Below are 56,400 nucleotides of genomic sequence, written 5' to 3' on the forward strand. Positions count from 1 at the left end.
GGGACGCGTCGGCGTGGGTGGGGAAGAGCCGCCCGACGCCTCGTCGGCGCGACCCTCACGGCGGCCGAGTCGTCGCGTCGCGTCGGTCCGGGAGGTCTGCGGTGACCGTGACGATCGCCCTGTTCACCCGCGACCTGCGCGTGCACGACAATCCGGTGCTCACCGCGGCGCAGCGGGAGGGCGACTCGGTGGTGCCGCTGTTCGTCGTCGACGACGGGATCGTCGCCGAGCGGGCCTCGGCCAACCGCGCCCGCTTCCTGTCCGCCGCCCTCGCCGAGCTGGACGACGAATTGCGTTCGGCGGGCGGGCATTTGGTGATCCGCCACGGCGAGGTGGTGACCGCGGTGGACCGGGTGGCCGCCGAGGCGCGCGCGGACAGCGTGCACATCGCCGACGACGTGAGCTGGTACAGCCACCGCCGCGCGGACGCGCTGCGCGAGCGGCTGGCGCGCCGGAACTGCGCGTTGCGCGTGCACCCCGCCTCGATCACGGCCGTCGACCCGTCCGAACTGTCCCCGGCGACGGGCCGCGACCATTTCGCCGTGTTCACGCCCTACTACCGGCGCTGGCTCGAGGTGCCGCTGCGTCGCCCGCTGCCCAAGCCCGAGCGGCTGGCGGTGCCCCGGCTGGACAGCGACCCGCTGCCGAAGTTCGAGAAGACCGCCGCCGCGGTGTCACCCGAACTGTCCGTCGGCGGCGAGACCACCGCGCGAAAGCTGTTGCGTGCCTGGGTGTCCCGTCCGATTCGCGACTACGCCACCGAGTCCGACAGCCTGGCCGCCGACGCCACCTCGCGCCTGTCGCCCTACCTGCACTTCGGCTGCCTGTCGCCGACCGAGGTCCTGGCGCGCGCCGACGTGTCCAGTCCCGGAGGCGAGGCCTTCGCCCGGCAGGTGGCCTGGCGCGACTTCAATCATCAGCTGCTCGCCGCCCGGCCCGCCGCGAGCTGGCGCGACTACCACCCCGGCCGCCGCCGCTGGCGGGACGACGCCGACTCGATCGAGGCGTGGCGCACCGCCCGGACCGGCTATCCCGTGATCGACGCGGCCATGCGCCAGCTGCACGCCGAGGGCTGGATGCACGGCCGCGCCCGGTTGATCGCGGCCAGTTTCCTGACCAAGACGCTGGGCGTGGACTGGCGGGTCGGGGCGGAGCATTTCCTGCGGTGGCTGGTCGACGCCGATATCGCGAACAACCAGCTGAACTGGCAGTGGGCGGCCGGCACCGGCACCGACACCCGGCCCAATCGGGTGCTCAACCCGCTGCGGCAGGCCGACCGCCACGACCCCGACGGCGAGTACGTCCGGCGCTGGATCCCGGAACTCGCGGATCTGAAGGGCGGCGACGTGCACCGCCCGTGGCGCGCCGACATCCCGCAGGACGTCTATCCGGCTCCGATCGTCGAGGTCAAGGGCATGTGACGGGCGACGGCGGGCACGCCGCCGTCGGTCCTCGTCCCGTCGAGCTAGAGCGTGACGTCACCGAATCTCACTGCGGCGGATGAACTTTCGACCAGTGCTCGGCGATGTCGATGCGGCGCGCCGTCCACACCCGCTCGTGCGACTGCACGTAGTCCAGGAAGCGCCCGAGCGCCGCGGCCCGGGCCGGACGCCCGGCCAGCCGGCAGTGCAGGCCCACCGACAGCATCTTCGGCGCGCCCGCCCGGCCTTCCGCGTAGAGCACGTCGAAGGCGTCCTTCAGGTAGGTGAAGAACTCCTCGCCGTTGGCGAATCCGGCGGGGGAGGAGAACCGCATGTCGTTGGCCTCCAACGTATACGGCACCACCAGATGGTCGCGGTCGCGCACGCGCACCCAGTACGGCAGGTCGTCGGCGTAGGAGTCCGAGTCGTAGGTGAAGCCGCCGTGTTCGACCACCAGCTCCCGCGTCTGCGGCGAGTCGCGTCCGGTATACCAGCCGCGCGGCGGCGCGCCGAACAGCTCGGTGACGATCCGCACCGCCTCTGCCATATGCTCGCGCTCGGTCTCCGGATCGACGAGTTGGTAAGAGATCCAACGCAATCCGTGGCAGGCGATCTCGTAGTCGAGGCGCTTGAACGCCGCCACCGCTTCCGGATTGCGTTCCAGCGCCCGGGCCACGCCGAAGACGGTGAGCGGGATGCCGCGGCTCTCGAACGCCCGCAGCACCCGCCACAGCCCGGCGCGCGAACCGTACTCGTAGAGCGTCTCCATGCTCAGGTGTCGATTCGGAAAGGCTTGTGCCGGAACGATGTCCGACAGGAACGTCTCCGAGCCCGCGTCGCCGTCGAGGACGCAGTTCTCGCCGCCCTCCTCGTAGTTGAGCACGAACTGCACGGCGATGTGGGCGTCGCCGGGCCAGTGCGGATGCGGCGGATGCGCGCCGTAGCCGACCATGTCGCGGGGATAGACGTCGGAAATGCTCATGCCGCAACCCCTTTCGTGAAACCCACCGTCACTGCCGCCCGTCGCGCAGCCGGTCCAGCGCGTCGTCGGCGAGCGCCCCGAACAGCGGCTCGGCCGCCAGCTGCGCCCGCGCGCTCTCGGTGAGCGTGCCGTAGACGCGCAGCCGCGCGAAGCCGCCGTCGGGGTAGACGTCCAGCCGGACCTCGGTGACGGGCTCGGCCACGTCGATCGGGAAGTGGTGGCGCGTATCGGGTTGCAGCGTGGTGCGCGGCAGCAGTTCGACCTCGCCGCCGTCGGCGCGGCGGCCGGTGAGCCGGGCCGCGCCGGGGCTGTTGAACAGGAAGTAGGAGGTGTCGATCTCGACGGTGTCGAGTACGCCCTCCCCGGCCAGCCGCACCTGCACCCAGTCGTTGCCGCCGCCGCGCCGCCGTGCGGTCTCCCAGCCCTCGCCCATGATCCGGGGACGGTCGGGCAGCAGCAGATTCTGCGGCGAGGAGTAGAAGCGGTTGGAGCAGTCGGTCACCCGGCCGCCGTTCTCCAGCGCCGCCAGATCGAATCGGCCCGAACCCAGCCGTCGCAGATCGGGTTTCGCCTCGCCGTGCACGCGCAGGCGGGCCACTCCGCCGTCGGGGTACATGCGCAGCCGCACGTGGGTGAAGCGCCGCTCGGAGTCGACGGTGAACGCGTTGGCGGCGTCGCCCTCCACCTTGGCGCGCGCCACGATCGGAACCCAACCCGGGCGGGCGGCGATCTCGTCGGCGGGCGGATAGCCCTCGACCGCGATCGCCTCCACCGAGATCTCCGGCGGATAGTTGCCCTTGAACCACGCGGTGTCGACGACGACGCCGCGGATCACGCCGGGCACGCCGAGTCGCACCACCGCCTCGTCGCAGTCGTCGTCGGCCGGTGCCTCGCCGCCGGGCCGTCGCCGCCGCCTGGTCTCCCAGCCGTCGTAGACCTTGCCCTTGTGCCCGAAGCTCTCCGCCGAGAACGAAGAGGGCTCGGGGCGGATCAGATTCTCCTTCTCCGCGAAGGATTCGTCATTGGCCCACACGACGGCGCCGCCGAGGGAACGCACGGCCAGATCGGGCAGCAGGGTGAACGCGGACTCGTTTCCGGTACTCACGGGGTCGGCAGTTTCCTTTCTCGCAACAGGGTGAGGACGTCGACGGTGGCGGCCGGAGCCAGTGCCGTGACGTCGCCGGGGTCGAAGGCGCCGCACTCCAGGCCCCGCAGCGCGACCGTGGCGAGGGCCTGCGCGGTCGCCGGTTCGTCGACGACCGCGCCGCCCTGACGCTGCAGATAGCGGTCGATGCGCGGTGCGGCGGCGGTCAGTGCGCCGCGGAAGAACCGGTAGGTCGCCAGCCAGCGGGTGACCAGATGGCCGGGGTGCATGTCCCAGCCCTGGTAGTACCCGCGTTCCAGCGAGCGGGTGACCAGCCGGAAATGCCGTGCGACGGCCGTGGCGACCTCCTCGTCGGTGCCGATCGGCGCGACCTGCGTGGAGCCGTCGCACACCCACACCCCGGTCTGCGCGGCGGCCGCCTGCATCACCGCTTTGGCGTGGTCGGCGACCGGGTGTTCGAGCGACTGGAATTGCGGGGAGATTCCGCACGCGGCACTGTAATCGTAAGTGCCGTAATGTAATCCGCTACAGCGGCCGGCGCTGAGCTGGATCGCGCGGGCGACGGTGGCGGTGCCGTCGGCCGCGATCACCGCCTGCGGGCTCTCGATCTGAAGCTCGAAACGCAAAGCGCCCGCAGGCAGTCCGTGGGCGGTCTCCAACGCCTCGCACACCCGCACCGCGAGGGCGGCCTGTTCGGCGGCGCGAACCTTGGGGACGGTGAACACGAAACCGTCCGGCACGCCGCCCGCGCCGTCGAGGACGCGCTCCAGAGTGCCTATCGCGCGGCGGAATTCGGTGCCGGTGAGTCCCTTGATACGGATGCCCCGGGAGAACACCGACGCGGGCAGCGTCGCGAGGATTCGCCCGGCCCGCAGCGCATCCCGGTCCTCGACCTCGTCGCCACGGGTGCCGTAGCCGTCCTCGAAGTCCAGGCGCAGATCCTGAACGGGCCGGTGCGACAGCGTCTCCCGAACCCGGGAAAGCGCCTCCACGCCGCCCAGCTCGGTCAGCAGTTCGGGGTGCCGATCGGCCAATTCCGTTGCCGCCGCACCCCATTCGTGCGGCAGCTCCTTGGTGGCGTCGGCGGCCGACACGTAGGCGGTGTGCACGGGCTGCCCGTGCCGGTCACCGGGATAATGCCGGGCCAGCTCGGCATCCACGCCCCGCAGCCGATCCGCCAAAGCGTTCAGGAAGTCCGGTGGCAGACTCACCCCCGCACCTCCTCGGCAGCCGGTCCCGAGGTGCCACACTTCGTCGACAGACTCATTCCCGCACCTCCTCGGCAGCCGGTCTCGAGGTGCCGGGTTCCGTTGGCAGGCTCACCCCGCCTCCCCTCAGCCGGTCCCGCGATGCCGTACCCGGTCGGCTCCGAGCGTAGCCGCGCGTTGCGGGTGGCCGGTTGGAGACAGCACCGGCTCACGAGCCCGCCCCGTCGGTGCCGAACTCCGCCAGCAGACCGGTGTAGTGCTTGGGGAGCGGGGCCGCGAACTCGCCGCGCCCGGATTTGCGCAGGCCCAGGGTGACCAGGGACTGCACCCACAGCGTGGCCGCCGCGACGCCGTCGACGACCGGCACCCCGGTCTCCTCGGTGAGGTAGTCGCACAGGTCCGCCATGCCCGCGCAGCCGAGCACGATCGCGTCGGACCCGTCGGCGGCCACCGCGGCGCGGCAGGCGTCGGCGATCACGCGCCGCACCTTCGGGTCCTCGAGTTCCAGCACGGGGATGTCGGTGGCGTGGATGCCGAGGCAGAACCGTTGCATGCCATAGCGTTCCGCCAGATCCTCGGCCTGCCCCACGGTGCGGGCCAAGGTGGTGACCACGCTGAATCCCCTGCCCAGATGGCTCGCGGCGTGCATGGCGGCCTCGGCGATGCCGATCACCGGGCCGCGCGCCCGCTCCCGCGCCGCATACAACCCGGGGTCCCCGAAGCACGCGATGACGTAGCCGTCCACGCCCTCGGCCTCGCCGCGCGCGATCTCGGTCAGCAGGCCCGGCACCGCCAGCGCCTCGTCGTAGTGGCTCTCGATGGAGGCGGGTCCCATGGTCGAGGTGACCGACTCCACCTGGGTGCCGGGCGCGGCGACCGCCTGCGCGCTCTGGTCGATGACCGCCGTCATGGCGGCCGTCGTGTTCGGGTTGATTACGCGAATTCGCATGGTCCTCAACGGGTCTCGGAGGGAACGGGGACGGGCAGCCGGAACCGGCCGCGGGTGGCGAGCACGCGGTAGCACAGCAGGCCGAGCGCGCAGCCGATGAACCAGCTGTACTGCGCGGCGGTGTACATGCCGGTGAGGTGGCCGGCGGTCAGCACCGGGACCATCGCGGCGACCGCGCCGATCGCCGTCGCGAGGACGGCGGCCGGGTTGTAGCCCTTGCGATACCAGTAGGTGCCGCCGGTGGACATCGTGAACAGGTCGTCGACCACCACGTGCTGCTTGCGCACCAGGTAGTAGTCGGCGATCAGCACACCGAACAGCGGGCCGATGAAGGCGCCGAGGGTCTCCAGCGTGTAGTGGATGACCTCGGGGTTGTTGTAGAGGTTCCACGGCGTGATCACCAGCGAGCCCACCGCGGCGATCATGCCGCCGGCCCGCCAGCTGACCTTCTGCGGGTTCACGTTCGAGAAGTCGAACGCGGGCGAGACGAAGTTGGCGACGATATTGATGCCGATGGTGGCGACGGCGAAGGTCAGCGCGCCCAGCACGATGGCGAAGGTGCTGTCGATGCGGGCGACCGTCTGCACCGGATCGGTGATGAGCTCGCCGTACACCGGCACCGTCAGCGACGCGGTGACGACCACGAGCAGCGAGAACACCAGGAAGTTCACCGGCAGTCCGAGCAGGTTGGCCCGCTTGACCGCGCCGAACGAGCGGGCGTAGCGGGAGAAGTCGCCGAAGTTCAGCATCGGCCCGGAGAAGTAGGACACCACCAGCGCGATCGCGCCCAGCATCACCGGCACCGCCGACCAGCCGTGGTGGGTGACCGTGGACAGGTTCAGGTCGATCGCGCCCCAGCCCGCCTTGGCGATCAGGTAGCCGCACAGCGCGAACATGACGACGTAGACGGCCGGGCCGCAGAAGTCGATGAACTTGCGGATCGACTCCATCCCGCGCCAGAACACGCACGCCTGCAACACCCACAGCGTCAGGTAACTGCCCCAGCCCAGCGCCGACAGGCCGAGGAAGCCGTAGTCCCCGACGACCGCGTACGGCGCCAGCCCCGGAAACAGCTTGACCAGCACCACGTCCAGGGCGGCGGAGGCCAGGAAGGTCTGGATGCCGTACCACGCCACCGCGATCAGCCCGCGGATGATCGCGGGAATGTTGGCGCCCAGCACCCCGAACGCGCTGCGGCAGATGACCGGGTAGGGCACGCCGGTGCGCTGGCTCGGCTTGGCGACCAGATTGCAGAACACGTTGACGATGACGATGCCCACCACCAGCGCCACCAGCACCTGCCAGCTGGCCAGTCCGAGCGCGAACAGGCTGCCCGCGGTGACGTAGCCGCCGACGCTGTGCACGTCCGACATCCAGAACGCGAAGATGTTGTAGACGCCCCAGGTCTGGGTGCGCAGCGGGGCCAGGTCCTCGTTGGTGAGGCGGGGGTCGTAGTCGGGATTCGTGGCGGTGCCCGGGGCGGCGGGAGGAGATACCTGCAAGCCCGTCGCGAGCGCCGGTGCGGCGGCTTCGGTCATGTCGCACATCCGATCGATCTGTCCCGCGGCCGCGGGTGAAACGTGATTCGGACGACGTTAACGAGCCGGTATTGCCTGCTTGTTGCGAGAACTATATATCTTCCGGCGCGGCCGGATCGGCGAAGAGCCCGGTATCGGTCGGCAATCCGGAGACCACGTCGTTGAGCCGGGCGTGGTGCTGTTCGGTGGCCGCCAGCAGCGTCTCGGCATCCCCGGCGAGGAAGGCGGCGAGCTGGCGGCTGTGGTCGGCGTGCAGCACGGCCCGCTCGGCGGTGCTCACGTGCACCATCGGCTGCACGGGTTCGGTGATGTTCCAGGCGTATTCGAGCATGTGCACCAGGCGGGCCATGCCGGACGGGCGGGTCAGCGCGAGGTGGAAGGTGCGGGTCTCGCGGTGGTAGGCGGACGGGTCGTCGTCGAGCACCGCCTGTTCCAGCCGGGCGTGCGACTCGGCGGCGGCGCGGTGGTCGTCGGGGCCGGCCCGCTGTACCGCGGCGGCGAGCGCGGCCGCTTCCAGTTGCTCCCGCACCACGTAGAGTTCGCGCAGCTCGGCGGCGGTCAGGCGGGTGACGGTGTAGCCGAAGTTGGTCCGGTGCTCGACCAGCCCCTCGCCGATCAGCGTCTGCAGCGACTCGCGCACCGGAATCGCGCTGACCTCGAAGCGCTGCGCGAACTCGCGCAGCGGCAGCCCGGCGCCCGGCGGCAGGTGGCCCTCGAGGATCAGCCGGCGCAGCTCGGCCAGGATCTCCGGCTGGAGGTAGCCGCGGCGGGGATCCGCGGGCGGCGTCAGCTCCGGCAGCCGGGGGAGTCGGGGACGGGAGGGCACGTCGGTACGGTATCGGCTCGCGGTCAGGGAACTATCGCGTAGACCCGCACGACGAATCCGGATTCCGGCGCGCCCGAGGGATTGGCGATGTAGAGCCCGCGGCGCGACAACGACTCCCGCTCGCGCGGCACCGCCGACCTCGAACCGGAGACGAGATTCGACAGCACCGGCTGGTCGTAATTGGCCCGGACATCCACCATCACCGTGAATCTGATGGGCGCGCTGTCGGGTTCGGTCCGCCACACCAGCTCGCGAGTCCCCTCCGGCACCTCTCCCAGCGAGAAGTTCGCACTCGCCCGGCCCTTCTGCCCGGACCGCGGATGAGAATCCGACCGAACCTCGGCAACCAAGACCTCACCCATTGCTCGTCTCCCTCACACGTGACCGACGGCTCAGCGGCTCGACTCTATCAACGCAACCCGCCCTCGCACCGACTTCGAACCCACCACGCCGCGTCCGCGATACCCTCGGCGGCGTGGCCAGACTCCTGATCATCCACCACACCCCGTCCCCCTTCACCCAAGCGATGTTCGAAGCAGTGGTGTCCGGCGCGACCGACCCGGAAATCGAGGGCGTGGAAGTCGTGCGCCGCGCCGCCCTGGCAGTAACCGCCCCCGACGTCCTGGAAGCCGACGGCTACCTCCTCGGCACCCCCGCCAACCTCGGCTACATCTCCGGCGCCCTCAAACACGCCTTCGACACCATCTACTACCCCTGCCTCGACTCCACCCGAGGCCGCCCTTTCGGCCTCTACCTCCACGGCAACGAAGGCACCGAGGGCGCGGAAAAGGGCGTCACCTCGATCACGACCGGGCTGGGGTGGGTGAAAGCCGCAGAGTACGTGGTGGTTTCGGGCAAACCCGAGAAGGCGCACCTTGAGAAGTGTTGGGAGCTAGGCGCAGTGGTTGCGGCGCAGCTCATGGGGTAGTGGGTCTCGACTCAGTCGCAGCCCCATTGCTCCACGAGCGACGCGTCTATCCGTTTCTAGCAGCGTTGCGTGCTGTGTGAGGTCATGCGTAGTACAGCAGTCATGGTCATCATCGTCAGATGGCACCGCCAAGGCGCAGCTGGCAGTCATCGACTAGATTGCACAGCTGGCTGAGAATCATGTCGGTGGCGGTCAAAACATCGTGTTCGGTACTCAACTTAGGCTCGCGAGATACACGCCGCACTCCAAGTTGCTCTCCGATAAATGGGATAAATGGCCGGTCAGGATGGGCGAAAATCGATGCGGAATTGCTATTCGCGACGCGATCGATCAGAACATGACTCAGCTCGTCAGTCTTAAGTTGTGGGCGAGGTTGAATTGAGTGAACAGATCATCGGCCAACACCCGACCCCCGCGCTCGTGACGCCACGCATTCTGGCCCTCCTTCTCCATGTCGAGGCGCAGCATCTCACGTACAGAGTCGAACTAGCGAAAAGACGTTAGCTGAGTAAAAGGGTGCAGGGTGATGGTAGGCCGGCAATCATCTCATGAAGCTGGAAGTGGCATTCGAATAGACGGGTTATGCGTCAACACAAGCGAGCATGGCCGGAGGTCAGCGTCCCAACCGTCGGGTGATGGCACCAGGCCATATTGGCGTCGCCGACGTGGCAAGTGCGTGAAGACGGCCAAGAGCGACTTCGAAGTGTGCGGGGACTCGCCGCGACCGTGGCGGCACAGTTTATGGACTGAGGCATGTACCACTGCCGGTTGGTTGTGCTCAGACGTTGTTGGCGCAGACCGCCGAACATGTCGGAGACAGCCTCTATGCTGCCCGGCATGAGCCTCCTGTCTGACTTCTTCACCCAACCCGGGTTTGGGTGGGGAGCCCTATTGGGAGCAGGTCTGGTCGGACCCATCATCGGGTCGTGGTCTCTCTTTGCGAGCGATAAACGGAAGGCCAAGCAGGAACACGCGGTGCTCGATCGCAAAGAGGGACGCGAGGACCAGCTACGCGAGCAGGAGACGGTCTTCGCCGCCGCTACCGAGTTTGCGGCGGAGTGCAGCGACGTACTGATGAACGCGGTGGATACCAAGGCCGTGTTCAACGCCATCCGTGACTTGCTCGTCGGCGCGGCGGGGAAGCCCGACCCGAAGGTTAACGCGAAGTTGGATGAGGCCGCCAAGCAGGCGGAGGCAACCAAGCGGATCACCACACCGCTCAACAAGCTCAAGATGGTTGGATCAGACAAACTCGTGGCGAGCGCTACGCGGGTGAGCACGGCAGTCTTGACCGTGCTACGCACCGTCACCGAGCCATTTGCGCAACAAGTGACGCTCAAGGCTGCTGCTGATGAGCTGAACACATTCATAAACGACTTCCGCGAAGAGTCCGGTCGGCAGCGCTACGAGACGTCGGACGCGGAGCGCGACGCGATGAGCTTCATGGAGACGTTGAAGAAGCAGGTAAATACTTACATGGAAGAGGCGAAGCGCGACATGAAAGCTGCGGGCTTCAAAACGACTCCTTGGGACTGACTACCTGAGAAGCCCGGCTGCCCGTCACGCCGCCCCCGTACGCCGTTCCAGCGCTCGCGTGATGAGGGCTCGGGCGGCGTCGTTGTAGGCGGCCTGTTCGGCGAGCACAGCGAAGGTTCTCTCGTGCAACGCGATCTCGGACGGGCGGGTGATGGTCAGCTCGGCGCTGACTGTCTCGGTGATTACCTGGGTTCGGTCGTACATGACGAAGTTCGTCGCCGGTGCGCGGTATTCGGCGTCCAGCGGGAGCACGCCGAGTCGAACGTTCGGGCGGTCCAGTTCGCTGAGTAGGTGTTCGAGTTGCGCGGCCATCACGGCGCTGTCCCCGACGGTGCGGTGTAGCCCGGCCTCGGCGATGAGGATGTGGAAGCGGTGCCCGCCGCGCTGGAGGACGCGTTGTCGGACCATCCGCATGGCTACGGCCTCGTCCAGGTCGTCGCGGCCTCCCGCGATGGCGATGCAGGCGCGCAGGACGGCCCGCGCGTAGTCCTCGGTCTGCAACAGACCGGGCAGAGTGTCGGGGGCGAACCAGCGGATGAGCCGTGTCCGACCTTCGAGCTTGATGGACTGGCGCTGGCGGTGCGCGTGCCCGGCGGCGACGGTGCGCTGCCACTCCAGGTACATCGCGCGCAGGTTGCGCAGGCTCGCTACCAGGTCATCCAGGACGTTGCGAGCGCCGCACGCTTCGCACCAGTCGGCGAGGTCGGCTTCGGACGGTGCCTGCTTCCCGCGCTCGATGCGGCTGATCTTGGACGAGTGCCAGCCGCATCGAGCGGCGAGATCGACGCCGGACAGGTGGGCGGCTCGGCGCAGCTCCCGAAGGCGTGCGCCGAGCGCGGCCCGTGCGTCGTCGACAGCTCTCACGGCGCGTGCGCGTACTCACTATCGGCATATTGGGCGTGGTCGATTCCCTTCGGCCACAACGTCTCCCGTGCTCGCACGCACAGGCCGACGATTCCCGGATCGGTGGTGACGGACAGGCCCATGAACTCTCCTGTCTCGGCGAACGTCGTGAACGCCACCGTCTCGTCATCGAACAACCAGAAGTCATCGCCCGGCACCTCGGCCGGGTCGGCGAGGTGACGAGGCAGCCACCGGACCACCTCCCCGACCTCCACGTTGCCGTCGGTCTCGCTGAGCAACCACCGGGTGTAGGTCGAGTGCGGGACCGTGACCACGCGCAGCCGCTCCAAGGAGACGCCGCGCCCGGCGGTGGAGACCATCAAGTCGTCCCACGCCTTCCACGATTCCGGCTGTTCCTCCGGTTCGTAGGCTTCGCCGGCCTCCCAACGCCGCAACGCTTCGACTTCGTCGGCTACGCCGTAGGTGTCCTGCACCTCCAGGTGGAAGGCGTACCGGCGGGCCGCGCGGAACAGCGGCTCGAATACCTCGTCGCCGACGACGTGGAGCATCAGCGCACCACCACGGCCGTCTCATGGTCGGCGAGACGAAGCTGTGCGAGGACTTCGGCCGCGGTGACCTGTTCGCCGCTGACCAGCAGCCTGCCGGGTGCGTCGGTGGCCTCCACTGGCAGCGTCATACCCGGTTCCAGCCAATCGAGCAGGGCGTGAGGCACCAGAACAGTCCCGGTTCTGTCGGTGATGTCGCCTTGTACGACCAGCTCGCCGGTCTCGGCGGCATACACCGCCGGGCAGGTGCCGCTCTTGGAGCCGGAGCCGAGCAGGCGCAGTGTGAGGTGAGAGTGCATGGTGAGTCCGTCCTTTGCGATTGAGGCGAACGTGCCCCGCAATGATCGCCGTATTCGACTCGGGCTCACAAGGTCTCGCGCAAAGGCACGCAAAGTCATATCGGGTTGAGCCTGCACCCGCCCAGGATTCCTCTATGCCTGGCCGTCGAATGTTGTGAGCCCCGGCGGCCGGCTAAGCCACCAGCGAGACGACAGGGGATGAGATGGACGGCGGGCGCTACCTCCAGCACAGCGATGGGGCCTGGGAGATGGTCGGCGCGGACGGCTGGCCGATCCCGATGGCCGAATACGTAGAACGCCACGCCGACGTGGTGGCCGCCCTCGCGGCCGTGGACCGGACGCCGGTGGACGAACACCTGTTGATCGCAGTTCGCCGCGGCCTGCGATGCCTCCGGGGACCACGCCGGGCGGCGCGATGATCGTCCTCGGGTGGGCGGTCGCGGTCGGCCTCCCACTGGCAGTGCTGGTCGCCGCGATCTATTGGCCCGAGCGTGTCCCGCCTGAACAGTCTGTGCGGCGTATTCGGGAGCGAATCGAGCGAGAAGATGACCGCACCGGACACCAGCTGTGAAGAAGTCCGCTTGCAGCCCATTGAACTTGCGGCCCATTGAAGAAGCCCGCGCGCACCCCACTCGACAGCTCACGAATGTTGCCAGCTCCGCGCCAAACGATTGCCCCCAGTTCGGGGCCCGCCCCGGCCTGGACTGACGGAGCGGGGGAGCGAAGCGGAGGAGCGGAGGAGGGAAGGCCGGGGTAACAGGGCCCCGAACCCGCGACGCCGGAGGCGGCGCCGAGATTTCAGCCCCCGAACCGCGACGCCGGAGGCGGCGCCGAAAATCCAGCCCCCCGATTTCTGGTGGCTGACTCGGGGGCGGTCGTCCCGGCATACTCGACGAAAGTACGTTCCGGTGCCTGTTTGATATGTGCGCGCGGGTCGGTCGCCGGACGAGGTGTTCGGGATTCTGGGAAGAGGTGAGGAGGGCCGTGGACGCGATACAGCAGGGGACGCCGGACCGACCGGTGGCGTCGCAGCCGCGCCGGATCGGACTCGTCGAGGACCACGAGTCGGTCGCGCTCGGTCTGGCCTCGATGCTGGCGGGGGAGGCCGATCTCGAGCTCGTGCTCACCGCGGGGACGGTGGGCGAATTGCTTTCCACCGCACCACAATTGGATCTGGTGGTGCTGGATCTGCGGTTGGCCGACGGCTCCACCCCGCAGGACAATGTGCGCGCGCTGCGTGATCGCGGGCTGGAGGTGCTGGTGTTCACCGGCGCCGACAATCCGTTCCTGGTGCGGTCGGCCGCGCGGGCGGGCGTGCTCGGCGTGGTGCGCAAATCCGAGGACGTGCAGACGGTGGTGTCGGCGGTGCGCGCGGCCGCTTCCGGCGAGCAGGTGGTTACCACCGACTGGGCCGCGGCCATCGACGGCGACCCGCAACTGTCCGATGTCGGACTCAGCCCGCGCCAGCAGGAGGTGCTCACGCTGTACGCGTCGGGGGAGAAGGCGTCGCGGGTGGCCCGGCTCACCGGGCTGTCGGAACAGACCGTCAACGACTACCTCGGCCGCATCCGCCAGAAGTACGCCGATGCCGGCCGGCCCGCGCCGACCAAGACCGACCTCTACAAGCGGGCGGTGGAGGACGGCTGGCTCCCGGTGCCCGAACGCCACCCCCGGGCATGATCGCTGCCGGTACGTTGGCAGCTCCGATCGTCCGGGCGGGACCGCTGGTGCGGGCGGGCACGTGGTGGCGCGGACACGCGGTGAGCGAGGACGCGGGCGCGGTGGCGTTCGACCGCATCGTGCGGCGGCTGGGTCTGTCGATGGGTCTCGGCGGTCTCATCATGGGCTTGGTCGACCTGCCCGAGATCCTCGCGCAGAGCAGGCACGCGCCCGGCTGGTGGGCGCCGGTGGCCGCGGCGCTGGTGTTCGGCGGGTTCCCCGTTCTGGCGGCGGTGTCGATTCGGTTGCGCCCCACCGTGATTCGCGCGGTCGCCGGGGTGATCGCGATCGGCTACCTGATTGGGGTGGCGACGCTGCCGTTCGCCCTCGAGACCCACACCGTGGATGCGGCGTCGCTGTGGCTGTACCGGATGCTGCCGCTGGGCATGCTGACCGCCGCGCTGGCCTGGCCGGTGCTGCTGTCGGCGGGGTATCTGCTGCTCGGCTCGGTGGCGGTGGCGCTGAGCAACATTTATCTGGTCGAGGAATTCACGGCCATGTCCGCGGTGAGCGCGTTCGCCCGCGCCTTCGGACTGTCGACCCTGCTGCTGTGGTGCGTGGTCAGCGCGCTGGGCGCCGCCGCGCGGGTGGACAGCGAATCCGCGCGGGCCAGCAGGCAGGCGGCCGCCGCGGCGGCCGCGTCCGCCCGCGACCACGAGCGCTCCCGATTCGCGGCGCTGATCCACGACGCCGTGCTGTCCACCCTCCTCGACGCCTCGCGCGGCAACGAGCGATCCGCGGTGCTGCGCCGCCAGGCCGAACGCACTCTCGAACAACTCGACGAGATCCGTGTCGCCGCCCGGGAACCGGACGTGCTCGACGCCCGCGCGGCGGTGATCTTCCTGCGCTCGGCGGTGCACGAGATCAACCCCGGCATCCGCTTCGCGACCCGGACCTGGCCCGGCTTCGACGATCTGCGCATGCCCGTGCACGCCGCCACGACCCTGGCCTCGGCGTTGGGCGAGGCGGTGCGCAACAGCCTGCGGCACGCGTCCGTGCCGGGCCGCACCGTGCGCCGCACCGTCACCTGCACCATCAGCGCGGGCAGCATCCGGCTGGTCTTCACCGACGACGGCACCGGTTTCGACGCGCGGCGGGTGCCGTCGGACCGGCTCGGCATCTCGGTGAGCATCCTGGGCCGCATGCGGCAGCTGGCCGGCGGCGCGGGCTTCGTGGAATCGCAGCCGGGGGAGGGGACGACGGTGACGCTGGTGTGGGGCGGCGATGGCGCGCACTGACTTCCGGGCCACCGGCGTCGCGGCGGGGTTCGGGCTGCGGGAGTTGCTCGGCCTGCGCGGCACGCCCGCGTGGTTGTTCCTGCTGATCCTGGAACTGACCATCGTGCTGTACATGTTGCGCAACCTGTCCGCGTCGCCGCTGTGGGCGGTGCTGGTGGCGCTGGCCGTGCAGGTGATCGCCGGGGCGCTGGTGCTGGTGGTGGCGACCGACCCGCTGCCCTGGCCGGAGACGGCGTACGTGGTCGCGGCCGGTCCGGCCGCCACGGTGCTGACGGTGGCGCACCTCGACGCCGCGCACGCGGGACACATGGTGTGGACGACGTTCGTCACCTCGTACGTGCTGGCGGTGCTGGTGCTGCGCGGGCGGCTGGGCGCGGCGTGGCTGGGCGTGGCCGGCGTGGTCGTGGTCGACGGCCTCACCGCGCTCCGGCTCGGCAACGCCGACGGCGCGATCTCGGCCGCACTGGTCCCGGTCGGCACGGTCACGGCCATCTCGGTGTTCGCGGTCATCATGCGTCCCACCCAGCGCACGCTGCGAATCCTGCGCGAGGAGGTGACCATCCGGGCCGCGGCCGAGGCGACCATGGCCGCCGCCGACGGTGAGCGCTTCCGCCAGCTGGCCCGGCTGGACCGGGTGGCCCGCCCGATCCTGGAACGCATCGCCGACGGCGCCGAACTCACCGCCGCCGAACGCGAGGAGTGCCGGTTGCTCGAGGCGGAACTGCGCGACGGCCTGCGCGCGCCGAAACTGGTGACCGAGGAACTCAGCGGCGCGGCGCGGGGCGCGCGCTCCCGGGGCGTCGAGGTGGTGCTGCTCGACGACGGGGGTTTCGCGGGCGCGCCGCAATGGGTGCGTCAGCGTGTGATCGACTCGGCGACAAGGGAATTGGACGCCGCCAACGGCGGCTCGATCACGGTGCGGGTGCTGCCAACCGGCCGCCGGGTGCTGGCGACGGTGCTCGCGAACGCCCCCGACCACGACCGCCGCACCGAGATCGACACCGACGGCAACATCTCGGTCTCGACCTAGGACTCAGTCGTCGCAGCGACCCGGCCCGCCCTTGCGCATCTGGTCGCGCAGCGCATCCTGCACGGTGGTCGACAGCCACGAGTTCAGCGACATCCCGCTCTGCGCCGCGGCCTGCTCGGCGCGCGATTTGATCTGGTCGACCAGGCGCAGCGTGACCCGGCTGATGTCGCCGGTCAGGTCCTCGAAGTTGGGTGCGTCGTCCATGCGCTGGTCGTTGGGCCGCACGTCGACGCGGGCGTCGGTGCCGTCCACGGAGACGTGCACGGTGCGATCACCGAGGCCCGCGCTGATCTCCGCGGCCAGCTCCGACAGCGCGGCGAGCAGCGTCAGCCGCGCGGAATTCTCGGTGGCGGCGGCCAGTGCGGCGGCCGTGGCCTGGGTCTTCTCGTCGCCGAGTGCGGCGGCGGCGACCAGGTCGTCGCGCAGGCGGTCGGTGTAGGTATTCAAATCCATGACACCAGTGTGACGCCATGTGTGGCGTCATTCAAGCGGCAATATGATGTCACGGTTGCTGTCGTGATGCTGGTGTGACGAGACTCCCGGCCCGCGGGAGGACGACGGGTGCCCAAGCGAGGGAGGCGACCGGGTAGCCTTGCTGACCATGACGAACGGTGAATCGACGCGAACAGGGCCGCGCGCGTCCGGCACGGTCGGTGTCGCGTTGGTGACCCCCTTCACGGCCGAGGGCAAGCTCGATGTCGACGCCGGTGTCGCCCTGGCGAGTCGCCTGGTGGACCGGGGTGTCGACCTGCTCGCCGTCTCCGGAACCACCGGCGAATCGCCGACCACCACCGAGTCGGAGAAGTTCGATCTGCTGCACGCCGTCGTCGAAGCCGTGGGCGACCGCGCCACGATCATCGCCGGGGCCGGAACCTACGACACCGCGCACAGCATCGAGCTGGCCCGCAGCGCCCAGCGCGCCGGGGCGCACGGCCTGTTGCTGGTGACCCCGTACTACTCGCGCCCGGCGCAGGAGGGCCTGCTGGCCCACTTCACCGCGGTCGCCGACGCCACCGAGCTGCCGGTGACGCTGTACGACATCCCGCCGCGCTCGGTGGTGCCGATCCTGCCCGAGACGATCCGCCGGCTCGCCGAGCACCCGCGCATCGTCGCGGTGAAGGACGCCAAGGGTGACCTGGGCGTCGGCGCGGAGCTGATCGCCGAGACGGGGCTGGAGTGGTACTCCGGCGACGACGTGCTGAATCTGCCGTGGTTGTCGGTCGGCGCCGTCGGCTACATCAGCGTCATCGGTCATCTCGTCCCCGAGCGGCTGGTCGCGTTGCGCGAGGCCTACAACTCCGGCGATGTGGTCGGCGCGCGCGAGATCCACGTGAGCATGCTGCCGCTGATGCGCTCGATGGCGCGGGTGGGCGGCGTCGCCATGGTCAAGTCGTCGCTGCGACTGCTCGGTGTCGACGTGGGCGAGCCGCGGTTGCCGCAGCTGATGCCCGAGGGGGAAGTACTGCATCTGATCGCCGCCGAACTGGAGGCCGCGGGAGTTTACGCATGAGTGATACGGAAGGCCGCCGCCCACGTCGCAGAGCCGCCAGCCGGGCCGCGGGCGCCCCCGCGCCCGTGCCCGAACCGGCTCCCACCCCCGCCGTTGCGCAGCAGACACCTGCCACGCCGGAGTCCGGCTCCACGCCCGATCCGGTCGCGCAGGAGGCGACGGCCGCCGCGCGCGAGGAGCGGCAGCTGGCCAAGGCTGCCGAGAAGGACGTGCGCGAGGCGGAAAAGTCTGCGCCACAGCGGGTTTCGGCGGAGTCGGGCAGATCCGACCGGCCCGACCGGCAGCGCCGCAATCGCGGCAGGCAAGGCAACCGCGGGCGCGCCGAGCAGGCACGTGGCCGCGCCGAACAGCTGCGCGCCGAACAGCCCGAGCCGCCCGCCGGTCCGGCCCCGCTGGGCTCGCCCACCGCGCCGCCGCCGCACGGCCTGCGGGTGTTCGCCCTCGGCGGCATCGGCGAAATCGGCCGCAACATGACGGGTTTCGAGTTCGACGGCAAGTTGCTGATCGTGGACTGCGGCGTGCTGTTCCCCGAGGACCAGCAACCCGGCGTCGACCTGATCCTGCCCGACTTCCGGCCCATCGAGGACCGGATGGACGAGGTGGCGGCCGTCGTGCTCACGCACGGTCACGAGGACCACATCGGCGCGGTGCCGTTCCTGCTGCGCCTGCGTCCCGACATCCCGGTCGTCGGTTCGAAGTTCACCCTCGCGCTGGTCGCCGCCAAGTGCCGCGAGCACCGGTTGCAGCCGAAGCTGATCGAGGTGACCGAGGGCGAGAAGACCACGCACGGCCCGTTCGAGTGCGAGTACTTCGCGGTCAACCACTCGATCCCGGACGCCATCGCGGTCGCCATCCGCACCCCGGCGGGCCTGGCCCTGCACACCGGCGACATCAAGCTGGACCAGCTGCCGCTCGACGGCCGGCTCACCGACCTCGCCGGGTTCTCCCGGCTCGGCGACGAGGGCGTGGACCTGTTCCTGGTCGACTCCACCAATGCCGAGGTGCCCGGTTTCGTGACGCCCGAGCGCGAGATCGGCCCGGTGCTCGACAGTGTGATCGGCAAGGCCACCGGGCGCGTCATCGTCGCCTCGTTCGCCAGCCACGTGCACCGCATCCAGCAGGTGGTCGACGTCGCGCAGCGCTACGGCCGGCGGGTGTGCTTCGTCGGCCGGTCCATGGTCCGCAACATGCAGATCGCGCAGGACCTGGGCTATCTCGATCTCCCCGACGGCTTGGTGGTCGATCTCGACCAGGCCGCCAACCTGCCGGTGCACAAGCTGGTGCTGATCTCGACCGGATCGCAGGGCGAGCCGCTCTCGGCGCTGTCGCGGATGGCGCGCGGTGACCACCGCCAGATCAACATCCGCGCCGACGACCTGGTGGTGCTCGCCTCCTCGCTGATCCCGGGCAACGAGAACGCGGTGTTCGCGGTGGTGAACGGCCTGGCCCGGCTCGGCGCGACGGTGGTCACCCAGCAGAGCGCGAAGGTGCACGTCTCGGGCCACGCCTCGGCGGGTGAGCTGCTGTACCTCTACAACGCGGTGCGCCCCACCAATGCCATGCCCGTGCACGGCGAATGGCGGCACCTGCGCGCCAACGCCGCGCTCGCCGTCGCCACCGGCGTGCCCGAGGACCGCGTCATGCTCGCCGAGAACGGCGTGGTGGTGGACCTGGTGGACGGGATCGCCTCGACCACGGGCCGCTTCCCGGTCGGCCAGGTGTACGTCGACGGCCTGTCGGTCGGCGACGTCGGCGAATCGACGCTGTCGGACCGCCTGATTCTGGGCGAGGGCGGTTTCATCGCGATCACCGTCGCCGTGGACGAGACCACCGGCAAGGCGGTGAGCGCGCCGGAGGTCAGCGGGCGCGGCTTCTCCGACGACCCGGGCGCGCTGGTCGAGGCGCAGGAGCTGGTCGAGGCCGAATTGCAGCGGCTGGCGGGCGAGGGCGTGACCGACACGCACCGCATCGCGCAGAGCGTGCGGCGGGTGGTCGGCCGCTGGGTCGCCGACACCTACCGACGCCGGCCGATGATCGTGCCGACGGTCCTCGGCGTCTAGGGGTGTGTCGGCGGCCACAGTGCCGTCGGCGTCGCGTCCGTTAGGCTCGCAAACATGAGTATGGCCCAACGGGAGCGGCGCGCGCTGGTCGTGACCATGACCGCCGCGGGCCCCGACGCACCGACCCTGTGCGGTACCTGGACGGTGCGCGAGCTGGCCGCGCACCTGGTGGTGCGCGAGCGCCGCCCCGACGCCGCGCCCGGCATCCTGCTGAAACCCTTTGCCGGGCACCTGGATTCGGTACAGAAGCGCGCCGCGCAGCGGCCTTTCACCGAGCTGCTGGAGCAGATCCGCACCGGCCCGCCGTGGTGGTCGCCGCTGTACCCGGTGGACGCCGTGGTCAACCTCACCGAGATGTTCGTCCATCACGAGGACGTGCGCCGCGGCGAACCGGGCTGGGAGCCACGGACTTTGAGCGACGTCGACGAGACGAAGCTGTGGAGCGCGGTGCGCCGCATGGCCCGCATGGCCTACCGCAAATCCCCGGTCACCGTCGTGCTCACCACCCCGGAGGGCGAGCGCGTCACGGCCCACAACGCGGGCGGCGACGCGGTGATCCTCACGGGCACCCCCTCCGAACTCCTCCTGCACGCCTTCGGCCGCAACGAGGTCCGCCTCGACGCCACGGGCTCCGACGAGGACATCAAGGCAGTCTTCGCCACCGACCGCAGCGTCTGAGCCCGCGGGGCGCGCTGGACAGAGGTGCGTTACGGCGTGCTCACCGGCCCCGCGTCGTTCCGGCATGCTTGCCCGCTTCGCGAATTCTGCCGTACTTCCCGCTCCGCGCTATTCCACCGTGGTTGCCCGCTCCGCGTCGTTCCGGCGTGCGCTTGGCCGAAATCCATCTGCTATTGCGGTGGATCCCGGCCAAATGCGTGCCGGGATGATCCGGGGCGGGCGTGCCGGGATGACCCGGGCGGGCGCGTCGGCACGCGCTTCGCGGCGACCGGAACCGGCCCGTGAGCGGCGGTCCCGGAGGGTGTGATGTTCATGGTGTGGGTGTTGCGGATGGTCTGGATGGGGCGGTTGCGGCTAGCCTGAGGCTATGGCAGGTAAGTCCCGCGGCACCACGACTCCACGTGCGCGGGCGGGATCGACCCGGGGGAGGGCTCCGGCGCGGTCTCGTTCCGCCGGTTCACGGACGGGGTCGACGCCACGCGGGTCGGCCACCCGGGGGCGCACCACCGCGGCGCGCCGTCCCGCCCCGCGGGCCCGCTCGAACACCGCGCCGCTGGCGGTCCTCGGCCGCGGGATCGGCAACGGGTGGTCGATGCTGGCGCGCGGCGTCGGCGCCACCACCCGGACCCTGAGCCGCGCGGGGGAGATCGAGCACGGGCACCGGCGCGACGGGATCGCGCTGGTGCTCATCGCGTTCAGCGTGATCATCGCAGCGGCGGTGTGGCTGGCGGCGGGCGGTCCGGTCGGGCACGCCGTGGACACCGCGATCCGCTGGATCACCGGATCCGCCTCGGCGGCGCTGCCGTTCGTGGCCGTGGCCGTCGCCGTCGTCCTGATGCGCACCGAGCCGCGCCCCGAGATCCGGCCGCGGCTCGTGCTCGGCGGGTTCCTCGTGGGCCTGCCCGTACTCGGCCTGTGGCACATCGCCGCGGGCGCGCCCACCGATCCGCACGGCCGCGCGCACGTCGCGGGCTTCGCCGGCTACGTCGTCGGCGGACCGCTGCGCGACGGGCTGACCGGCTGGCTGGCGGTGCCACTGTTGTTGATCGCCATGGTGTTCGGCGTGCTGCTGCTCACCGGCACCACCGTGCGCGAGGTCCCGCACCGGTTGCGCGAAGTGTTCGGCACCGCCGCCCGCGGCGACGAATACGATTCCTACGACGGGCAATACGGGCTCTACGACCCGGAAAACTATGACGCCGACGGCTTTCCGGTGCACCCGGGCAAGTCCCGTCGCCGCGGCCGCACCCCCGCCGAGAACTACCCCACCGACGAATTCGGCGGCTCCGACTCGGTCACCGAGGTGCTCGGCGAGCCGCCGCTGCGCGACGCCAAGGACATCGCCGAGACCGAGGCGGCCGCGTCCGAAAAGCCCGCGCCCAAGCCGAAACCCAAGAAGGCGCCCAAGGTCGTCGACCAGACCCCGGAGCCGCCCGCCCCGCAGCAACTGGAGTTCGTCACCGAACGCCAGGTCGAGGGCGACTACCAGCTGCCCCCGATGTCGCTGCTGATCGACGGCGACCCGCCCAAGCGCCGCAGCGCCGCCAACGAATCGATGATCGAGGCGATCACCGAGGTGCTGGTGCAGTTCAAGATCGACGCCGCGGTCACCGGATTCGTGCGCGGCCCGACCGTCACCCGCTACGAGGTGGAACTCGGCCCCGGCGTGAAGGTCGAGAAGATCACCGCGCTCGCCCGCAACATCGCCTACGCCGTGGCGACGGAGAACGTCCGGCTGCTGGCCCCGATCCCGGGCAAGTCCGCGGTCGGCATCGAGGTGCCCAACTCCGACCGCGAGCTGGTGCGCCTGGCCGACGTGCTCAAGGCGCCCTCGACGCGAAACGACCACCACCCCTTGCTGATCGGCCTCGGCAAGAACATCGAGGGCGAGTTCCTCGCCGCCAACCTGGCGAAGATGCCGCACCTGCTGGTGGCCGGTTCCACCGGTTCGGGTAAGTCGAGCTTCGTGAACTCGATGCTGGTGTCGCTGCTGCAACGCGCGACGCCCGACGAGGTGCGGATGATCCTCATCGACCCCAAGATGGTGGAACTCACGCCCTACGAAGGCATTCCGCACCTGATCACGCCCATCATCACCCAGCCCAAGAAGGCCGCCGCCGCGCTGGCCTGGCTGGTGGAGGAGATGGAGCAGCGCTACCAGGACATGCAGGCCAGCAAGGTCCGCCACATCGACGACTTCAACAAGAAGGTGAAGTCGGGCCAGATCACCACGCCGCTGGGCAGTGAGCGGGTGTACCGGCCCTACCCGTACATCCTCGCCATCGTCGACGAGCTGGCCGACCTGATGATGACCGCGCCCCGCGACGTCGAGGACGCGATCGTGCGCATCACCCAGAAGGCCCGCGCCGCAGGGATTCACCTGGTGCTGGCGACGCAGCGGCCCTCGGTGGACGTGGTCACCGGCCTCATCAAGACCAATGTGCCGTCCCGGCTGGCGTTCGCGACCTCCTCGCTGACCGACTCGCGGGTCATCCTGGACCAGCCGGGCGCGGAGAAGCTGATCGGCATGGGCGACGGCCTGTTCCTGCCCATGGGCGCGAACAAGCCGACCCGCCTGCAGGGCGCGTTCATCTCCGACGAGGAGATCCAGGGCGTCGTCGACTTCGCCAAGAACCAGGCCGAACCGGAGTACCAGGAGGGCGTCACCAGCGCCAAGACCGGCGAGAAGAAGGACGTCGATCCGGACATCGGCGACGACCTCGACCTGTTCGTGCAGGCCGTCGAGCTGGTGGTCACCTCGCAGTTCGGGTCCACCTCGATGCTGCAGCGCAAGCTGCGCGTCGGGTTCGCCAAGGCGGGTCGCCTGATGGACCTGATGGAGACCCGCAACGTGGTCGGGCCCAGCGAGGGCTCGAAAGCCCGTGACGTGCTGGTGAAACCGGACGAACTGGAGGGTCTGCTGTACTCGATCCGGGGCGGCGGCGACCTGCCGGCCGAGGAGCCCGACGCCGCGGAGTGAGTCCGTCGCGGCGTGTGAGTGAGTTCACCACCCGTGTCGATGCCCGGTTCCCGGGGTAGCGCCGGTGGAAAGCACTCGATCGTTCGTCGCAAGGAGTTGGACGCCTTGGAGGAGGTACTACGCCCGCTCATCGTGTTCGGCGCCACGCTCGCCGTCACGGTGGCATTCGGTGTACTGATCGACCGGCTGCTGTGCTACAGCGCGACCAGGAATCCGAAGACGCGATTACCGGGCTTGCTGCGCCGCGTGCAACCGCCGCTGCAGATCCTGTTGGCGACCGCGGGATTGCAGATCACCTACCCGCTCGCGGAACTGCGGCTGCGTCAGGACGCGGTGATCCGCAATGTGCTGGCCACCGCGGCGATCCTGGCGGCCGCCTGGCTCACCATCCGCGTCGTCGACGCCTTCGCCGAGAACACCCTGGACAACTACGCCAGCCGCACCGCCGACACCGCGCGGGTGCGCCGCCTGCACACCCAGCTCACGCTGGTGCGCCGGATCGTCACCAGCGTGCTCGCCGTGACGACCGCGGCCGTGGTGATGCTGCTGCTGTTCCCGAGCCTGCGCACGCTGGGCACCTCGCTGCTGGCCTCGGCCGGCATCATCGGCATCATCGCCGGTGTCGCGGCCCAGTCGACGCTCGGCAACATCATGGCCGGGCTCCAGATCGCCTTCGGTGACTCGGTGAAGATCGGCGACACGGTGGTGGTCGAGGGGGAGTGGGGCACGGTCGAGGAGATCACGCTGTCCTTCCTCACCGTGCGGATCTGGGACGACCGCCGGCTGACCATGCCGGTCTCGTACTTCAACAGCAAGCCCTACGAGAACTGGTCGCGCGGCGGCCCGCAGATCACCGGCACCGTGTTCCTGTATCTCGACCACAGCACGCCGGTGGCGGAGCTGCGCGAGCACCTGCACGAGTTCCTGAAGGAGCGCGCGGACTGGGACGGCCGCGATTGGAACCTGCTCGTCACCGACAGCACCCCGACGAGCATCGTGGTGCGCGCGTCCATGTCGGCCCGCAACGCCGACGACGTGTGGACGCTGCGCTGTGCGGTGCGCGAGGAACTGCTGGCGTGGTTGTGCGCCAACCATTCCCACGCGCTGCCGAAGATCCCCACCGAACTGGTCGGCCGGACGCCCGCGATGGCCGACTAGTCCGGCCGATCGGTCCGTCCCGCGACCCAAACCGGTTGGGGGCCTGCGCAACCCGCGAGATGAATCACACCGGCGGGTGGTTCCGTTTCGCCCGATTCCGCCCCGTGCGCACGGTATGATTGCCTCTGCCGTCGAACGCGTTCTGGCACTCATGGTTTCGCTGCAGGTCCGAGCTGGTTCCACCGACTTCGAAAGAGCAACTGCATGATTCTCGCGGCCGTTCACGACACTCTCCTCGCGCAGCTCGGGAACCCCACTCCGGAAACCCCGCCCGTCGCAGACAAACTGCTGAAACTAGTCCGCTACTTCACCTGGTTCGTCATCCTGTCCGGTGTGCTCGGCATCGTCTACGCGGGCGGCAAGTTCGCGTGGGAGAAGTCGATCGGCGGCGGCGGATCGCCGAAGATGGTGGTGGGGGCCATGATTGGGGGCATCCTCGCCACCAGCGCCGGCACCATCATGAACGCCGCCATCGGCAGCTGACGTCCGCGGCGTTCAATTGCGGCCCGAGGTGATGTAGTAGTACATCGGGTCGACCATGTCCAGCAGGTGCTGAACTTCGCTGTCGGTGAACCGATTCCGGCGACTGACGGTGATCAGCACGAGATCGTTGATCGCCTCGACGATGCGGTCGAAGCCGGGATCCGCCGATTCGACCGCGTCGTCCGGCTCGTCGCCGAGCAGGCTCGATCGCCGCAACCGCGCCCCGGCGCGCGCGGCGTGCTCGCGCAGCACACCGTCCGCGCCCCGGGTGCTGGTCACCTTGGCCGCGTGCTCGTAGTAGCGGATCGCGGCCGCGATCAGCCCGGCCGGTTGCGGCCGCATCAGCAGGTCGTCCGTGTCGGCGGGCTTGTCGCGTTCGCCGTCGCCCTGCCGCAGCGCGAGCGCTCGGGCCTTCGCGGTCAGATAGCGCGCGACGAGAATGTCACGGACGGTACCGAATTCGGCGGTCCGTAGCAGATCCACCGCGGCCTGCTCGTAGTTCTCGGCGGCCGAGAGCACCGCGTCGATGTCGGCCTCCGGGCCGTCGAGCCGCCGGGTGAGATCGTCCAGGCGCAGCAGCGCGCGCACATTGCCCTCGTGGCGGGGACGCTCGCCGCCGGTGGCCGGGAAGCACGCCAGCAGCCGCCGGGTCGTCTCGGCCACACCGTCGCCGAAGACGGCGGCGAACAGCTCCCGATGCTCCGGGTGCGCGGCATAGGCCATCTCGAGGCGGCGCAACTCCACCACGAGGCCACCGAGTTCGTCGGCGCGCAGGCTGTCCTGCGGTTCGCGGGCGGCGTCGGGAGCGCACAACTCGATCAACTTGTTCGTGACCGCGCGCATCGCCCGCATCTCGCGCTCCGGGTCCTCCTCGGCCAGGGCGCGCGCGTGCTCGGCATGGAACCGGGCCAGCGCGCCGTGCAGCTCCCAGCCGAGGACCGAGGCGAACTCCTGCTCGGTCTCCTTGATCGAGCGGATCCGGCTCAGGGCGGTCGGCTCGTAGTCCGGCCGGCGCGACAGCGCGGTCTCGGCCTCGGCCGCCGCCCGCGCGCAGCGGATGCCGATCATGCAGTCCAGCCGCGACGCCACATCGACCAGGCGCAGGCCGCGCCGCGCCCAGTCGCGGGCGGCGACGATCGCGTCCCGGTCGCCCCGGCGGCGCTGCCGCAGTCGGCGCTCGGCCAGCTCGGCCGACCAGTACAGCATGTCGGAGCGGTCGTCGCGGTCCGCGGCGGCGGCGAACTGCTCTTCCAGCTGCGCCACTTCGTAGTTCCGGCTGGAGTACCGTGCTTCCAGCCGTCGCACGTCGACGGTGTCGCGGCGAGGTTCGGTGTGGCCCGGTCCGGCGGCCAGCTCGATGATCCGGTCGGGCACGGGACGGTTCTCGGCGGTCATCTTGTCGACGACCGCGGCGGCCAGGTCGGCGATGGTCTTGAAGTGCTTCCACATGGTGGCCTTGGGGATCGGCCCCTCGGTCCCGTCGCGGCGGACGTAGCCGCGCGCCGCCGCGCACACGTCGGCCGTGGTGAGATGCGCGATCGACTCGCCCTCCGCCGTCATGACCTGCTCGGCCGCCGTGACGATCATCGCCTTGGTGCGTTCCTCGAGCGCCCGGCCGGTACGCCGCTGGTAGGTCGCGTACGGGCCGCGATGCATTGCTGTAGACGACACGGCCGACAGTCTATTGCAGTGCACATAGTTGTGAACTCGTCTCTTGCGGCTAATGTCGAGGAACAGCGAACCGAGGGCAATCGAGGGAGGACGCATCGTTGGAGACGACAGCCGCGAAATTGAAGCTGCTGCAACACAGTCTCGAAGTGGCGCGGGAACCGGCCGGTGCGGCGGGCATCGCCAAACGCGCCGCGAAGGGCATCCCCAGCCCGCGTGAACGCATCGACATGCTGCTCGATCCCGGCAGCTTCGTCGAGATCGGTGCGCTGATGCGGCAACCCGGCTCCCGCGACGCGCTGTACGGCGACGGCGTGGTCACCGGGCACGGCACCGTCGACGGGCGTCCGGTCGTGGTGATCGCGCACGACCAGACGGTGTTCGGCGGCTCGGTCGGCGAGATGTTCGGCCGGAAGGTCGCCGCGGCAATGGATTTCGCCGCCGAGATCGGCTGCCCGTTCGTCGCGATCAACGACTCCGGCGGCGCCCGGGTGCAGGACGCGGTGACGTCGCTGGCCTGGTACGCGGCGATGAGCCGGCGCCAGCTGGGGGCCTGTCCGGGGTGGTGCCGCAGGTCTCGCTGATGCTCGGCAAGTGCGCCGCGGGCGCGGTGTACGCGCCGATCAACACCGATGTCCTGATCGCGACCGAATCGGCCTACATGTTCGTGACCGGGCCCGACATCATCCGCGAGACCACGGGCGAGGAGGTCACCCTCGAGGAACTCGGCGGCGCGTTCAACCAGGCCGAGAACGGCAACATCCACCACGTCGCGCCGGACGAGCGCGCGGCCTTCGAGTGGGCGCGAAAGTATCTGAGCTACATGCCGTCGAACTGCTTCGAGCAGCCGCCGGTGGTCAACCCGGGCCTGGAGCCCGAGCTCACCGACTCCGACCGCGAACTCGATGCGATCATCCCGGACTCCGACCGCGCCGGGTACGACATGTACGACGTGCTGCTGCGGATCTTCGACGACGGCGAGTTCCACGAGGTCGGCGACGCGGCCGCGCGCAATATGATCACCGGTTTCGCGCGGGTGGACGGTCGCAGCGTAGGTGTGGTGGCGAATCAGCCGCTGGTGCACAGCGGCGCTATCGATGCCCGCTGTTCGGACAAGGCGGCCCACTTCATCCGGCTCTGCGACGCATTCAAGATTCCGCTGGTCTTCGTCGTGGACACGCCCGGTGTGCTGCCCGGCGTCGAGGAGGAGAAGATCGGCGTCATCAAGCGCGGCGGCCGCTTCTTCTACGCGGTGGTGGAGGCGACCGTGCCGATCGTCACCGTCGTGGTACGCAAGGCCTACGGCGGCGGCTACGCGGTGATGGGCTGCAAGCAGCTCGGCGGCGACATCAACCTCGCCTGGCCGACCGCGCGCATCGCCGTGATGGGCGGTGAGGCCGCCGTCGGGCTCACCCAGCGCCGGCAGCTCGCCGCGGTGTCCGACGAGGAACGGCCAGTGCTGCGCCAGCAGATGATCGACTTCTACAACGCCACCGTCGCCACGCCGTGGATCGCGGCCGAGCGCGGCTACATCGATGCCGTCATCGAGCCGTCCCAGACCCGCCTGGAGATCCGCAAGGCATTGCGGTTGCTGCGCGACAAGACCGTCACCCACGGGCCGCGCAAGCACCACCTCATGCCACTGTAGGTGCGGCGCTGCGCTGTTGGGGCGCAAGGAATTCCGTGAGCAGGGGCAGCAGCCGATCGACCCCGTCCACGGGGATGATGTGGCCGCAGTCCGGGAGCACGTGGCCGGTGAGGTCGTCGGTGTGCGGGGCGAGCTGGCGGGCGAGGGCGTCGCCGACCGGGTGGGCCCCGACCGCCAGAGTCGGTACGCGCAGGCGGGTTTCGGCGACCGCGCGTTCCAGCAGGCGCGCGCTCTCCGGCATGGCGCGGTAGTGCGCGAAAGCGGCACGCAGCGCGTCGCGGCCGGTGTAGGCGGCGACGAAGGCGTCGCGCAGATCCGGCGGCACTCCGCGCCCCAGCGTGCCGGCGGTCAGGAACCAGTCGAGGTAGTCGGCCTCGTGGCCGAGAAGGACCCGCTCGGCCAGCCCGGGCACGGCGTGGAAGCCGAACCACCACGGCGGCCCGTCGCGCAAGAAGTCCTCCGCGCCGGGGAGCCTGCCCAGCAGCGACTCCATGACGATCAGCCGTTCGACCAGGTCGGGACGCCGCAACGCCAGTAGGAAGGCGGCCGGGGTGGCGAGGTCGATGGCGACGACGGCGGCCCGCCGCTCACCCAGCGCGGCAAGCAGCGCGGCGGCGTCCGTCGCGAGGGTTCCGGCGTCGTAGCCGCCGTCCGGGCGTTCGGTGCCGCCGAGCCCGCGCAGGTCCGGGGCGATCACCCGGTGCGATCGCGCGAGGGTGCCGATCACCCCGCGCCACAGCTGCCAGGTATGCGGAAAGCCGTGCAGCAGAAGCACACTCGGCCCCTCCCCGGCGACGGCGACATGGATGTCGATGCCGTTCGCCGTCACCCGCCGCGTCGTGACCTGTGCTGCCGAGCCGTTCATGAACCCACCTCATCCGGTAACCTTTGGTGACCACATGAACATAGGAAACCTACGATGATCGGCAAAGACGGCACTTTCGACTCAGGTGGTGAGGTTCAGGTGACCACCCGGCGCGGCGATGTGTTCGATCCGGCGTGCCCGACGCGGCGGCTGCTCGACCGGATCGGGACCAAGTGGGTCTCGATGGTGGTGAAGCTGCTCGCCGAGGCCGAGCCCGAGGAGCTGCGCTTCGCCGAACTGCGCCGCCGCATGCCCGGGGTGTCACAGAAGATGCTGTCGGTGACCCTTCAGAACCTCACCCGCGACGGTCTGGTGGCGCGCCGCGTCGAGCCGACCGTCCCGCCCAGGGTGCACTACCGGCTCACCGAACTCGGCCGCTCCCTGGAGGTTCCGCTCGCGGCCCTGCGCGTCTGGGCCGAGGAGCACATGGCGGCGATCGACAGTTCCGTCACCAGCGGAGATTGACGCCGCGGGCGAACAGGAAGCCGTGGCCCGTGGTGGTGTTGGTGCAGGTGGCGCGCTGGTCGCGGGTGGCGCACGCGAAATCGCCCACGGTGAGGGTGGTTTCGTCGGGCAGCACGTAGGCCGGGTGGGCTCCGGTGAAGACGCCCTCCTTCAGGCAGACCAGCTCGGCTGCGGTGTAGCCGAGTGTCATGGTCGGTTCGGTGGGCTGGTCGGTGCCGTTGGGCGCGCAGCCGGTGCGGTTGCGTTCGTGGGAGGCGAGCTGCTGGCAACCCGCGGTCACCGGCGGATCGGCCAGCGGCGTGTCCTGGATTCCGCAGCCGACGCTGCCGTCCTCCGTGGTGAAGTAGTAGCCGTCGTCGCGGCGGTAGTGCTCCGGGTCGGCCACGGCGGCGGCCGCCGCGGAACTCGCGAAAAGCGTTGTGCTGATCAACATTCCGAACATGGACAGTGCAACGGCACCGGCCGGGACGTGCGCACGCAATGGGTACCCCCTGAATTCGGCCCTGCTCCGGCATTCGCGGACAGCGTACCGGCCGCCGGTCGTCGCGGGCGAATCGCCTAGGGGTTATCGCGAACAGCCAGCTACCGAGGGTCGCGGTGCGCGGCGCGGGACGGCGGCGCGGACCGGTACGGTCCGGCCTGCGATCCCGGGCCCGCTCGCCTTCCGTGACGGTCGGTGGCGTGTCCGGCGTGAGGGTCGCGAAACAGTTACCCGGACAAGCGATTCAGCCCCGGTACGACCAGCCGATAAGGGTCTCGACAGCGATGTGAATGACCGGACCCTGCGGCGAATTACCTTGATATTGCGGGTATTTGGCGATCAGCCAGGCCACCGGCTCGACGCGGTCCGGTGCCGCGGTGCGGATCCGCGCGGTGCCGTCCACCCGCACCCACCACAGGTGCGACCATTCCTCGTCGTATTCGTCGGCGAGCAGCGAAACCCGGTCGTGGGCCGCGATATTGCGCAGCCGCCGCAGGTTCGTCGTGGTCTTCGGCTTGTGGTCGATCGCGATTACCACGGCCCGCCCGTCCGGCGACACGGCGAAGGTGACCGGCACCAGATGCGGCTGTCCGTCCGCGCTCACCGTGGCGAGACGCGCGACCCGCGCCGCCCGCAGCCGCCGCAGCGCCTCCTGCTCGTCCAGCCGCATCGGCCCGGCTCAGGCGTCGGCCGACTCGCGTCGGATCTGTTCGGCGGCTTCCTGCCGGATGCGCTCGAACTGCGCGCCCATCGCCTCCGCCACGGCGTTCGCCGCCGAGAGCGGCCGCACCATCACCATCAGCTCGGCCACCTCGCCCGCGTCGTTCAGTCGCACGAAATCGCAACCGGTGAGCCGCTTTCCGCCCACGGTCGCCTCGAAAACCAGGGCGGCGTCGCGGCCGTCCGGGTCCGCGATCTCGCGCACGTACCGGAAATCCTCGAAGACCCGCAGCACGCCGCGGATGATCGCCGCGGTGATGGCCTTGCCCGGATAGGGCCGGAACGCCACCGGGCTGATGAACACCACGTCGTCGGCCAGTTGCGCCTCTATCGCCGCCGCGTCCTGCGATTCCACGGCCTGCCGGAACGAATGCATCTCGACCTCACATATGCAACTGGGTGAATAGGGTCAGTCGCATACTAGTGGCTCGGTGCGGAACCGATCATTCGGCGAAGGCGCCCAGCACCGGCTGCCACTCCACGGCGCGCTTGGCGTCGATCAGGTCCAGCCGCGCGAACGGGTCCTCGGCCAGCAGCTTCGCCAGCGCCTCGGCGTCGTCGGCGCGGAACAGCAGCAGGGCGCCCGAACCGTCCGGGTAGGGGCCCGTGGACAGCACCGTGCCCTGGTCGACCAGACCGGACAGCCACGCCCGATGCTCGGGCCGGTGCTCGTCGCGCGCGGGCACGGTGGCTGCGGAGTAGGTGTAGTGGACGGCGAAGATCGGCACGGGGGCTCCGGAGGTCTCAGAGGGTCAGCAGCATTCGAGTATTGCCGAGGGTGTTCGGCTTGACGTAGCTGAGGTCGAGGAACTCCGCGACACCGGTGTCGTAGGATCGGCACATCTCGGCGAACACCTCCGCGGTCACCGGGGTGCCGTCGATCTCGGCGAAACCGTGCCGCTCGAAGAAGTCCACCTCGAAGGTGAGCACGAACAGCCGCCGCAACTCCAGTTCGCGCGCGGTTGCGACGAGCTTGTCGACGATCAGCCCGCCGATGCCCTTGCCCTTCACGCTCGGATGCACCGCGACCGTGCGCACCTCGCCCAGGTCGGCCCACAGCACGTGCAGCGCGCCGCAGCCCACCACCCGGCCGTCCAGCTCGGCCACCCAGAACTCCTGCACCGCCTCGTAGAGGGTGACGAGATTCTTCTCCAGCAGGATCTTGCCGGCGTAGACGTCGACCAGGGTCTTGATGTCGGGGACGTCCGAGGTCCGGGCGCGGCGCACGATCGGACGGCGCGTCGCCGCCGCGTCGCCGATCGAATCACTGTGCGAGGCCCGTGTTGTCATGGGGTGCACAGTAGTCGGCTGGACAACCGATAGTCTGGTGGAGTGCCGCACCGCCAGCCCGTCCCGACGCCCCGCTCTCGCGGGTCGCGCCGCGGCGTGCGTGGGTGGGGGTGCCGGTGAGCGTGCAGAGCGACGACATGGACAGCGCCTGGGTCGACACGGCTCGCGCGCGCCCGAATCTGGCGCCCGTCCCGGCCCGCACCGTCGAGCCCTCGGCGGTGCCGCTGATGAACATCGCCAACATTCTGACGGTGCTGCGGATCCTCATCGTGCCGCTGTTCCTGCTGGCGCTGTTCGCCGCCGGCGGGCACGACGCCGGCTGGCGGATCGCGGCGACGGTCCTGTTCGGGGTCGCGGCCGTCACCGACCGCGTCGACGGGCAGCTGGCCCGCAAGTACGGCCTGGTCACCGACTTCGGCAAACTGGCCGACCCCATCGCCGACAAGGCGCTGATCGGGTCGGCGCTGATCGGGCTGTCGGCGCTGGGCGATCTGGCCTGGTGGATCACGCTGGTCATCTGCGCCCGCGAGATCGGGGTGACGCTGCTGCGGCTGGCGGTGGTCCGGCGCGGCGTGATCCCGGCCGGGCGCGGCGGCAAGTTGAAGACCTTGGTGCAGTCGCTGGCCATCGGGGTGATGCTGCTGCCGCTGTCGGGCGCGTTCCAGACCGCGGGCCTGCTGCTGATGTACGTCGCGGTCGCGCTGACGGTGATCACCGGCCTGGATTACGTGGTGCAGGCGGCCCGGCTCCGGTTCGGGCCGGTCCGGCGGCCGTGAACGCGCCGCCGTCGCCGGGCGACCCGCTCGCCGCGGCGGTCCCGGCCGCCGATCTCGTCCGGTTGCTGCGCCGGTCCGCACTCACCCTGGCGACCGCCGAATCGCTGACCGCGGGACTGCTGGCGGCGACCGTGGCCGGGGTGCCCGGCGCGAGCGCGGTGCTGCGCGGCGGCGTGATCGTCTACGCCACCGACCTCAAGCACACCCTGGGCGGAGTGAGCGAACACACGCTGACCGCCGACGGACCGGTGGCCGCGAGCACCGCGGAACAGCTGGCGGTGGGCGCGCGCACGGCCTGCGGGGCCGATTGGGGCGTCGGCCTCACCGGCGTCGCGGGCCCGGAACCGCAGGACGGACGCCCGGTCGGCACGGTGTTCCTCGGTCTCGCGGGACCGGAGAGCACCGAGGTGTTGCGGTTGAAACTCTCCGGCGACCGGTGGACGATCAGAATGGAGGCGGTGCGTGCGGCCGTGCGCGAACTCGTCCGCTGCCTGGAGCCGCGGGCACCCGGGAACCAACCGGGTGGCGTGTGACGTTGTCACTGCAGGAACTCGGGTCCGGCGAGTAATGAACGTGAGGAGAACGAGATGACGCTGCTGCGAGAGGCCATCGGGGAAAGTCTGCGGCGTGCTCGGATCGCGCAGCGCCGGACCCTGCGCGAGGTGTCCACGTCCGCGCGGGTGAGCCTCGGCTATCTGTCCGAGGTCGAGCGCGGGCGCAAGGAGGCCTCCAGTGAACTGCTGGCGGCGATCTGCCAGGCGCTGGACCTGCCGCTGTCGCGGGTGCTGTCGGATGTGAGCGCGGCCATGGCCGAGACCGACCAGGTGGCCGCCCCGGCCGCGGCGCCCGTCCCCGCCCCCGTGGATGCCGCGGTCGCGACCGTGTCGGTTCCCCTCGGTGCCATCGCCGAGGACACCCGCATCGTGATCCCGGCGCCCAGGGCGGAGAAACTGGTACTGGTACAGGCGAAGTGAGCCGGTGTTGCCGGCGTCGAGACCGATCGGCGCCGGCAACGCTGTACTACGGAGCGGAAACGGATAGATTCTCTGTAAGCGTCGGCAACCGGCGGGTGCTGCCCACACCGGTGCCGCGCGGTGGAGGATAGGGACAACGGGGTGCGTGACGGTCGCGCACTAAGTCGCGCTGGAGGCGCGGCGCGTCAGATGGAGGCGGGATCAATCGATGGCTAATCCGTTCGTCAAGGCCTGGAAGTACCTCATGGCCCTCTTCGATTCCAAGATCGAGGAGCACGCGGATCCGAAGGTCCAGATTCAGCAGGCTATCGAGGAAGCCCAGCGCCAGCACCAGGCCCTGTCGCAGCAGGCCGCGTCGGTCATCGGCAACCAGCGTCAGCTGGAGATGAAGCTGAACCGCCAGCTCGACGAGGTGGAGAAGCTCAACGCCAACGCCCGGCAGGCGGTCATGCTCGCCGACCAGGCCACCCAGGCCGGCGACACCGAGAAGGCGATCCAGTACACCAACGCCGCCGAGGCGTTCGCGGCGCAGCTGGTCACCGCCGAGCAGTCGATCGAGGACCTGAAGGTCCTGCACGACCAGTCGCTGCAGGCGGCCGCGCAGGCCAAGAAGGCCGTCGAGCAGAACGCGATGACGCTGCAGCAGAAGGTCGCCGAGCGCACCAAGCTGCTGTCCCAGCTCGAGCAGGCCAAGATGCAGGAGCAGGTCTCGGCCTCGCTGCAGCAGATGGACTCCACGCTGTCCGCGCCCGGCAGCACCCCGAGCCTGGACGCGGTCCGCGAGAAGATCGAGCGCCGCTACGCCAACGCGCTGGGCGCCGCCGAACTGGCGGGCAACTCGGTGCAGGGCCGCATGCTCGAGGTGCAGCAGGCCAGCATCCAGATGGCCGGCCACAACCGGCTCGAGCAGATCCGCGCGTCCATGCGCGGCGATTCGCTGCCCGCCGGCGAGTCGGCCACCCCGAACCCGGCCGCGCAGCCCCAGATCAACAAGGGCCAGACCGCGCAGCAGTAGCGTTCGCCCGCCGGAGAGGTACGAGGTGTGATGGGGAGATCGCGGGCCCGCGACGAGCCCGCGCGCGCTCGGCTCCGGCGGGGCAGCTCGCGCGCCGAGGCGGCCGCGAGTCTCCCGCCGCGTCCGGCCGAGTGGCCACGCGGCCCGGTCCCGGGCGCCGACGCGTCGCCTGCCGCCGGGACCGTCCCGGTGGAGCGGGCTGTTCTCGGTGGTGCGGGCCCGGTCGACAGCGCACCGTCCGGTCTCGGCGGTAACCCGCCCCCGCCGGAACGTTCTTGGGGCACATCGTCTTCGGCACGATCAACGGTCCGGGATGAGAGCAATCCCGCCTCCCGGCCGGACGATCCGACCCGCCAGACCGCCCCGAAGTCATTGTTCCCCTCCGTTTTTCCCCGTGTGCGCGGTGGCGGCATGGCGCGCCGTGGGGCGGGTGGTGGCGAAGCGGGTCGTGCGGTCGGTGGTGACGATGCGCGCCGTGTGCGCGGTGGTGATGAAGCGCGTCGTGTGGTTGGCGGTGGCGAGGCGCGTCGTGTGCGCGGTGGCGGCGAGGTGCGTCGTGGGTCGGCCGCCGACGCTGGGGTGAAGCGTCGAGCGGGGGCGGCGGAGGACTCTGGTCTGCGTGGGAAATTGGTGCGGGAAGTGCTGGCGCAGTCCGGGATTGCGGACGAACAAGTGGAGCAGGCGCGGCGTCTGCCGGACACCCTGCGCGAGGTGGGGGAGCACGCCTTTCACGCGGTGCGCAAATGGGCCGACCCGCGGGAGCGGGAGTTGCGGCGGCGGCGCCGGGTGCGGCGACAGAGCCTGCGGTTGAGTGCCGCCTCCGGGCTGACCGCCCTGGGCACGGCGGGGCTGGTCGTCGTCTCGGCCCCGGCGTGGGCGGTCATCGTCGTCGGCGGCGGTGCCGCGGCGCTGGTCACCGGCGCGGCCGTCAGTACCCGGCGCTACCTCGCGCTGCGGCGGAATCCCTTGCCGCCGGCCGCTTTCGTGCCCCGCAAACTGCCGCCGATCCGCTCGGCCGCGCGGGAGCCGATCGCGCGGCTGGTCCGCGCCGAGCGGGCCCTGTACACCGTCGGCCGCCAGATCGCGCACGGCGGCCGGCTGCCCGCCGACGATCTGACCGACACCCTCGACACGGCGAGTTCCGGCGCCGCCGCGCTGCACGCCCTCGCCAGTGATGTGGTCGCCTTGGAGCAGGCCGCCGGGCTGGTGGGTCAAATGCGTTCGGTGTCGGCTCCCATACCGGCCGACCACATTCGCGCCGTGGTGCGGCGGCTGGAGAACGGCGTCACCGAATACGAGGAACTGGTCGCGTCCGCCGCTCGTGTCCTCGCCGTTCCCGAAAGTCCCGCGTTGCCCGACGATCTCGGCTGGGCCATGGTGAACCTGCGCGACGCCGCCGACCGGCTGGACGGCTGGGCCCAGGCGCTCACCGAACTGGCGGACGAGCGCTGATCCGCCCGGCCGCGGCGGTGTACGAGCGTCTAAGGGACAACCCTGATATTTCCCCGATATCGCTTGTGACCTGGTGATTTTCCGGCTCCGGCTTGTCAGTATGGAGAGGTCGGATCGCGTTGACGGCGGTTCGGAAACCTTCGGGAGGAAGTGGACATGTTCTGGAAGATCCTGGGCGTCGTCGCGCTCGTCTGGCTGGCGCTGATCGTGATCGGCGCGCTGGTCAAGGCGCTGTTCCCGATCCTGATGATCAGCCTCGTGGTGTTCGGGCTGTACCTGCTGTACAAGGCGGTGTCGGGGTCGAACAAGTCGACGGTGACCAAACTATAGACGTCCCTGTGTCAGGGCCGCGGGCCGTTCGGTATCGAATACCGAACGGCCCGCGGGCATTTCGGGGGTGGCCGGTGTGGTCAGGCCGGGTTGGTGGCGAGCACACCGGCGACGGGGGGATCGAGGTCGAGGGTTTCGACTCGGAGGGCGGTGAAGCCCGCGCGGGTGAGCAGGTCGCTCAGCTCCTGGGCGGCCCGCGCGGTGGTGTCCCGGGTGGCGCCGGGGCAGCGGGGCTGGCTGACCAGCGCGATGCATCCGCCGGGACGAAGCACTCGACGCAACTCGCACAGCCGCTGCACCGGATCAGGCCAGAACCCCACGGAGTTCACGGCGAGGACGACGTCGAGCGGAGCGCCGAAATCCGGCAGCCGCTCCACCGCGGCGTACGTGAGCCGGACGCGCCCGGCCCGGATCGCCGCGGCATTGCGGCGCGCGGCGTGCCGGACCATGGCTCGCGAGTGGTCGATGCCGAAGACGCGGCCCGCGGTCGCACGGTTCGCGAATTCGGCGATGGCTCTGCCGGGTCCGAAGCCGATCTCGAGAATTCGGTCGGTGGGCTGTACGTCGAGTAGCGCCACCGCCCACACGTTGCGCTGCCGATTGGAGGGACGCAGGGCGAACAGCCAGCCCTGCAGCCATCCCACGACACCCCGGGGTCTGCCCGCCTGACGCACCAGATAGTCGATCGCCCGCTGTCGCATTGTTTGCACTGTCGTCTGCACGAGATCCAGTGCAGGACTTCAAGTACGCTCGAAGTCAAATGAGTGAGCAGCTGACGATCGGCGAGCTGGCGAGCCGCACCGGGGTCGCCGCCTCCGCGCTGCGCTACTGGGAGGAACTGGGCCTGCTGCCGACACCGGATCGGGTTGCGGGACAGCGCCGTTACCCGCCGTCGTCGATTAGCCTGGTCGGAGTGGTTGTGGCGCTGCGCAATGTGGGTTTCACTCTGCGAGAGATCAAGGTGTTCAACGCTTCTCGCATGCCTGACGACCCCGGGTGGCGAGACCTGTACCGGCGCAAACTCGCCGAGCTCGACGAACGGATCGCTCAGGCGGTAGCGGCCCGCACCGCGATCGCCCACGGTCTGGCGTGCCCGCACGACGACATCGTCGAATGCCCCAACTTCACCGCCGGGGTCACCGCGCTGCTGGCGGGAAGTTCCCTCGAAGAGGCACACGCGCAAGTTCATTCGCACTGAACGCCGTCGGGCGAATGGTTGTCGGAAGGGGTGCCGCGCCGGCCGGACGGCTGAGGGAGTGTGTACTCGCATGATCATGGTTGCCAGTCCGTGTTCGCCAGTACCGCCCTCGCTTCGCCCATGCGACCTTTGGCCATCCGCCGCGTGCCTGTCGGTTAGCGAGTGCGGCGGGGACGGCTGGTAGTAGCGCTGATGGAGCGTGGGCCGGGGGCGAGTGCGTGGATGCGGGACGGAGCGCGGGGTCTGGGCCAGGGCGGGAGAGTGTCTGCGAGCCGGATGGAGTGTGGGCAAGGGCGGGCGAGTGCGTGAGTGCGAGATGAAGTGCGGAGTGTGAGCTGCGGCGGGTGAGTGTGTGGGTGCGAGATGGAGTGTGGAGTCTGGGCCGGGGCGGGTGAGTGTGTGGGTGCGAGATGGATGCGGAGTGTGGGCTGGGTCGGGTGAGTGTGTGGGTGCGAGATGGATGCGGAGTGTGGGCTGGGGCGGGGGAGTGTATGAGGGCGGGATGGGATGCGGAGTGTGGGCTGGGGCCGGGGAGTGTATGGGTGCGGGATGGGATGGGAAGCGTGGGCTGGGATGGGCGAGTGCGTGGGTGCGGGTGCCGGATGTGGCACGCTAAGGCGCATGCGAGTGGCTGTTGTCGCGGGGCCGGACCCTGGTCATGCGTTTCCGGCTCTCGCGTTGTGCGAGCGTTTTCTGGCGGCGGGGGACGAGCCGGTGTTGTTCACCGCGCCTGTCTGGTTCGACGCCGCGCGGGAGGCGGGGATCGGGGTGCGGCGGCTGAAAGGACTCGCCCCGCGGGCGGTGGACGACGACCGCGACGCCGGGCAGCGCATCCACGAGCGCGCCGCGCACATCTCCTCGGAAATCCTTCCGGAGCTGAGCGCGATGCTGCCCGAGTTGGTGGTCTCGGACGTGCTGACCGCGGGTGGCGGCCTGGCCGCCGAACGCCTCCGCGTGCCGTGGGTGGAACTCTCGCCGCATCCGCTGTACCTGCCGTCGAAGGCGTTGCCGCCCATCGGGAGTGGGCTCGCCCCGGGTGCGGGCCTGCGCGGCCGGGCCCGGGACGCGGTGCTGCGCGGTCTGTCCGCGCGGGCGATCCGGCGCGGGGCACAGCAGCGAGCGGCGGCCCGGCGCAGCGTGGGCCTGCCCACGGAGGATCCGGGACCGCACGCGCGGCTGATCGCGAGCCTGCCCGCGCTGGAGGTTCCGCGGCCCGACTGGCCCGACAACGCGCACCTGGTCGGCCCCTTGCTGTGGGAGCCCACCACCGACGTGCTGCCGCTCCCGCCCGGTGACGAACCGCTGGTGATGGTGGCGCCCTCGACGGCGCACACGGGCGTGCGGAACATGGCCGAGGGCGTGCTCGAGGCCCTCGACGGAGCCGGTGTGCGCGTGGCGATCTCGATGATCGACACACCGCCCGCGAACCTGCCGCCGTGGGCCACCGCAGGTCTGGGCCGGCAGGACGAACTGTTGCGGCACGCGGACGTGGTGGTCGGCGGCGGCGGGCACGGCCTGCTCGCGAAGACCCTGCTGGCCGGCGTGCCGATCGTGACGGTGCCGGGCGGCGGCGATCAGTGGGAACTGGCGAATCGCGCTGCCCGCCAAGGCAGCTCGATCGTGGTCCGGCCGTTCACCGGCGAGGCCGTGCGCGCGGCGGTCCGCCGGCTGCTCGACGACCCGTCCTACCGCCGCGCGGCCACCTCGGCCGCCGAGACCGCCGCCGTCGTCACCGACCCGATCGAGGTCTGCCACGGCGTGCTGGGCACGGCCCGCGCCCACTGAGCACTCCTGCGTCGCCTGACAGTCTCGAACTGCGGTCCTGAGTCGCCCGCCGGTCTTGAGTCGGCCGCTGGTCTTGCGTTGCCCGCTGGTCTTGCGTTGCTCGCCGGTCTTGCGTTGCTCGCCGGTCCTGCACTGCTCACCAGTCTTGCCCCGCCCGGAGGCTCTTGCGTCGCCCCGGCTGACCTGGTCGCCCGCCGCTCCTGCGTCGCCGGTCTCGCGTTGTCCGCCGATCCTGCGTTGCCCGGCCTCTCGCGTCGCCCCGCCCGACCTCGTCACCCGTCGGCCCTGCGTTGCCCGCCGGTTCTGCACTGCTCGGGTCTTGCCCTGCCCGGAGGCTCTTGCGTCCCGCCCCGGTACCGGCGGCTTCGCGGGCGCCGGGTGTGCACCGGTACGCTCGGCACGGTGCGATTGACTGACTTCCGGGAACTGTTGCACACCGAGTTCGGCGTGGTCCGCGGCGATTCGCTGTTGAACGACCATGTGTTGTTGGACATGGGTGGCCGCACCGGGGCCCAGGCCATCGAATCCGGTGTGGACCCGCGCGAGGTGTGGCGGGCCCTGTGCGCCGAATTCGATGTCCCACGTTCGCGCTGGTGAAGCCGATTTCGGCAGGTATGTGACCGCAGCGCCGTAGCGACGCCGCGGCCCCGTCGACCTTCAGGCGACGGCTACCGGCTTGCTCGCCGTCTCCGGTTCCGGCGTGCGGGTCCCGCGGTGGAACAGGGCGAACGCGAGAACGCCCAGGACGACGCCGCCCGCGCTCGCCACCGCGACCGCCGTGTCGAGGCCGTCGACGAACCGGGGGAGCGACGGCCGCCCGTCGCCGGCGGCACTGCGGAAGATCGTGCCCAGCACGGCCACGCCCAGCGCCAGACCCAGCTGGCGGGCCGTGTTCACCGCGCCCGCGGCGGTACCGCTCTGCTGCGGCGGCACCGCCGCCATGCCGACCGCGACCAGCGACGGCGCCATCGCGCCGACCCCGACACCCATCACGACGAAGCCGGGAAGCAGTGCGGTCCAAGACGATTCGGCGTCTATGAGACCGAGCAGCCCGGTGCCGGCGCCGATCACCACCAGCCCGCCGCCGATGGTCCACTTCGGCGCCACCTCGTGCAGCAGCCGGCCCAGCGCGCCCGACACCACGAACGCCGTCACCGCCAGCGGCAACATCGACAGCCCCGCCTGCAGCGGCGACATCCGCAGCTGCTGCTGCAGCCACAGCGACAGCAGCGGGCTGCACGCGAACGCCGCGAAGCTCAGCCCCGCCCCCGCGAGCAGGGTCGCGCCGAATTCACCGCTGCGCAGCAGCGCCAGCGGGAAGATCGGTGCGGCACTGCGGCTTTCGACCACGGCGAAGACCACCGCCGCCACCGCACCGGCGATCAGCGCCGCGAGGCACGCCGCATCGGTCCAGCCGTGCTCGCCGCCGCGAATGATGCCGAAGGTGACCGCCGTCGCCGCCACCGCGAACGCCGCCATCCCGGCCACGTCCACGCCCCGCCCTGCCTGCCGCGGCGACGGCCCGAACACCAAGGCGGACAACACGATCGCGATCGCCGCGAGCGGCAGATTCACGAAGAAGATCCACCGCCACGAGAGCAGGTCGGTCAGCACCCCGCCCAGCACCACGCCGATCCCGGCGGCCGCACCCGCCACCGCGCCCCAGGCGCCGAAGGCGACGCCGCGGTCGCGGCCGGTGTAGGTGGCGTGCAGCAGCGACAGCGTGGTCGCGAACATGGCCGCCCCGCCGATGCCCTGAAACGCCCGCGCGGCAACGAGAATCGCCGAAGTCTGGGCGATCCCGCAGGCCAGGGACGCGATCGCGAACACGACCAGTCCGACGAGATAGGTGGGCTTGGCGCCGACCCGGTCGGCCAGCGCGCCGAGCACCAGCAGCAGCGCCGCCAGCGCCAGCGCGTAGCCGTCGACGACCCAGGCCAGTCCGGACAGTCCGGTGTCCAGGTCGTCGGCGATGTCGGGGAGCGCGATGTTCACGATGGTGACGTCGATGAGCAGCATCAGCGTGCCGAGGCACGCCGCGAGCAAGGGAAGCCATTTCCGCATGGCGACCTCCAGAATTTCGGGCGAACGATATCGACGCCCAGCGTGCGACATGCTTGAATATCCACCTACCCAACCCTTCGATCCCGGTGGATTCCGCACATGGAACTCGCAGACGCAGGCGAATCCTCCGTTCTGGATCTGCTCGACAAGCAGATCGTGCACGGACTGGTCACCGACCCGCGCATCCCGTTCGCCCGCCTCGCCGCGATCCTCGGTGTTTCCGAGCAGACCGTGGCGCGGCGCTACCGGTCGCTGCGCCGGCGCGGCATGATGCACATCTCCGGGCTGGTCAACACGGCGCCGCTGGGCAGCGCCCGGTGGATGGTGCGGCTGCGGTCCACGCCCGACAAGGCGCTGCGGCTGGCCGAGTCGCTGGCTCGGCTCCCGGAGGTGAGCTGGGTGTCGCTGCTGGCCACCGGCGCGGAGGTGACGTGCATGACCCGCCCGCGCACGCTCGAACAGCGGGATCAATTGCTGCTCAACACGTTTCCGCGTGCCAGCCAGGTGATCGGGCTGTCGATGCACGAGATCGTGCACCGCTTCCCGCTGGACGAGGAATGGCCGCGCTACAGCGGGCTGCTCACCGCGCGGCAGCGGCGCGAACTGGGCCCGGCGCGGCGGCTGAGCAGCGACGCCGGGCCCGACGAGCCGGTGGAGCTGTCACCCGGCGACGAGGCGATGCTGGCTCTGCTCGCCCGGGACGGCCGGGCCACCTACGCGCAGCTGGCCGCCGAAACCGGCTGGAGCCCAACCAGAGTCGCGCGCCGGATGACCGAACTGGAGCAGGCCGGGGTGCTGTATTTCGACCTCGACTTCGCGATGGAGCGGATGGGCTACGCGCTGCGCGGCATGCTGTGGCTGCGAGTGCGTCCCGGCGCGCTCGACACGGTGGGCCGGACGCTGGCGACCTGCCCGGAGGTCGCGTTCGTCGCGGCCACGACCGGCTCGATCAACCTGCTGGCGTCGGTGGTCTGCCGGCACAGCGCGCACCTGTACCGCTTCGTCACCGAGCAGCTGGGGCGGCTGGACGGCATCACCGACGTCGAGATCACGCCCGCGCTGCGCGTGTTCAAACAGGCGCAGGCGCTGCTGCACACCGACCGCGTCACCCTGGTGCCGCAGTCGAATCGCGGGTGAGCGACCGGCGCGCGGCGGATTCGCGAAGTGTTCGGGCGCGTCGCTTGCCTCGAACACGTGTTCGTCTAAGCTGTGCGGAAGAACTTGTCGGTGCCACCCTCTAACGTGGGCGCCAACCACACAACGAGACTCACCCGTCGAGAAGGGGACCAGACGATGGCACCACAGGCTTACGACCGCGACAAGGCGCTCGAACTCGCGCTGGCGCAGGTCGAGAAGAGCTTCGGCAAGGGCGCGGTGATGCGCCTGGGCGAGGAGGCGCGCCAGCCCATCTCGGTGATCCCGACGGGGTCGATCGCGCTGGACGTGGCGCTGGGCCTCGGCGGCCTGCCGCGCGGCCGCATCGTGGAGATCTACGGCCCGGAGTCCTCGGGTAAGACCACGGTCGCCCTGCACGCGGTCGCCAACGCGCAGGCCGCCGGCGGCGTGGCGGCGTTCATCGACGCCGAGCACGCGCTGGATCCCGACTACGCCCGCAAGCTCGGCGTCGACACCGACGCGCTGCTGGTCTCCCAGCCGGACACCGGCGAGCAGGCGCTCGAGATCGCCGACATGCTGGTCCGCTCGGGCGCCATCGACATCATCGTCATCGACTCGGTGGCCGCGCTGGTGCCGCGCGCCGAGATCGAGGGCGAGATGGGCGACAGCCACGTCGGCCTGCAGGCCCGCCTGATGAGCCAGGCGCTGCGCAAGATGACCAGCGCGCTCAACAACTCCGGCACCACCGCCATCTTCATCAACCAGCTGCGCGAGAAGATCGGCGTCATGTTCGGCTCGCCCGAGACCACCACGGGCGGTAAGGCGCTGAAGTTCTACGCCTCGGTGCGCCTGGACGTGCGCCGTATCGAGACGCTCAAGGACGGCAGCGACGCGGTCGGCAACCGCACCCGCGTCAAGGTCGTCAAGAACAAGGTCTCGCCGCCGTTCAAGCAGGCCGAGTTCGACATCCTCTACGGCCACGGCATCTCCAAGGAGGGCTCGCTCATCGATATGGGTGTCGAGCACGGCTTCGTCCGCAAGTCCGGCTCCTGGTACACCTACGAGGGCGACCAGCTCGGCCAGGGCAAGGAGAACGCCCGCAAGTTCCTCCTGGAGAACACCGACGTGCGCGACGAGATCGAGAAGAAGATCAAGGAAAAGCTCGGCATCGGAGCAGATGTCACCGCAGACGCGGGTGCCGAGGCGCCCGTCGACTTCTAACCGATGCCCGACCGGGAAGCGTCGGGGTCTCGGGCTGGCCAAGGCCCCGACGCGACTCGGCTCGAAGCAGTAGAACGCCTGCGCCGCCAACTGGACCAGGTGGAAGGCAAGGACGGTTCCTCCGCCCCGGACGATTGGGCGGCCTCCCGCCCCCGCCGCCCTTCCCGCCGCAAACGCCTATCCTCCACCGAGGATGGGCCCCAAGCCCTTTGGCGCTCCGACGGCGGTCCCCTCACCCCCAACGAACCCGCCGTCGCTGACGCACCACGCGACGCGGCAACGGAGTCTCTCGATTCGGGCAGCCGTGAGTCCCGCCCCGCGCGCAGTCGTGGGTTCCTCCCGGGAGACAGCCGTGAGTCCACCTCGGCGGGCAATCCGGCATCGACTCGGCGACGCGATGACGCTACGTCGCGCAGGCCCAGGCGAGCGAGGCCCGCGAGCTCGGAAGGCGAGGCGGGCGGACACGGCCCAGGCGGCAGCTCCCACAATTCGGAGAGCGGCGACGAGGCGCGCGCCAAAGGGGCCTGCCTGCGACTGATGCTGACAGGACAGGTGACAGAACGCGCTGGCCTCGCGGAAGCCCTACTGGCCCAAGGTTTCGCGGCCGATGTCGTCGGCCGCGCACTCGCGCATCTCGCAGAGGTCGGCCTGCTCGATCCCGCCCCCGGCACCCACAGCAAGACCGCGCGCTCCACAATGCGCCGCGTCGGCGCACCACCTCAGGAACCAAGCGATGGGGTACCGCCCCACCGTGAGCCGAGCGCGGGTGATGAAGCGCCATCCGGCCGTGGGGCACGGCGAGGCGGAGCGGGGCAGCTCAGCCATGGGGCGCAAGGTGATGATGCGATGTCACTTGATCGCGAGTCACGGGTAGGTGGTGACGCGCCGTCCGGTCGTGAGGTGCGGCGAAGTGGGGTGGGGCAGTACGGCCAGGAGTCGCAAAGCGGTGTGACGCCATTCGATCGCGAGTCACGGGTAGGCGGTGACGCGGCGTCCGGCCGTGAGGTGCGGGGTGGGGTGGTGGCGTTCGATCAAGGGGTGCGGGAAGGCGAGGCAGGGGGCCGGGGTGGGCGGCGGAAGTCGCGGCGGGGGCGGGGGAGCGCGGGGGACAGGGAAGGGGGCGAAGGTGGGGGGACCGAGGCGCAGGCCAAGGATGTTTGTTTGCGGTTGCTTACCGATCGGGCGCGTAGTCGGGCGGAATTGGCGGACAAGTTGGCGGCCAAAGGGTTTGCGCCCGCGGTGGCCGAGCGGGCGCTGGACCGGCTCGCCGCTGTGGGGCTGATCGATGACGCTGCCTTCGCCGAGCAGTGGGTGCATTCCCGGCACACCTACTCCGGCAAGGGGAAGAAGGCGATCGCGCAGGAGTTGCGCCGCAAGGGGGTAGCCCCGGCCGACGCCGAACCGGCCCTCGCCACCGTCACCGCCGCCGACGAAACCGACCGCGCCGCCGAGCTCGTGCGCCGCAAGCTCGCCGGCCTCCCCGCGAACCTGGACCGCGACAAGACGATCCGCCGTTTGGTCGGCATGCTGGCCCGCCGCGGCTACAACCAGTCCACCGCCTACACCGTTGTGAAGGAAGAACTCTCCGGCCTGGAGTTCGCCTCCCCCCGAACCCCCCACCACCACACCGCCGCCCGCCACGACACCGCGCCCGAGCATCCCGCCCCGAACACCCACGACACCGCCGACCACCACGACGACTCGCCGGACCAGCATGCCGTAACCAGCGCCCTCAACCCCGCCCCTGACCTCGACGCCCCCGACGACGAACACGCCGCGGCCACCGAACTGGTCCGCCGCAAACTCCGCACCCTCTCCCCGAACCTGGAGCGCGAGAAGGCGATCCGCCGCCTGGTCGGCATGCTGGCCCGCCGCGGCTACAGCCAATCCGTGGCCTACACGGTGGTGAAGGCGGAGCTGTCCGGCACCGAATAGTGCTCGCCGTTGAAAGAGGCCGCTCAACGCGCTGAATCGGTGCTGCATGAGCGTGCAGGCAGCGAAGCGGGGAGAACACCGCCGGTCCCAGCAGCGCTCGCGTCTCTCGGCCCTGCACAAGCCACCGTGTGAGCGCTTCGAAACAAGCACCGCGAGAAGGCAATTCGTCGCCATTCGGCATACCGGCCGCCGCGGCTACGGCCGGTTCTCCGCCGCGGCGACGCCGGGGTTACGGCCGGTTCACGGCCGCGGCGACGCCGGGGTTACGGCCGGTTCACGGCCGCGGCGACGCCGGGGTTACAGCCGGTTCTCCGCCGCGGCGACGCCGGGGTTACAGCCGGTTCACGGCCGCGGCGACGCCGGGGCTACAGCCGGTTCACCCGCCGCGGCGAAGCCGGGCCGCCCGGCACTGAGTGAACCACCAGGGGATGCAGTGGCCTGCGTTTCGATGGTCTGTGGGGCGTCCAGGTGTGGCTGGATTGTGATCGGAGCGGGAGTGAGTAGGGGTTATCCGTATCGGAAGGTGTGGGGATTGAGGCGTGTTTGTGGGGGGCTGCTGGGAGACTTGAGGTCAGTGCTGAACGGTTGAGTCCGAGAGGGTTCTCATGGTCGCCCCGCTTCCCACTGCCGAGCCGCTGCCGCCGGATGCCCGCTTCGCGATCGGGCCCGCGAAATACCCTGCGGTGCATGTGGATACGACTATCACGATTCCGATGTCCGACGGCGCGGTGCTCTGTGCCGATCTGATCCGGCCCGCGGCGCGGCGGTCGGTGCCCGTGGCGGAGGCGCTGCCGGTGGTCGTCGCCTTCACGCCCTACAACCGGATGGGCAATCGCTACGGTGCGGCGCTGGCCCGGCGGGCGCAGCGCGCGGGCGGGCGGGTGCCGCCGTCGGACCGCCGCCGCTTCCAGGGCCGCGACCTGGTGCACGCCGCCGCCGGGGGCATCCTGGACGTGTGGGCTATCAACCGGACCCTGGTCACGCGCGGCTACGCCTGCCTGATCGTGGACGTGCGCGGCACCGGCTCCTCCACCGGCACTTGGGACTTCTTCAGCCCGCGCGAACACCGCGACTACGCCGAGGTCCTGGCGTGGATCCGCGAAAGACCCTGGTGCAACGGCAGATTGGGCCTCACCGGCATCTCCTACGGCGCCATCGCGGCACTGGCCGCGGCCGGACAGGCGCCCCCGGGCCTGGACGCCGTGTTCGCGATCGTGGCCGGTGAGGACCCGGTCCGCGAACTCGGCCTGACCGGCGGCGTCTCGACCCCCGCGATGGCCCTGTGGATGGCGGCGGTCAACGCGGGCAAATGGCTGCCGTCGCCGCGCGGACTGGTCGAGAACCGAATGCTGGGACAGTATCTGCGCGACCGGTGCCGCGAACCGGTCAGCTGGCTGGGGCAGGCCCGGCAGATCGCCTTCACCGACGGCCACCCCGACGCCTTCCTCAACGACCGATGGGCGGCCCGCCTCCCGGCCCTGGAGCAGATCACCGCCGCCACCTGGCTGCACGGGGCCTGGCACGACGTCTACAACCGCTCGAATTTCCGGATGTACGACCGCATCCCGGTCCCCGCCGGGGCCAAACAGCTGCTGGTCGACGACGGTTACCACCTCAGCGTGAGCGCCGGCTTCGGCGAACCGGGCAATCCGCAGGCGCTCGACGAATTGCAGTGCGCGTGGTTCGACCACTGGCTCCGCGACCGCGACACCGGCATCGACCGCTACGGACCCATCACCCTGCGCCGCCAGGGCGGCGGCTGGGTGGCGCGACCCCGGTTCCCCGACCCGGCCGCCACGCCACGCCGCCTCTACCTGACCGCCGAACCCAGCGGCGCCGCCGCCCACGCCGCTATCGACGGCACGCTGAGCTGCGCCCCGCCCGCCGCCGACGGCCGGATACCGCTGCCGATCGGACGCCGCAGCATGGCCTCCAACGACACCGCGATCATGTCGCTGGGCGCCGCCACCCTGCTGGGCCGCCCCTTCGCCTCCGACGACCGCCGCGCCGAGGCCACCGCCGTCACCTTCACCAGCGACCCGGTTCCCGCCGACGTGGTGCTGTCCGGCCCGCTCAACCTGCGCCTGCGCGCGGAAGCCGGTGGCACCGAGGCGTTCTGGACGGTGACCGTCACCGACGTCGAGCCCGCCGGCGCCTCCGCGCCGCTCACCCGCGGCGCGCTGCTGTCCTCGCTGCGCGCCGTCGACGAACCGCACAGCACCTTCGTCGACGGTGAATTGCTCGCGCCGATGCGGACACTGCGCGCCGAAACCGTGGTGCCGGTGGTACCCGGCGAGCCGTTCGACCTCGACATCGAGATCAACCCGACCGAGGCGGTGCTGTGCGCGGGCCACCGGTTGCGTGTGTGCGTCGCGACCGGCAGCTTTCCGCGCCACTACCTGCCGCCGGCGGTGAAACGGCGGATCGCCGGGCAGCGCATCGTGATCGATCCGGCCCATCCCGGCTACCTGAGCTTCCTGGCGATCGGAGAGCTGGGGGAGTGCCGACCGGGCGCGCCCGCCGAACCACCGGCGCGCCCGCCGCAGACACGGTGGCGACTGCGCCGCACCCGCCCCGCGTGACGGTCCGGTAAATAGGGGGTGTCGGGCGCGAGTCGGCCGAAATATCCTGCACTACAGAATATTCGGGCCCGGAGCGCGCCTTCGCGGGAGAGCGGCATCGGGCACCCGACCGGCTGACGCCGGGGGATTTCCGGTCGAGAGGATGCGCCTATGAGTCTCGTTGCCGACCCGGCCGCCGACCGCGACGGGCGCGTGCCCGCGGATCCGGACGAGGTGCCCGTCACCCGGACGCTGCGGCCGGAGGTGGACCCGTTCTACACCGCGCCGACACCGCTGGAGGGTTGCGCGCCCGGCACCGTGCTGCGTGCCCGCCGGGTCCGGCTGGCGCTGTTCGGGCGGATACCGCAGCGGGTGCAGGCCTGGCAGCTGTTGTACCGGACCGCCGACCTGGACGGCGTGCCCGAGGCCGCGGTGACGACGGTGCTGCTGCCGTGGGACGCCGACCCCACCGTCGCGCGGCCGCTGGTGTCCTACCAGTGCGCGATCGATGCCGTTGCGCCCAAATGTCTTCCGTCCTACGCGCTGCGGTTCGGCGCTCGCGCCCTCGGCTGTATCCCGCAGTTCGAGATCCTGCTCATCGGCGAGGCTGTGACGCGCGGGTGGGCAGTCTCGATCCCCGACCACGTCGGCACCGCCGGGCGGTTCGGCGTTCCCCGGGAGCCGGGTTATCGCATCCTGGACGGTTTGCGCGCGGCCATGTCGTTCGAGCCGCTCGGCCTCGACCCCGGGGCCCCGATCGGGCTGTGGGGTTACTCCGGCGGCGGCCTGGCGACTTCCTGGGCCGCCGAGCTGGCGGCCGACTACGCTCCCGAACTGCGCATCGTCGGCGGCTTCGCCGGATCGCCCGTCGGCGACCCCACCCAGTCGGTCACCCATCTGAACCGCTGGCTGAGCGGGGTGGCGTCCAGCGGCCTGGTCGCCTTGTGCCTGGCGGGACTGCGCCGCGCCTACCCGGATCTGGACGGGATGCGCAGCCGGTTCAGCGCCGGCTTCCTGGATCTGCTGGCCTACACCGAGATCGCCCCGACCATTCAGATCGTGTTGCGCGGAGCCGGAATTCGGCTCAGTGACGACGGCGTCGGCCTGGCCGAGCTGATGACCTATCCGGAGGTCCGCGCCGCGCTGGCCGAGGTGCGGCCCGGCGACCAGGCGCCCGGCGTCCCGATGTTCATCGTGCAGGCCGTCAACGACTTCATCGTGCCCGTGCACGCCATCGACGAGCACGTCGCCCGCTACCGAGCCGCCGGCACCGGCGTGCGCTACGTGCGGGACCGGCTGAGCGGGCACATCTCCCTCGCGGTCATCGTGGCGCCGCACGTGAGCGACTGGCTGGCCGACCGTTTCGCGAACCCCGACCCGCCCCACCCGGACACCACCCGCACCGTGTGGTCCATGGCCCTGTCCCGACGCGGCGTCGCGGGCCACCTCCGCCAGGCCCTGCTCGTCGGACGTTTGTTCACCGGAAGGCCGCTCGGCTAGCCCGCAGTTGCGAGATCAGTTCTCCGGCAAGGGGTTCGGGACTTCTCCCGCGCTGGCCATGGGGCCCGGGGGGACGCGGTCCGCGCCCCAGCTGCGGTGGACGTAACCGACTACGCGGTCTAGTTCGGCGCGGCTCACGGCCGCCGATTCGCCCGGTTCCAGCGGGTCGAAGTGGAAGATGTAGAGCCGCGAGGCGAACTGCTCGAAGGGCAGCGAGGCCTCTCCGAAACGCTCGCCGTGCCCGGCGGTGCCGACGACGACGCCGTCGCCCCAGTCCTGGCCGCTGTCGTTGTTGGGGTTGAAGAAGTAGACCCGCATGGTGTCCTGCGGGTCGAGGCTCACCCGCAGCACCGTGATCGCGTGCCAGCCGACGAAGCGCGCCGCGCTGTCGGTGACGGCGACACCGGCCGGCTGCGGGTGGATCAGCGGCTGATTGCCGTTGTAGTACGGGTGATAGGCGGCGTAGAAGTGGCGGAGGAACTCCTCGAGATCGGTCAGATTCCCGGTCGCGACGTCGACGTTGATGCGGAAGCCGCGCCCGGACCACCAGCCGTGGAACTCCGGATTGACCCAGCGGTGCGGGTCGCCCTCCCGGTCCGCGCAGCGCCGGCCCATCTCCGCGTAGATCCGGTCCAGGTGCGGAACCACCAGCAGCGACACCGGATCCAGATCGGATGGCAGCACCGTGGCGAGGCCCGCGGCGCTCGTCCGCGAGGACAGCGGCTGCCCCTCGAAGTGCATGACCACCTCGTCGTCGCGCGCCGCCCACGCGACGGTCTGCAGCAGATAGTCGGGGTCGTTGTAGGACCACATCGACAGCGCCCGCGCCGACTGGCAGGTGGGATTGTCGCCCTGCCCGACACCGAGCGGCAGCCCGAGGATGGACAGCACCCCCGACAGCAGCCACGCGCCCGGATCGGGCGTGGGCCCGAACACCTCGGTCAGCCGCTGCCGCGCGTGCGCCGACAGCTGCAGGCGCAGCTGCCGCCACATCGCCGGCGCGACCGGCGGCTGATACAGGATGCCGCGCTCCAGCATCAGCGCCAGCCCGTAGATGCACTGCGCCGTCTCGACATGCACGACCTCGTCGATCAGCGTGCGCACCAGTTCGTGGTAGCAGAGCAGGCAGTCGCGCCCGGTGTTGGACAGCCCCATCGCCTCGGCGAGCAGGTACTCGCCCCTGCCGAGCAGAAACTTCAGCAGCACAGCGTGATACGGCGAGACCAGCCCCGTGTCGTGCATCGAGCGGGCGAACCCGGCGGCCTCGAATTGCAGGGCGCCGTCGTCCATCGACTCCAGCCGCGTGCGATAGACGTCGACACCCGGATCCTCCCGGCACGCGTCGGTGGTGCCGTAGAGGCTGCTGATCAACCGGTCCGCGCCGAGCCCGGTCGCGCCCAGATCGATATCGGGATTGCTGCGCGCGACGGCGATCTGGGTGATCATCCGCTTGACCGTGTCGACCTGGATCGGCCGCTGCCGCAGGATCCGCCAGATCTCGTCCACCAGGTGCTCGAGCACCTTCTCGTACCCGACCTCCTCGACGAGGTAGCCGAGCAGGCTGCGCGACACCTGCGCCATCCGGCCCTGCTGGGACCGCTCCGCCTCGGTGGGCGGCGTCAGCAGCAGCGTCAGATTGACGGCCAGCACCTGCGACAGATGCTGCTGGGCCTGTTCCGCCGAGATCAGCGGATGCGCGTACTCACCCTTGGCGACGGCCAGCAGCCGCAGATCGCTCACCGTCTCCAGCACCACGGTGTCCTGATTCGCGCTCCGCAGCGAACCGGTGCTCAGCGCCGGAATGAGAATGTGCGGCGACGCCCAGTCGGTGCCCAGGAACAGTCCGGCCGCCTCGAGGCGATCCGCTCGCGTCCGGATCGCCGCGCAGCCGCCGGGGACCAGCAGCACCCGCCGCAACGCGCCGAGCACCCGCGACAGTTTGACCTGCTTGCCGAATTCACTGGCGTCCGTGAGGGATCGCGTGGCGTCGTCCAGCATGGCGAGCCGCCTGCCCAGGGTAGCCTCGTCGCTGCTGAGTGGACTCAATTACAGGACCCTCCCGTGATCCGCTGCCGCCGAGCGAATCAGATGTAGAAATCGAGTTCTTCCTGTCGCTTCAGCAGATCCCGCAGAGTGTACGGATCGTCGCCGAAGAAGTACAGCAGCCCCCAATGGTTTCCGAACGCGGTGCGCTTGGTCACCTTGTCGGTCAGCGGGGAAGTGAGCTCGTGGGATTCGAAATAATCGTGGTCCTCGGTCTCCTCGGGCATGGACAAATGGCTGACCACGCGCCGCCGCGGATACACGCCGAAACAGCCCGCGTGACCCCGCGCGTCCACCACTTCCTCGGGGAAGAACGCGTCGAGTTCCGCCTCGGTCGTCTTCGGGTCGAAAGCCAGCACCAAGGCGTGGTAGGCATTGAAGCCGTAGGCCCGCTCCAGCAGCTCGAAAACCTTGAAACCCGGTGGGCGATAGGCGACTTCGCCGAAGTACATCTCGCCGTCGCTGGTGACGAAATACTCCGGGTGCACGAACCCGAACTCGATGTCGAAGGTCTTGATCAGTTTCTCGACCTGCCGGGTGATCTCCGGGCGGTACTGCTCGAGTTCCGGGGTCGCGGGTACGAACACCGAATAGCCCAGTGTCACATACTCGGAAATGTTCAGGAAGCGGATCTTCCCGTCGTGGATCCAGGCCTCGACCGCGAATTCCCAACCGTCCAGGTGCGATTCCATGAGGACCGGGAACTCGTCGTCGGGGATGGTGTCGATCTCGTCGGGCGTGCGGATGACCCGGTGCCCGAGGCAGCCCGCCTTGTCGAACGCCTTGACGTGGATCGGGTCGTTCGGATCGCCGTCGAGCTTCAGCAGCGTCTGATTCACCCGCTTCAGGAAGCGGATGACGTCGTCGCGTTCGTGGGCCTCCTCGAAGATACCCACCCGGATACCGCCGAGCTGGGCACGACGCTTCATCAGCGACTTGTCCCGCAGCAGCATGGCCTGCCCCAGCAGGCGCGGATTGTCCAGCAGCACCGAGTTGATCGCGCCGGCCCACTCCACGGTCTCCTCGAAGATCGGGATGGCGACATCGACGCCGAGTTCCTGCAGCGTCTCCGCGATTTCCATCGAGCGGTCGTTGAGCCGCTCGAAATTCCATGGGATATAAGGGATATCGTGTGCGGTACAATACTCTTCGGCCCACTCCGGGGCGACCACGATATAGCGCCGGTCGAAGCGGTCGACCGCCTCGACGGCATTCAGACTCCAGCCCAGCAGGGCCACATAACCTTTGTTCGGATTTCGGATCTTCGATTTCTGCGGTGAAGTCGGCAAAATTTTCCCCTCTCGACCTCTGCTGCAAGCGATGCCGGCTACGCCGACAGGTATCGAGGCGTCTGTACCGACCAGGATCTCCGTAGCGCCGCCATTATCCGCGAATACCCGGTACGTCGCTTTCTCAAACAGTGCGGCGGTCGGCGCGACAACGGCCCCGCTCGCTCGCGGATACCGTGCGAGCGGGCGAGGCCGTTGTGCGGCAATACTTTTCGGCGGCGTAACCGCCGGGTCAGCGGGACTTGGTCAGATCCATGCCGGGCGCGGCATCGGTGAGCACCGCCGCGGCCGGCACCACCGCGCGGCCCTTGCGCCGCGACCGCAGCCGCTGCTCCAGCCAGGTGGCGACACGGGTCAGCGACCAGTTCAGCGCGATCATGATGGCGGCGACGACGATCAGCGACGGCACCGTATTCTGTTCCGCCGCACCGAGTTGCTGGCCCTGGCGCACGATCTCCTGATATGTGATCTGGTAACCCAGCGCCGTATCCTTCAGTGCCACCACCATTTGCGAGACGATCGCCGGCAGCATCGCCGTAATCGCCTGCGGCAGCAGAATGATGCGCATCATCTGGCCCTTGCGCAGGCCCAGCGCGACGGCCGCCTCGGTCTGGCCCTTGGGCAGTGACCGGATACCCGAGCGCACGATCTCGGCGATGACCGAGCCGTTGTAGACGGTCAGCGCGATCACCACCGACGTCAGCGCGTACTGGCTGGAGTCGGTGAGGTCGTACTTCGAGATCACCGCGAACAGGAAGATCATCAGGATCAGCACCGGGATGGCCCGGGCGAATTCGACGACCGCACCGGCGACGATGCGCACGCTGCGGTGGTCCGACAGGCGCAGCAGCCCGAAGATCATGCCGATCGCCAGCGCGAACACGATCGACAGCGCGGCCGCGACGATGGTCCCGCGCAGGCCGGGCAGGATGTAGGTCTGCCAGACCTCGCCGTCGACGAACGGCTTCCACTTGTCGGCGGTGAGCTGGTCCTTGTCGGCGAGCTTGGCGAGCACGAGCCAGAGCACCGCGACGATCACGACGCCGACCAGCACCGAGTAGAGCGTGTGCCGCACCCGGGCCTTGGGGCCGGGGGCGTCGAAGAGGACGGAGGCGCCGGAACTCATCGCTTCACCTCGTATTTCTTTGCCAGCCAACCGAACAGGAGGCCGGTCGGCAGGGTGAGGACCACGAAGGCGAGGGCGAAGATCGCGCCCACGACGATGATGTCGGCCTCGGTCTCGATCATCTCCGACATCAGTTTCGCGGCCTCGGCGACGCCGATCGCGGCGGCGATGGTGGAGTTCTTCGTCAGCGCGATCAGCACGCTGCCCAGCGGTGCGATCACCGACCGGAAGGCCTGCGGCAGCACGATGTACCACAGGTTCTGGCCGAAGGTCAGGCCGAGCGAGCGGCCCGCCTCGGACTGGCCCAGCGGCACGGTGTTGATGCCCGACCGCAGCGACTCGCACACGAAAGCCGCCGTGTAGACCGACAATCCGACCACGGCGAAGCGGAAGTTGTTGGTGGGCAGGAAGTTCAGACTGTTGCTGTCACCGGCGAGCTTGACGCCGAGGGTGGTGTACACACCCAGCGACAGGAACACCAGGATGAGCGTGAGGGGCGTGTTGCGGAAGAGGGTCACGTAGGCGGTGCCGAACCAGCGCGCCACCGGCACCGGCGACACCCGCATCGCGGCCACGACGACGCCGAGGATCAGCGCCCCGATCGCCGACAGCACGGTCAGCTTGATGGTTACCCAGAATGCGTCGAGCAACTGGTCTTGGTATCGGGAGATCAAGTCGAACACGGCGGACGTGTCCCTCCGATCGTCAGGGGGTGAAACTGGTTGGGCCAGGGGCGATCCCGGTTCGGGACCGCCCCTGGCGCGAAGGGATCAGTACCGGTCGACCTGCGGCGGGGCCGAGGGCTGGAATCCGGTCGCGCCGAAGTTCTTGTCCAGCGAGGCCTTCCAGGCGCCGTCGTTGATCATCGACTCGATGGCGTCGTTGATCTTGCCGCGCGACTCGGTGTCGCCCTTCTTCACGCCGATGCCGTACTTCTCGGTGGTGAACGGCTTGCCGGCCAGTTTCAGCTGGCCCGGGTTCTGCGCCGCGAAGCCCGCCAGGATGATGTCGTCGGTGGTCAGCGCGTCCACCGCGCCCGACTTCAGGGCCTCCACGCACAGCGAGTAGGTGTCGTACTCCTGCAGCTGCACGTCGTTGGCGTAGTTCTTCTGAATGTTCTGGGCCGGGGTGGAACCCTTGACCGAGCACAGCTTCTTACCGCCGGTCAGCGACTCCGGGCCGGTGATGGAGGTGTTGTCCGAGCGGATGAGCAGGCCCTGCCCCGCGAGGTAGTAGGGCCCGGCGAAATCGACCTTCTCCTTGCGCTGGTCGGTGATCGAATAGGTGCCGACCACGAAGTCGACCTGCCCGTTCTGGATCAGCGTCTCGCGCTGGGCGGACGGCGCCTCCTTGAAGGTGATCTTGTCTTCCGAGACGCCCAGTTTGCCGGCAACATACTTGGCGACATCGATATCGAATCCGGCGAACGAGCCGTCCTTGTTGCGCAGGCTCAGGCCGGGCTGGTCGTATTTCACGCCGATGGTGAGTTTGCCGTCGGCGGCGTGTTCGGTGGCCGTCTTGGAACTGCCTCCGCCACAGCCGGTCGCGGCGACCGCCACAGCGAGGGCGCCTATTCCGATCTGCAATGCACGGGTGATCCTCATCGATTTCCTTTTCTCTCGTGCAGTACTAGGAGTGGGTCACCGGTCAGTGACTCAAGATCTTGCCGAGGAAATCCTTCGCGCGGTCGGAACGCGGTGCGGTGAAGAACGTCTCCGGATCGGTGTCCTCGACGATCTGACCGTCGGCCATGAACAACACCCGATCGCCGGCACGGCGGGCGAAGCCCATCTCGTGGGTGACCACCAGCATGGTCATCCC

At 69.8% G+C, this 56,400-nt stretch carries 54 protein-coding genes and 3 pseudogenes (1 of these 57 running past the window's edge); 30 read left to right on the forward strand and 27 right to left on the reverse strand.

Annotated features, from left to right (window positions below):
- Positions 1-101: 101 nt before the first annotated feature.
- Complete coding sequence (locus tag IU476_RS21000) at positions 102-1,421, forward strand: cryptochrome/photolyase family protein (protein WP_195102520.1); 1,320 nt, start codon at positions 102-104, stop codon at positions 1,419-1,421.
- 67 nt (positions 1,422-1,488) lie between these two features.
- On the opposite strand, the gene puuE is transcribed toward IU476_RS21000, so the two are convergent.
- The 7 genes from puuE to IU476_RS21035 all read right to left on the reverse strand — a co-directional run bounded on the left by puuE (position 1,489) and on the right by IU476_RS21035 (position 8,391).
- The gene (gene puuE, locus IU476_RS21005; protein WP_195102522.1) at positions 1,489-2,403 is read right to left on the reverse strand and encodes an allantoinase PuuE; all 915 of its coding nucleotides are present in this window, start codon (positions 2,401-2,403) and stop codon (positions 1,489-1,491) included.
- A 28-nt stretch (positions 2,404-2,431) separates the two neighbouring features.
- Complete coding sequence (gene alc, locus IU476_RS21010; protein ID WP_195102523.1) at positions 2,432-3,508, reverse strand: allantoicase; 1,077 nt, start codon at positions 3,506-3,508, stop codon at positions 2,432-2,434.
- The gene (locus tag IU476_RS21015; RefSeq protein WP_195102525.1) at positions 3,505-4,719 is read right to left on the reverse strand and encodes a DUF6986 family protein; all 1,215 of its coding nucleotides are present in this window, start codon (positions 4,717-4,719) and stop codon (positions 3,505-3,507) included. Before IU476_RS21015 ends, alc begins: the two co-directional genes overlap by 4 nt.
- Positions 4,720-4,924: 205 nt before the next feature.
- A complete protein-coding gene (locus IU476_RS21020) occupies positions 4,925-5,665 on the reverse strand; it encodes an aspartate/glutamate racemase family protein (RefSeq protein WP_195102527.1) in 741 nt (246 codons plus the stop codon).
- A 5-nt stretch (positions 5,666-5,670) separates the two neighbouring features.
- Positions 5,671-7,212, reverse strand: coding sequence for an NCS1 family nucleobase:cation symporter-1 (locus IU476_RS21025; RefSeq protein WP_438944044.1), 1,542 nt, complete (start codon positions 7,210-7,212; stop codon positions 5,671-5,673).
- A gap of 82 nt (positions 7,213-7,294) precedes the next feature.
- Positions 7,295-8,029, reverse strand: a complete 735-nt coding sequence (locus tag IU476_RS21030) for a GntR family transcriptional regulator (RefSeq protein ID WP_195102529.1) — start codon at positions 8,027-8,029, stop codon at positions 7,295-7,297.
- A 23-nt stretch (positions 8,030-8,052) separates the two neighbouring features.
- On the reverse strand, positions 8,053-8,391 hold the full coding sequence (locus IU476_RS21035) for a DeoR family transcriptional regulator (RefSeq protein WP_195102530.1): 339 nt from the start codon (positions 8,389-8,391) through the stop codon (positions 8,053-8,055).
- A gap of 113 nt (positions 8,392-8,504) precedes the next feature.
- On the opposite strand from IU476_RS21035, the gene IU476_RS21040 reads away from it, so the two are divergent.
- Both IU476_RS21040 and IU476_RS21045 read left to right on the forward strand, forming a co-directional pair.
- On the forward strand, positions 8,505-8,957 hold the full coding sequence (locus tag IU476_RS21040) for a flavodoxin family protein (protein ID WP_195102531.1): 453 nt from the start codon (positions 8,505-8,507) through the stop codon (positions 8,955-8,957).
- An 837-nt stretch (positions 8,958-9,794) separates the two neighbouring features.
- Positions 9,795-10,493 (forward strand): hypothetical protein, encoded by a 699-nt coding sequence (locus tag IU476_RS21045; RefSeq protein WP_195102532.1) that lies wholly within the window; start codon positions 9,795-9,797, stop codon positions 10,491-10,493.
- A 24-nt stretch (positions 10,494-10,517) separates the two neighbouring features.
- Here IU476_RS21045 and IU476_RS21050 read toward each other — a convergent pair whose 3' ends face one another.
- Genes IU476_RS21050 through IU476_RS21060 form a run of 3 tightly spaced genes read right to left on the reverse strand, consistent with a single transcriptional unit; the run spans position 10,518 to position 12,201 of the window.
- Positions 10,518-11,357: a helix-turn-helix domain-containing protein gene (locus IU476_RS21050; protein ID WP_195102533.1), complete on the reverse strand. Its 840-nt coding sequence runs from the start codon at positions 11,355-11,357 to the stop codon at positions 10,518-10,520.
- On the reverse strand, positions 11,354-11,905 hold the full coding sequence (locus tag IU476_RS21055) for a DUF6879 family protein (RefSeq protein ID WP_195102535.1): 552 nt from the start codon (positions 11,903-11,905) through the stop codon (positions 11,354-11,356). The genes IU476_RS21050 and IU476_RS21055 overlap by 4 nt, the downstream gene beginning before the upstream one ends.
- Complete coding sequence (locus IU476_RS21060) at positions 11,905-12,201, reverse strand: hypothetical protein (protein WP_195102536.1); 297 nt, start codon at positions 12,199-12,201, stop codon at positions 11,905-11,907. The genes IU476_RS21055 and IU476_RS21060 overlap by 1 nt, the downstream gene beginning before the upstream one ends.
- Before the next feature lie 203 nt (positions 12,202-12,404).
- On the opposite strand from IU476_RS21060, the gene IU476_RS21065 reads away from it, so the two are divergent.
- The 4 genes from IU476_RS21065 (at position 12,405) to IU476_RS21080 (ending at position 16,188) form a co-directional block, all read left to right on the forward strand.
- On the forward strand, positions 12,405-12,620 hold the full coding sequence (locus IU476_RS21065) for a hypothetical protein (RefSeq protein WP_195102537.1): 216 nt from the start codon (positions 12,405-12,407) through the stop codon (positions 12,618-12,620).
- 565 nt (positions 12,621-13,185) lie between these two features.
- On the forward strand, positions 13,186-13,881 hold the full coding sequence (locus IU476_RS21070) for a response regulator transcription factor (protein WP_324194167.1): 696 nt from the start codon (positions 13,186-13,188) through the stop codon (positions 13,879-13,881).
- A gap of 14 nt (positions 13,882-13,895) precedes the next feature.
- On the forward strand, positions 13,896-15,158 hold the full coding sequence (locus IU476_RS21075) for a sensor histidine kinase (protein ID WP_228823981.1): 1,263 nt from the start codon (positions 13,896-13,898) through the stop codon (positions 15,156-15,158).
- Positions 15,145-16,188 (forward strand): DUF8320 family protein, encoded by a 1,044-nt coding sequence (locus IU476_RS21080; RefSeq protein WP_195102541.1) that lies wholly within the window; start codon positions 15,145-15,147, stop codon positions 16,186-16,188. Before IU476_RS21075 ends, IU476_RS21080 begins: the two co-directional genes overlap by 14 nt.
- 3 nt (positions 16,189-16,191) lie before the next feature.
- On the opposite strand, the gene IU476_RS21085 is transcribed toward IU476_RS21080, so the two are convergent.
- A complete protein-coding gene (locus IU476_RS21085; protein WP_195102542.1) occupies positions 16,192-16,641 on the reverse strand; it encodes a hypothetical protein in 450 nt (149 codons plus the stop codon).
- Between the two features lie 148 nt (positions 16,642-16,789).
- Here IU476_RS21085 and dapA point away from each other — a divergent pair, with 148 nt between their 5' ends.
- From dapA to IU476_RS21115, 6 genes are all read left to right on the forward strand, one after another.
- Complete coding sequence (gene dapA, locus IU476_RS21090; RefSeq protein WP_195102543.1) at positions 16,790-17,698, forward strand: 4-hydroxy-tetrahydrodipicolinate synthase; 909 nt, start codon at positions 16,790-16,792, stop codon at positions 17,696-17,698.
- Entirely contained in the window at positions 17,695-19,758 is a 2,064-nt protein-coding gene (locus IU476_RS21095) for a ribonuclease J (protein ID WP_195102544.1), read from the forward strand. The genes dapA and IU476_RS21095 overlap by 4 nt, the downstream gene beginning before the upstream one ends.
- Before the next feature lie 54 nt (positions 19,759-19,812).
- Entirely contained in the window at positions 19,813-20,436 is a 624-nt protein-coding gene (locus IU476_RS21100; protein WP_195102546.1) for a TIGR03085 family metal-binding protein, read from the forward strand.
- Between the two features lie 367 nt (positions 20,437-20,803).
- Complete coding sequence (locus tag IU476_RS21105) at positions 20,804-23,416, forward strand: DNA translocase FtsK (RefSeq protein WP_195102548.1); 2,613 nt, start codon at positions 20,804-20,806, stop codon at positions 23,414-23,416.
- 105 nt (positions 23,417-23,521) lie between these two features.
- Positions 23,522-24,574: a mechanosensitive ion channel family protein gene (locus IU476_RS21110; protein WP_195102551.1), complete on the forward strand. Its 1,053-nt coding sequence runs from the start codon at positions 23,522-23,524 to the stop codon at positions 24,572-24,574.
- A gap of 204 nt (positions 24,575-24,778) precedes the next feature.
- Entirely contained in the window at positions 24,779-25,057 is a 279-nt protein-coding gene (locus tag IU476_RS21115; protein WP_195102554.1) for a hypothetical protein, read from the forward strand.
- Between the two features lie 12 nt (positions 25,058-25,069).
- On the opposite strand, the gene IU476_RS21120 is transcribed toward IU476_RS21115, so the two are convergent.
- Positions 25,070-26,728 (reverse strand): hypothetical protein, encoded by a 1,659-nt coding sequence (locus IU476_RS21120; RefSeq protein ID WP_195102557.1) that lies wholly within the window; start codon positions 26,726-26,728, stop codon positions 25,070-25,072.
- A 98-nt stretch (positions 26,729-26,826) separates the two neighbouring features.
- On the opposite strand from IU476_RS21120, the pseudogene IU476_RS21125 reads away from it, so the two are divergent.
- Positions 26,827-28,373 (forward strand): annotated as a pseudogene (locus IU476_RS21125) (acyl-CoA carboxylase subunit beta).
- Here the strand turns inward: IU476_RS21125 and IU476_RS21130 are convergent.
- Positions 28,360-29,238 carry an alpha/beta fold hydrolase gene (locus IU476_RS21130; protein ID WP_195102560.1) on the reverse strand — a complete coding sequence of 293 codons (879 nt, stop codon included), beginning with the start codon at positions 29,236-29,238 and terminating at the stop codon, positions 28,360-28,362. The pseudogene IU476_RS21125 and the gene IU476_RS21130 overlap by 14 nt on opposite strands.
- Before the next feature lie 54 nt (positions 29,239-29,292).
- Between IU476_RS21130 and IU476_RS21135 the strand changes: the two genes are divergently transcribed.
- Positions 29,293-29,703 carry a winged helix-turn-helix transcriptional regulator gene (locus IU476_RS21135; RefSeq protein WP_195102563.1) on the forward strand — a complete coding sequence of 137 codons (411 nt, stop codon included), beginning with the start codon at positions 29,293-29,295 and terminating at the stop codon, positions 29,701-29,703.
- Here IU476_RS21135 and IU476_RS21140 read toward each other — a convergent pair.
- From IU476_RS21140 to IU476_RS21160, 5 genes are all read right to left on the reverse strand, one after another.
- Complete coding sequence (locus tag IU476_RS21140) at positions 29,687-30,136, reverse strand: hypothetical protein (protein WP_195102565.1); 450 nt, start codon at positions 30,134-30,136, stop codon at positions 29,687-29,689. The two genes, IU476_RS21135 and IU476_RS21140, sit on opposite strands and share 17 nt — an antisense overlap.
- Positions 30,137-30,428: 292 nt before the next feature.
- Positions 30,429-30,854, reverse strand: a complete 426-nt coding sequence (locus IU476_RS21145; RefSeq protein ID WP_195102568.1) for a TIGR03668 family PPOX class F420-dependent oxidoreductase — start codon at positions 30,852-30,854, stop codon at positions 30,429-30,431.
- Between the two features lie 9 nt (positions 30,855-30,863).
- Entirely contained in the window at positions 30,864-31,280 is a 417-nt protein-coding gene (locus IU476_RS21150) for a nuclear transport factor 2 family protein (RefSeq protein WP_195102569.1), read from the reverse strand.
- A gap of 67 nt (positions 31,281-31,347) precedes the next feature.
- On the reverse strand, positions 31,348-31,632 hold the full coding sequence (locus IU476_RS21155; RefSeq protein ID WP_195102571.1) for a YciI family protein: 285 nt from the start codon (positions 31,630-31,632) through the stop codon (positions 31,348-31,350).
- A gap of 16 nt (positions 31,633-31,648) precedes the next feature.
- Positions 31,649-32,194: an amino-acid N-acetyltransferase gene (locus tag IU476_RS21160; RefSeq protein ID WP_195102573.1), complete on the reverse strand. Its 546-nt coding sequence runs from the start codon at positions 32,192-32,194 to the stop codon at positions 31,649-31,651.
- 137 nt (positions 32,195-32,331) lie between these two features.
- Here IU476_RS21160 and pgsA point away from each other — a divergent pair, with 137 nt between their 5' ends.
- The 4 genes from pgsA (at position 32,332) to pspA (ending at position 34,959) form a co-directional block, all read left to right on the forward strand.
- On the forward strand, positions 32,332-32,970 hold the full coding sequence (gene pgsA / locus IU476_RS21165) for a CDP-diacylglycerol--glycerol-3-phosphate 3-phosphatidyltransferase (protein WP_195102729.1): 639 nt from the start codon (positions 32,332-32,334) through the stop codon (positions 32,968-32,970).
- Positions 32,967-33,503, forward strand: a complete 537-nt coding sequence (locus IU476_RS21170) for a CinA family protein (protein WP_195102576.1) — start codon at positions 32,967-32,969, stop codon at positions 33,501-33,503. Before pgsA ends, IU476_RS21170 begins: the two co-directional genes overlap by 4 nt.
- Before the next feature lie 54 nt (positions 33,504-33,557).
- Complete coding sequence (locus IU476_RS21175) at positions 33,558-33,944, forward strand: helix-turn-helix domain-containing protein (RefSeq protein WP_195102579.1); 387 nt, start codon at positions 33,558-33,560, stop codon at positions 33,942-33,944.
- 208 nt (positions 33,945-34,152) lie between these two features.
- Positions 34,153-34,959 (forward strand): phage shock protein PspA, encoded by an 807-nt coding sequence (pspA, locus tag IU476_RS21180; protein WP_195102582.1) that lies wholly within the window; start codon positions 34,153-34,155, stop codon positions 34,957-34,959.
- A gap of 369 nt (positions 34,960-35,328) precedes the next feature.
- Here the strand turns inward: pspA and IU476_RS21185 are convergent, their stop codons facing one another.
- Positions 35,329-35,631 (reverse strand): hypothetical protein, encoded by a 303-nt coding sequence (locus IU476_RS21185; protein WP_195102744.1) that lies wholly within the window; start codon positions 35,629-35,631, stop codon positions 35,329-35,331.
- Here IU476_RS21185 and pspM point away from each other — a divergent pair, their 5' ends adjacent.
- A complete protein-coding gene (pspM, locus tag IU476_RS21190; RefSeq protein ID WP_324194168.1) occupies positions 35,632-36,411 on the forward strand; it encodes a phage shock envelope stress response protein PspM in 780 nt (259 codons plus the stop codon).
- Positions 36,412-36,567: 156 nt separating this feature from the next.
- On the forward strand, positions 36,568-36,741 hold the full coding sequence (locus IU476_RS21195) for a hypothetical protein (protein WP_195102588.1): 174 nt from the start codon (positions 36,568-36,570) through the stop codon (positions 36,739-36,741).
- Between the two features lie 80 nt (positions 36,742-36,821).
- On the opposite strand, the gene IU476_RS21200 is transcribed toward IU476_RS21195, so the two are convergent.
- Positions 36,822-37,442: a class I SAM-dependent methyltransferase gene (locus IU476_RS21200; protein WP_195102590.1), complete on the reverse strand. Its 621-nt coding sequence runs from the start codon at positions 37,440-37,442 to the stop codon at positions 36,822-36,824.
- A 59-nt stretch (positions 37,443-37,501) separates the two neighbouring features.
- Here IU476_RS21200 and IU476_RS21205 point away from each other — a divergent pair, with 59 nt between their 5' ends.
- The 3 genes from IU476_RS21205 (at position 37,502) to IU476_RS21215 (ending at position 40,321) form a co-directional block, all read left to right on the forward strand.
- A complete protein-coding gene (locus IU476_RS21205; protein WP_195102592.1) occupies positions 37,502-37,939 on the forward strand; it encodes a MerR family transcriptional regulator in 438 nt (145 codons plus the stop codon).
- 621 nt (positions 37,940-38,560) lie between these two features.
- On the forward strand, positions 38,561-39,724 hold the full coding sequence (locus IU476_RS21210) for a glycosyltransferase (RefSeq protein ID WP_195102594.1): 1,164 nt from the start codon (positions 38,561-38,563) through the stop codon (positions 39,722-39,724).
- A gap of 402 nt (positions 39,725-40,126) precedes the next feature.
- Positions 40,127-40,321 (forward strand): DUF3046 domain-containing protein, encoded by a 195-nt coding sequence (locus tag IU476_RS21215; RefSeq protein ID WP_195102595.1) that lies wholly within the window; start codon positions 40,127-40,129, stop codon positions 40,319-40,321.
- A 60-nt stretch (positions 40,322-40,381) separates the two neighbouring features.
- Here IU476_RS21215 and IU476_RS21220 read toward each other — a convergent pair whose 3' ends face one another.
- The gene (locus IU476_RS21220) at positions 40,382-41,788 is read right to left on the reverse strand and encodes an MFS transporter (protein WP_228823982.1); all 1,407 of its coding nucleotides are present in this window, start codon (positions 41,786-41,788) and stop codon (positions 40,382-40,384) included.
- A 99-nt stretch (positions 41,789-41,887) separates the two neighbouring features.
- Between IU476_RS21220 and IU476_RS21225 the strand changes: the two genes are divergently transcribed.
- The 6 genes and pseudogenes from IU476_RS21225 (at position 41,888) to IU476_RS21245 (ending at position 50,121) form a co-directional block, all read left to right on the forward strand.
- A complete protein-coding gene (locus IU476_RS21225; RefSeq protein WP_195102597.1) occupies positions 41,888-42,925 on the forward strand; it encodes an Lrp/AsnC family transcriptional regulator in 1,038 nt (345 codons plus the stop codon).
- 156 nt (positions 42,926-43,081) lie between these two features.
- Positions 43,082-44,125 (forward strand): recombinase RecA, encoded by a 1,044-nt coding sequence (gene recA / locus IU476_RS21230; RefSeq protein ID WP_040749401.1) that lies wholly within the window; start codon positions 43,082-43,084, stop codon positions 44,123-44,125.
- 1,038 nt (positions 44,126-45,163) lie between these two features.
- Positions 45,164-45,712, forward strand: a pseudogene (recX, locus tag IU476_RS36260) (recombination regulator RecX); the annotation flags it as partial.
- A 174-nt stretch (positions 45,713-45,886) separates the two neighbouring features.
- A pseudogene (locus IU476_RS37375) lies at positions 45,887-46,060 on the forward strand (recombination regulator RecX); the annotation flags it as partial.
- A gap of 689 nt (positions 46,061-46,749) precedes the next feature.
- Complete coding sequence (locus tag IU476_RS21240; protein ID WP_195102598.1) at positions 46,750-48,642, forward strand: CocE/NonD family hydrolase; 1,893 nt, start codon at positions 46,750-46,752, stop codon at positions 48,640-48,642.
- Between the two features lie 150 nt (positions 48,643-48,792).
- A complete protein-coding gene (locus IU476_RS21245; RefSeq protein ID WP_195102600.1) occupies positions 48,793-50,121 on the forward strand; it encodes a lipase family protein in 1,329 nt (442 codons plus the stop codon).
- A gap of 15 nt (positions 50,122-50,136) precedes the next feature.
- Here the strand turns inward: IU476_RS21245 and IU476_RS21250 are convergent, their stop codons facing one another.
- The 6 genes from IU476_RS21250 to IU476_RS21275 form a co-directional block, all read right to left on the reverse strand.
- Positions 50,137-52,119, reverse strand: a complete 1,983-nt coding sequence (locus IU476_RS21250) for a hypothetical protein (protein WP_195102731.1) — start codon at positions 52,117-52,119, stop codon at positions 50,137-50,139.
- A gap of 86 nt (positions 52,120-52,205) precedes the next feature.
- A complete protein-coding gene (locus IU476_RS21255) occupies positions 52,206-53,246 on the reverse strand; it encodes an ATP-grasp domain-containing protein (protein WP_438944050.1) in 1,041 nt (346 codons plus the stop codon).
- Positions 53,247-53,685: 439 nt separating this feature from the next.
- Entirely contained in the window at positions 53,686-54,579 is an 894-nt protein-coding gene (locus tag IU476_RS21260; RefSeq protein ID WP_195102604.1) for an amino acid ABC transporter permease, read from the reverse strand.
- Positions 54,576-55,262, reverse strand: coding sequence for an amino acid ABC transporter permease (locus tag IU476_RS21265; RefSeq protein WP_195102606.1), 687 nt, complete (start codon positions 55,260-55,262; stop codon positions 54,576-54,578). Before IU476_RS21265 ends, IU476_RS21260 begins: the two co-directional genes overlap by 4 nt.
- A gap of 87 nt (positions 55,263-55,349) precedes the next feature.
- Positions 55,350-56,183 (reverse strand): glutamate ABC transporter substrate-binding protein, encoded by an 834-nt coding sequence (locus IU476_RS21270; protein ID WP_195102608.1) that lies wholly within the window; start codon positions 56,181-56,183, stop codon positions 55,350-55,352.
- 43 nt (positions 56,184-56,226) lie between these two features.
- Positions 56,227-56,400: the final stretch of an amino acid ABC transporter ATP-binding protein gene (locus IU476_RS21275; RefSeq protein ID WP_195102735.1), read on the reverse strand. The gene runs 555 nt beyond the window's last position; the window shows 174 of its 729 coding nt (coding positions 556-729); the start codon falls outside the window, past its right edge; the stop codon is at positions 56,227-56,229.

Source organism: Nocardia blacklockiae (genome assembly GCF_015477355.1).
Taxonomy (GTDB): Bacteria; Actinomycetota; Actinomycetes; order Mycobacteriales; family Mycobacteriaceae; genus Nocardia; species Nocardia blacklockiae.

What these genes read in the sequence shown, in the direction of transcription:
- puuE (WP_195102522.1), bottom strand. Translation starts at nt 2,403, where the DNA reads ATGAGCATTTCCGACGTCTATCCCCGCGACATGGTCGGCTACGGCGCG.
- IU476_RS21020 (WP_195102527.1), bottom strand. Translation starts at nt 5,665, where the DNA reads ATGCGAATTCGCGTAATCAACCCGAACACGACGGCCGCCATGACGGCG.
- IU476_RS21025 (WP_438944044.1), bottom strand. Translation starts at nt 7,212, where the DNA reads ATGTGCGACATGACCGAAGCCGCCGCACCGGCGCTCGCGACGGGCTTG.
- IU476_RS21035 (WP_195102530.1), bottom strand. Translation starts at nt 8,391, where the DNA reads ATGGGTGAGGTCTTGGTTGCCGAGGTTCGGTCGGATTCTCATCCGCGG.
- IU476_RS21045 (WP_195102532.1), top strand. Translation starts at nt 9,795, where the DNA reads ATGAGCCTCCTGTCTGACTTCTTCACCCAACCCGGGTTTGGGTGGGGA.
- IU476_RS21055 (WP_195102535.1), bottom strand. Translation starts at nt 11,905, where the DNA reads ATGCTCCACGTCGTCGGCGACGAGGTATTCGAGCCGCTGTTCCGCGCG.
- IU476_RS21060 (WP_195102536.1), bottom strand. Translation starts at nt 12,201, where the DNA reads ATGCACTCTCACCTCACACTGCGCCTGCTCGGCTCCGGCTCCAAGAGC.
- IU476_RS21065 (WP_195102537.1), top strand. Translation starts at nt 12,405, where the DNA reads ATGGACGGCGGGCGCTACCTCCAGCACAGCGATGGGGCCTGGGAGATG.
- IU476_RS21080 (WP_195102541.1), top strand. Translation starts at nt 15,145, where the DNA reads ATGGCGCGCACTGACTTCCGGGCCACCGGCGTCGCGGCGGGGTTCGGG.
- IU476_RS21085 (WP_195102542.1), bottom strand. Translation starts at nt 16,641, where the DNA reads ATGGATTTGAATACCTACACCGACCGCCTGCGCGACGACCTGGTCGCC.
- dapA (WP_195102543.1), top strand. Translation starts at nt 16,790, where the DNA reads ATGACGAACGGTGAATCGACGCGAACAGGGCCGCGCGCGTCCGGCACG.
- IU476_RS21095 (WP_195102544.1), top strand. Translation starts at nt 17,695, where the DNA reads ATGAGTGATACGGAAGGCCGCCGCCCACGTCGCAGAGCCGCCAGCCGG.
- IU476_RS21100 (WP_195102546.1), top strand. Translation starts at nt 19,813, where the DNA reads ATGAGTATGGCCCAACGGGAGCGGCGCGCGCTGGTCGTGACCATGACC.
- IU476_RS21105 (WP_195102548.1), top strand. Translation starts at nt 20,804, where the DNA reads ATGGCAGGTAAGTCCCGCGGCACCACGACTCCACGTGCGCGGGCGGGA.
- IU476_RS21115 (WP_195102554.1), top strand. Translation starts at nt 24,779, where the DNA reads ATGATTCTCGCGGCCGTTCACGACACTCTCCTCGCGCAGCTCGGGAAC.
- IU476_RS21130 (WP_195102560.1), bottom strand. Translation starts at nt 29,238, where the DNA reads ATGAACGGCTCGGCAGCACAGGTCACGACGCGGCGGGTGACGGCGAAC.
- IU476_RS21135 (WP_195102563.1), top strand. Translation starts at nt 29,293, where the DNA reads ATGATCGGCAAAGACGGCACTTTCGACTCAGGTGGTGAGGTTCAGGTG.
- IU476_RS21140 (WP_195102565.1), bottom strand. Translation starts at nt 30,136, where the DNA reads ATGTTGATCAGCACAACGCTTTTCGCGAGTTCCGCGGCGGCCGCCGCC.
- IU476_RS21145 (WP_195102568.1), bottom strand. Translation starts at nt 30,854, where the DNA reads ATGCGGCTGGACGAGCAGGAGGCGCTGCGGCGGCTGCGGGCGGCGCGG.
- IU476_RS21150 (WP_195102569.1), bottom strand. Translation starts at nt 31,280, where the DNA reads ATGCATTCGTTCCGGCAGGCCGTGGAATCGCAGGACGCGGCGGCGATA.
- IU476_RS21160 (WP_195102573.1), bottom strand. Translation starts at nt 32,194, where the DNA reads ATGACAACACGGGCCTCGCACAGTGATTCGATCGGCGACGCGGCGGCG.
- pgsA (WP_195102729.1), top strand. Translation starts at nt 32,332, where the DNA reads ATGGACAGCGCCTGGGTCGACACGGCTCGCGCGCGCCCGAATCTGGCG.
- IU476_RS21175 (WP_195102579.1), top strand. Translation starts at nt 33,558, where the DNA reads ATGACGCTGCTGCGAGAGGCCATCGGGGAAAGTCTGCGGCGTGCTCGG.
- pspA (WP_195102582.1), top strand. Translation starts at nt 34,153, where the DNA reads ATGGCTAATCCGTTCGTCAAGGCCTGGAAGTACCTCATGGCCCTCTTC.
- IU476_RS21195 (WP_195102588.1), top strand. Translation starts at nt 36,568, where the DNA reads ATGTTCTGGAAGATCCTGGGCGTCGTCGCGCTCGTCTGGCTGGCGCTG.
- IU476_RS21200 (WP_195102590.1), bottom strand. Translation starts at nt 37,442, where the DNA reads ATGCGACAGCGGGCGATCGACTATCTGGTGCGTCAGGCGGGCAGACCC.
- IU476_RS21205 (WP_195102592.1), top strand. Translation starts at nt 37,502, where the DNA reads ATGAGTGAGCAGCTGACGATCGGCGAGCTGGCGAGCCGCACCGGGGTC.
- IU476_RS21210 (WP_195102594.1), top strand. Translation starts at nt 38,561, where the DNA reads ATGCGAGTGGCTGTTGTCGCGGGGCCGGACCCTGGTCATGCGTTTCCG.
- IU476_RS21220 (WP_228823982.1), bottom strand. Translation starts at nt 41,788, where the DNA reads ATGCGGAAATGGCTTCCCTTGCTCGCGGCGTGCCTCGGCACGCTGATG.
- IU476_RS21225 (WP_195102597.1), top strand. Translation starts at nt 41,888, where the DNA reads ATGGAACTCGCAGACGCAGGCGAATCCTCCGTTCTGGATCTGCTCGAC.
- recA (WP_040749401.1), top strand. Translation starts at nt 43,082, where the DNA reads ATGGCACCACAGGCTTACGACCGCGACAAGGCGCTCGAACTCGCGCTG.
- IU476_RS21245 (WP_195102600.1), top strand. Translation starts at nt 48,793, where the DNA reads ATGAGTCTCGTTGCCGACCCGGCCGCCGACCGCGACGGGCGCGTGCCC.
- IU476_RS21250 (WP_195102731.1), bottom strand. Translation starts at nt 52,119, where the DNA reads ATGCTGGACGACGCCACGCGATCCCTCACGGACGCCAGTGAATTCGGC.
- IU476_RS21255 (WP_438944050.1), bottom strand. Translation starts at nt 53,246, where the DNA reads ATGGAAATCGCGGAGACGCTGCAGGAACTCGGCGTCGATGTCGCCATC.
- IU476_RS21260 (WP_195102604.1), bottom strand. Translation starts at nt 54,579, where the DNA reads ATGAGTTCCGGCGCCTCCGTCCTCTTCGACGCCCCCGGCCCCAAGGCC.
- IU476_RS21270 (WP_195102608.1), bottom strand. Translation starts at nt 56,183, where the DNA reads ATGAGGATCACCCGTGCATTGCAGATCGGAATAGGCGCCCTCGCTGTG.